This is a genomic window from Duganella hordei (assembly GCF_040369125.1).
Classification (GTDB): domain Bacteria; phylum Pseudomonadota; class Gammaproteobacteria; order Burkholderiales; family Burkholderiaceae_D; genus Rugamonas; species Rugamonas hordei.
In genome coordinates this window covers 55,182-111,916 of sequence record NZ_BPWI01000005.1, presented here as the reverse complement: position 1 = coordinate 111,916, position 56,735 = coordinate 55,182, and the positions used below count along the sequence as shown (strand labels likewise).

Here is a 56,735-nt window from a genome sequence, read left to right as displayed (position 1 = left end):
AGCGCATGTACCGCCTGGTCCAGCGTCAGCACCAGCCCTTGCACGCTTTGCAGGAAGGAGTCGTGCAAGGTGCGCGCGATGCGCTCGCGCTCGGCCAGGCGCACCTGCATGCGCTCCTCCATGCGCGCCGTTGCCACATGCAGGCGGCGGCGATAGAACAGGTACAAGGCCGCCAGCACGGCCAGCGCGCAAGCGGCACGGAATCCGATGGTCTGCACCAGCGTCGGCGCGATGTCGAAGTCCAGCGCAGCCGGCGCCGCGCTCCAGACGCCGTCGTCATTGACGGCGCGCACCTCGAAGCGGTGCCGGCCCGGCGTCATGTTGGTGTAATAGGCCGCGCGGCGGTCGCCGGCGTCCTGCCAGGCGCTGTCCTCGCCGGCCAGGCGGTACTGGAAGCGCACGCCTTCCGGCTTGAGGGCGCCGGGCGCGGCGTACTGGATGTTCATCGTGCGCAGTCCGGCCGGCAGGCGCAGTCCCGCGACAGGCAGGTAGCGGGCGTCGGCCGTGTTCAGGCCGGTCAGGCTCACTCCTGGCGGCGCGGCCCGCCGGCCGGCGTGGCCGGCAACCAGATGGACGATGCCTTCGGTCGTGACGAACCACAGCGTACCCTGGGCATCGGTGACGGCGGTATGCAGGCGGTTGTCCAGTTCCGGCGCGCCGGTGTAGCCATCCGTTTCGCCGATCAGCTCATAGCGCAGCGCGATGTCCGGATTGCCGATGCTGGCCTCCCAGTCGGCCCGACGCACGTGCACCACGCCCTTGCCGCCGTTGATCCAGCGGTCGCCGTCGGCGCTGGCAGTCAGGCCGGACACGCTGCGCAGCACGTCGGCGTCGGCCGCCGTCAGCTGGCGAAACTGCCGCCCTTTGAGCACCGCCATGCCCCGTTCGCCGGCGGCGATCATCTCCGGCCCGTAGTGCAGGCTGGTGGCGATGCCTATCATCGGTGCATCGTAGCTGGTGAACGTGCCGTTGTCGTACAGGACCACCGTCAAGTCCGCGCAGGCCAGCCACAGCCGTCCGCCGCCTGCGGGCGTGGTGAGCATGATATTGGTTGGCATCTTGAAATGCGTGTGCGGCAGCCAACGGCCGTCGAGATAGCCCATCAGCCCCACTTCCGGCGCATACATCCACAGCACTCGGCCGTCGTCCTGCAGGCCCAGCACGTTCAGGTCGCCGGCCTGGCCGTCCGCGCGCGGCGGCAGCGGTATCTTTTCCTCATGCCCTCGATAGCGGCGCACGATCTCGCGCCGGCCCGCCAGCAGCAAGCCGCCATCGCGGTCGTTGGCGACGATGCGGAACGGCTGCGTTCTGTCGGGCACCGGCGCCGCAGCGGGTGACAGCTGCCAGGCGATGAACGACCCGGCGTCTGCGGCCCAGGCACTGCCGGCGTCGTCGGTCACGAGACTGAGTTCATTGCTGCGCGCGGGGAGCCGGAACGGCGTCAGCTTGTTTTCCCGATAGCGTTCCAGGCCCGACGGGCTGGCGATCCAGATGCTGCCCTGCGCATCTTCCAGCACGTTGCCCCGGATATCGGGCCCGGACGTCGCCGGCTGCCACTGAGGCAATGGTTCGCCGCTCTTGCCCGCGCCAGCCAGGCGGCACGGAGGCTGGGCGCAATTCATGGTCCAATAATTATCGTCGCGGTCGAATTGCCCGCCCAGTCGCGACATGGCCGCGTTGAACCCCGCGGCGCGCGACCCAGTCGGCCCCGCCGCCGGCGACAGCAGGCGCAGCAGGTCTTGCTCCCGGCTCCATCCCGCCAGCCATACCCGGCCATCGGCGGACTGGATCATGCTCCCGCGCTTCGTGACGTCGCCATATCTTTCAAAGCGCGCGCTGCCGCTCCTGCGCAGAAAAATCCCCTCGATATGCTGGACCCATAATTGTCCGCGCTGGTCCAGCAGCACATTCCACACCCATCCCTCGGGCAAACCGTCGGCGCGGCCCAGAATCCGGTACTTTCCATCGGCGACCAGCGCCAGGCCCTGGCTTGTGCCCAGCCACAGCCCGCGCCCCGGTTCGACGGCGATGGTGTCCACCGCGCCCAACCTGGCGGCGCTGCCGATGATGTCGTCGAGCCGTCCGTCCGGGTGCAGCAGCGCGACGACGGTGCCGACCTCGTAGCTGATCAACAGGTCGCCGTCGGGCATTCCGATCAAGGTACGCACGCGGCTGCGTCCCACCTCGTTCTGCCTGGGCAGGTTGTAGCGTTCGAAATGCAGGCCGTCAAACCGGTACACGGCGCCGTGCGCCACCAGCCACAGCCAGCCATCCGCCGTCTGCGCCATGCCGCTGATGTCGGAGGGCGCGCCATCCTTCGTGGTCCAGACGGTGTGGTGGTAATCCCGAAGGGCGACGACGGGATTGAGGGCGGCGGCGGGGCCGGCGAACGCCAGCGCGACGACTATCCATGTCAGAACGGCTGGCATACGCATTGGGCTCTCCCATCAAAACGGCCATTCTAGTCTACAAAATGACAATATCACCACAATGGCGCCGGCGCGCCGCTTCAGGCGGCGCGGGCGAACGCCGACGCGTGGTACGCGGGATAGTCGGTGTAGCCAACGTGGGTGCCGCCCCAGAAGGCCTCGCGGTCGTAGTCGTTGAGCGGCAGACGGTGCCGCAGGCGGTACGGCAGGTCCGGATTGGAGGCGAAGAAGCGGCCGAACGCCACCAGATCGGCGTCGCCCTTGCGCACGATGGCTTCGGCCCCTTCGCCGTTGAAGCCGCCGGCGGAGATGATGGTCCCCGTGAACACCTTGCGCAGGAACTCGGAGGCCACCGGCCGCTGATGCTCGTCCAGCGTTTCAACGCCCTTCACGCGCGGCTCGATGATGTGCAGGTAGGCCAGGCCGAATTTGTTGAGCTGCTGGGCGGCGTGGGTGAACGTCGCCTCCGGATCCGAATCCGAGATCGATCCCCACTGCCCGCTTGGCGACAGCCGCACGCCCACGCGGCCCGGTCCCCACACGGAAACCAGCGCTTCGACCAGTTCGAGCAGGAAGCGGGCGCGCTTGGCGATGCTGCCGCCGTAGGCGTCGGTGCGCTTGTTGGTGCCGTCCTGCAGGAAGGTGTCGGCCAGGTAGCCGTTGGCCGAATGCAGCTCGACGCCGTCCAGGCCCGCCGCCTTGGCGCGCACGGCCGCCTTGCGGTAATACTCGATCACCAGCTGGATTTCATCGATGTCGATGGCGCGGTGCGGCGAGGCCGGCACCCAGCCGTTATGCGTCAGCACGTCGGTCTCGAACGGCACCACCGACGGCGCGATCGGCAGCGGACCGCCGGTCAGATCGACATGCGACTGGCGGCCGTCGTGGCCCAGCTGCATGAACAGCACGCCGCCCTTGGCGTGCACCGCATCGGCGATTTTCTTCCAGCCCGGGATATGGCTGTCTTCATAGATGCCGGGCGCGCCGAGGTAGCCGCGGCTGTCGTAGGAAACGTGGGTCGATTCGGTGATGATCAAGCCGCCGGCGGAGGCGCGCTGGGCATAGTACTCGACCATCAGTTCACTGGGGCTGTCGTCCGGATTGGCGCGCAGGCGGGTGGTCGGCGCATGCACCACGCGGTGCTGCAAGGCGTAGGGGCCGAGCTGGAACGGCGAAAAGAGCTTGGACATCAGATTCTCCTATATGGGTACGAGCAAATTGCTGCTGTAACCAATGATAGGGATGGGCCCTGCCGGGATAAAGAGGCCGGTGTTCCTTACATCCCGGACAATAACGGCGCCAATGCCGACAAGGCCTACATCATCTTCAGCATGGCCATGAAATTGCGCACCTTGCGGCTGACGGTCTGCGGCGACGGGCCGAGATTCATTTCGATGCACAGGCCGGAGAAGAAAATCAGGACGATTTCCGCGATCTGTTTTGCCGGAAGGCGGGTCTGCTCGGCGCCGATATTACGGACCAGCAGCGACAGCATGGCCGCCTGCGACGCGGCGACGATGTCGGCCGCCGCCGCCGGCAACGACTCGACCTCGCGCATGGCGTTGATCGCAAAGCAGCCCTTGCGGCCGGCGCTGCAGGCCGGCCCGGCACGAAGCAGCCGTTCGACATTGCCCCATCCGGGCGGCTCGGCCGTCAGCAGGCCCTCGCCCGCGCGCCGCGCCACGTAATAGCGCAGCGACGACAGGAACAGGTCTTCCTTGTCCTTGAATTCCGCGTACAGCCCGGACTTGTTGACGCCGGTGGCGCGCTCGAGCTGCTGCAGGCTGGTATCGGCGTAGCCGCGCTGCCAGAACACCAGCATCGCTGCGTCGAGGAGCGCGTCGCGGTCGTAAAGTTTAGTTCTTCCCATGGGCAGGATCATACCAAAAAAGGCGCGGACCTTGCGGGCCGCGCCTTTGACTGCACATGCCGTGCTTACGCGGCCAGCGCTTCAGCCTTGTAGAACGGGTAGTCGGTGTAGCCGACTTCGCTGCCGCCGAAGAAGCTCGGACGGTCGTATTCGTTCAGCGGCCAGCCGTTGCGGAAGCGCTCCGGCAGGTCAGGATTGGCGATGAAGTGGCGGCCGAAAGCCACCAGGTCCGCGTCGCCCGCCGCCAGGAGCGCTTCGGCCGATTGCTGGTCGAAGCCGCCGGCGGCCATGATCACGCCCTTGTAATGCTTGCGGATCAGCTGCGCGGCCAGCGGCGCCTGGTCTTTGGTCTCGTCTTCGATGTTGCCGGCGATGCGAGGCTCGATCAGGTGCAGGTAGGCCAGCTTCAGTTGCGCCAACTGGACCGCCACGTAGGTGAACAGGCCCTCAGGATTGGTGTCCGACATGTCGCCCCAGTTGCCGCTTGGGCCGATGCGCACCGCGACCTTGTCGCTGCCCCAGACCGAGATCACCGCCCTGGTGGCGTCGAGCAGGAAGCGCGCGCGGTTCTCGAACGAGCCGCCGTAGAGGTCGGTGCGCTTGTTGCTGCCATCCTGCAGGAACTGGTCGAACAGGTAGCCGTTGGCGGCGTGGATCTCGACGCCGTCAAAGCCGGCCTGCTGGCCGCGGATGGCGGCCAGGCGGAAGCTCTCGACCAGGCCTTCGATCTCGGGGATCGTCAGTGCGCGGTTCGGCGTGTTCGGCACCCAGCCTTCGGTGGTGTAGGCGACGCCGCCGTGCAGCACTTCCGACGGGCCGACCGGAATGCTGCCGGCCGGCTGCACGTCCTTGTTCGACTGGCGCCCCGCGTGGTACAACTGCAGGAAGATCTTGCCGCCCTTGGCGTGCACGGCGTCGGTCACCTGCTTCCAGCCGGCGATCTGGCTGTCGTCGTACAGGCCCGGCGCACCCAGGTAGCCGTTGCCGTTTTCGGCGGCGATGGTCGCTTCGCCGATCAGGAAGCCGCCCTTGGAGGCGCGCTGCGCATAGTACTCGGCCATCAGCGGGCCGGGCCGGGCACCGGCCTCGGCGCGCATGCGGGTCAGCGGCGCCAGCACCACGCGGTGGGAGAAGGTGTAAGGACCGACCTTTACTTCAGACATAAGCTTGGACATGATTTTCTCGATTAATATGGAATGGATAAGAGGCGCATCGCCGTGGCGGCGCCCGATGTAGCCAATGTAAGGGCCGGCGAGAGAAAGATAAATGGCTTTGGGTTCCCAAGATATCGGACAGATTCATCTATAATCGAGAACTGATCGGTTCAAAAACAAGGAATCACGGGGAAAATATGGATAGCCTGAGCGGTATTTCGATGTTTGTGACGGTGGCCGACACGCGCAGCTTCACCAAGGCCGCCACCCAGTTCGGCGTGTCGTCGTCGGCGGTCGGCAAGAGCATCGCCCGCATGGAGGAGCGGCTGGCGGTGCGCCTGTTCCACCGCAGCACGCGCAGCATCACGCTCACCAACGAGGGCATGCTGTTCCTCGAACGCTGCCGGCGCATATTGAGCGAGGTGGAGGCGGCCGAGAGCGAGCTGTCCGAGCTGTCCGGCACCCCGCGCGGGCGCCTGCGCGTGAGCACGCCGCAGCTGACGGGCCTCATCATGCCGGCGCTGACGGGCTTCATGCGGCAGTATCCGGATATCGCGCTCGACATCGACCTGTCCGAACGCATGGTCGACATCATCGAGGAAGGCTTCGACGCCGTCATCCGCACCGGCACCCAGCACGATTCGCGGCTGGCCTCGCGCCGCATAGGCTCGTGCAAGCAGGTGGTGGTGGCCACGCCTGGCTATCTGAAGCAGCACGGCACACCGGCGCACCCGCGCGAGCTATCGCGGCACGCCTGCCTGCTGCACAAGTTCCCCGCCACCGGCCGCATCGAGCGCTGGCCCTTCAACCTGGCGGCCGACGAACCGGACCCCGAACTGAAGGAGCATCTGACCTGCAGCACCATCGAGGCCGTCACCTATGCGCTGCTGCAGGGCGAAGGCATCGCCTTCCTGCCGACCTTCATCATCGCCGATGAATTGAAGGACGGCCGCCTGGTCACCATCCTGGACGACTACATGGACCAGACCGTGACGTTCTCGATGCTGTGGCCGGCCAGTCGCTATGCGTCGCCCAAGCTGCGCGTCTTCATCGACTATGTGGTGCAGCACATGCGCATCTAGCAACCCGCAGCGGCCGATAGCGGACGCAATCCTCCTCTATGTTCGGAACTCCAGCCTGTTTATTCCCCGGCGTTGTGCTCCTACACTAGGTTGATCGAGCTAACAGCTCAATCAACCGGAGCACCTCATGACACAGCAGTCCCACCACATCCGCAGCAACGCGCCGCTTTACTGGCTGGCGTTGGGCACCTTCGCGGTCGGCACCGAGAGCTTCATGATCGCCGGCCTGCTGCCCGGCATGGCCGCCGACCTGGCCGTGAGCATCGCCACCGCCGGCCAGCTGGTCACGGTGTTCGCCCTGGCCTACGCACTCAGTTCCCCGATCCTGACCGCGCTGACCGGCCATATCGGCCGCCGCGCACTGCTGATCGTGGCCATGGGCGCATTCGCGCTGGCGAATGTCACCGCCTGGCTGGCGCAAGACTACTGGCAGCTGATGATGGCGCGTGTGCTGCTGGCGTTCGCCGCCGGCCTGTACGTCCCCGGCGCCAACGCGCTGGCCAGCGCGGTCGTCGCGCCGGAGCGGCGCGGCACGGCCATCGCCATCGTCAACGGCGGCCTGTCGCTGGCGATCGCGTTCGGCGTGCCGCTGGGGGCCATGATCGGCGACGGCATGGGCTGGCGCGCCACCTTCGGCGGCGTGGCGGCGCTGTCGGCGCTGGCTGTGGCGGGCCTGGTGTTCGGCCTGCCGGCCGGCATAGGCGCCGGCCTGTCCACCGCCACACTGCGCGAACGCGTGGCCACGGCCGCGCAGCCGGCCATCCTCCTGACGCTGCTGGTGACCACGCTGTGGGCGATGGCCAGCTACACCACCTACACCTACCTGGCGCTGTTCGTCAGCAACGCCACCACGCTGCTCGGCGCGCAGATCGGCTACATCCTGTTTGCCTGGGGCGCCTCGGCGGCGCTGGGCCTGGCCATCAGCGGCAAGGGGATCGACCGTCATGGCCCGCGCGCCGTCATCCTGCCGGCGCTGGCCACATCCGCCCTGAGCTTCCTGCTGCTGTCCGGCAGCGCCCACCTGGTGCCGCGCGCCTGGGAGGTGGTGCCGGTGCTGGTGGCCGTCATCGCCTGGGGCATCGCCCACTGGGCCTTCTATCCCGCCCAGCAAACCACGCTGGTCGGCGTGGCCGGCGTGAAATCGGCGCCCATCGTGCTGTCGCTGAACGCCTCCTTCATGTACCTCGGCTTCTCGCTGGGCGCCGGCGTCGGCTCGCTGACGCTGACCTTCAGCAGCGTCGCCAACCTCGGATACGCCAGCGCGGCCAGCATGATCGCGGCGCTGGCGCTGACGCTGGCCAACGGCCGCCGCCTGCAACGCAACGCCTCCACACTTAACCTTGCTTGAACAACCAATTTAAAGGACACCTCATGAACACATCGAAAAAAATCCGCGTCGGCATTGTCGGCGTCGGTAACTGGGCCGAATATGGCCATATCCCCGCGCTGAAGCTGCTGCCACAATACGAGATCACCGCGGTCTTCAGCCGTAGCCAGGAAAAGGCCGACGCCGTCGCCGCGCGCCACGGCATCCGGCACGCGCTCAATTCGCTGCAGGCGCTGGTGCGGCATCCGGAGGTCGACCTGGTGCTGGTGCTCAATCCTGCGCCCAGCCACGAGGAAGCGATACGCGCCGCCATCGCCGCCGGCAAGGACGTCTACAGCGAATGGCCGCTGACGCCGACGACAGCGTCGTCGCGGCAGATGCTGGCGCTGGCCGAGCAAGCCGGCGTGCGCCACATCGTCGGCCTGCAGCGCCGTCTCGGCCCGGACTACCGCTATGTGCGCGACCTGCTGCGCGACGGCTACATCGGCGAGCTGCGCTCGGTGCGCCTGCACATCAGCGTCGAGTATTTCCAGAAGCTGCGCAAGGCCTCGCTGTATTTCACGGTACCGGAAGAAAACTTCTCCAGCCTGCTGTCGATCTATGGCGGCCACTTCTTCGACGCGATCTTCACGATGCTGGGCCATCCGGACAGCATCAACGCACTGACGGTGAACCAGTTCAAGGAAGTGACGCTGATCGAGACCGGTGAAACGCTGCCGCACACGCTGGCCGACCAGGTCGTGCTGAGCGGCACCTTCGCCAACGGCGCGGTGCTGTCGGCCCATATCGAGGCGGGCAAGCGCAACAACTACGGCATGCAGCTGGACCTGACCGGTTCGGAGGGCGACCTGAAGATCTGGAACAGCACCAGCTTCGGCAACGCTTTCAACATCATCGAAGGAGCCCGGGGCGACGACCAGCCAATGAAGGTGCTGCCGGTGCCGGAGCTGTACAACTGGCTGCCGAAAAGCGAGTTGGGCGGCAGCCAGCTGGAACTGGCCAATTTATATGCGGCCTATGCGCGCGACGTGGCGGATGGCACCCTTCTGGCGCCGAACTACGCCGATGCGCTGGTGATGCACGATCTGATGGACAAGATCGAAGTATCGAACCGCAGCGGCACGCGGGTGGCGCTGCGCTAAGGTCAGGCCAGCGCCGTCTCCAGGCCTACGGCCAGGAACACGTCCAGCGCGCGCCGGTCCTTGGCGACCCGTGCGCGCAAGACCGCGCCTTCCCAGGCGTCGAGGATGGCGATGGCCAGGTCGTCGGCGGCGAAGGCCGACTTGATGCTGCCGTCGGCCTGACCGGCGCGGATCGCCGCGGCGATGTCGCCGGTCCAGGCTTCGTACACGGCGGCCAGGCGCGAGCGAATCAACGGGCTGCTGTCGCCCAACTCGGCGCTCAGGTTGCCCAGCAGGCAACCGTGGACAAACTCCTTGCCGCTGAACATGTCGTTGAGGTCGGTGAAATAGCGCCGCAGGCGGTCCTTGGGCGCAATGGCCGGGTCGGCCAACACCAGCCGGCGCGTGCCGCTGAAGCCGTACAGCTCGACCACTTCGGCGCCAAGCGCCTCCTTGCTGTCGAAATAATAGTAGAACGAGCCCTTGGGCACGCCGGCGATGCGCGCGATGTCGAGGACGCTGGTGGCGTTATAGCCATGGTGGTGGAATGCCGTCAGGCCGGCAGCGAGGAGGGTATCCCTGAGATTTGGCGTAGTCATCGCCACAATATATGACCGGTCATCTATAAAGTCAAGGCCGGCCTGGGGAAGGCGGCACCGCCCGGGGGGAGCGGCGCCGCCAGCGCCGCGTTATTGCGGCGGCTGCGACAGGATGTCGTTGAACTCGTGCACGAACGCGTATTCGTTCGGACCAGGGTTGGCGCGCATCATCCGGGCCCGCTCGACCAGCACTTCATCGGTGTCGGTGCCCAGCACGGCGATGGTTTCGGCGATGAATTCCTGCAGCGGCATCGCGCGCGGTTCTTCCTTGCTGTCCAACAGGTCGGTCTGCACCCACGGCGGCGACAGTTCCAGCACCTTGACCGAGGTGTCGCTCAGGTTCCAGCGCAGCGACATGGTGTACGAGTGCAACGCGGCCTTGGTGGAAGAGTAGACCGCGCTCATGGCCATCGGCACGAAGGCCAGCACCGACGACACGTTGATGATGGTGGCCGATGGCTGTTGCTTGAGATGCTCGACCAGGCCGGCGATCAGGCGGATCGGTCCCAATAAATTGGTGGCGACCGTGGTCTGCAGCATGGATTCGTCGACGGCGCCGGCGGCGTTATCGATGTGCATGACGCCGGCGTTGTTGACCAGCACGTTCAGGCGCGGAAAGTCGGCGATCAGCCTGGCGCTGACGGCGTTGATGCTGGCCGGGTTTTCCATGTCCAGCTCGATCGCCTGCATGCCGGGATTGGCGCCGGTGACTTCGTCGAGCAGCGCCTTGCGGCGGCCGGAAATGATGACCTGGTTGTCCAGTTTGTGCAAGGCTTCGGCCAATGCACGGCCGATGCCCGAGGTACCGCCGGTGATGAAGATAGTGTTGCCGCTGAGTTTCATGATGTTTCCTGTTCTTTTGGTGAGTTCGGTTCGAAGTTTTTTTAAACCGATCAGTTCAATAATGACGGAAAATTACGCCATTTTCAAGTTTTTTTGAACTGACCGGTTTTTTTCAGGCGGCCAATTGTTGAGCCTGATAGAACGGGTAGTCGGTATAGCCCTCGGCGCCGCCGCCGTAGAAGCTGTCGCGATCATGCTCGTTCAGCGGCCACCGGTTGCCGATGCGGGCCGGCAGGTCGGGATTGCCGATGAAATGGCGGCCGAAAGCCACCAGGTCGGCGTCGCCCGCCTGCAGGATCGCCTCGGCGCTGTCCGGCTCGAAGCCGCCGGCGGCGATCAGCACGCCCTCGTAGTGCTGACGGATCAACTGCGCCGCCACCGGCTGCGGGTTCTTGCCGGCGTCGACGATGTTGCCCATGACGCGAGGTTCGATCAGGTGCAGATACGCCAGCTTCAGCTTGGACAGCTGCTGCGCCACATAGGTGAACAGGGCTTCCGGATTGCTGTCGCCCATGTCGCCGAAGGTGCCGCTGGGGCCGAGGCGCACCGCCACCTTGTCGCTGCCCCAGACGTCGATGACGGCGCGGGTCACCTCCAGCAGGAAGCGGGCGCGGTTTTCATACGAGCCGCCATAACTGTCGGTGCGCAGATTGCTGTTGTCCTGCAAGAACTGGTCGAGCAGATAGCCGTTGGCCGCGTGAATCTCGACGCCGTCGAAGCCGGCAGCCTTGCCGCGCGCCGCGGCGCTGCGGAAGCTGTCGACCAGGCCGCCGATTTCGGCCGGCGTCAGCGCGCGGTTCGGCGTGTTGGGCACCCAGCCGGAGGCGGTGTAGGCCACACCGCCATGCAGGACTTCGGAGGGGCCGACCGGCTGCGTGCCGTCCGGCTGCACGTCGGCGTGGGACTGGCGGCCGGCATGGTACAGCTGCAGGAAGATGCGGCCGCCCTTGGCGTGCACCGCTTCGGTGACGGCCTTCCAGCCGGCGATCTGCTCGTCGTTGTAGAGGCCGGGCGCACCCAGGTAGCCGTTGCCGTTTTCAGCGGCAATGGTCGCCTCGCTGATCAGCAAGCCGCCCTGCGACGACCGCTGGCCATAGTATTCGGCCATCAGCGGACCCGGGATGGCGCCTTGCCCGGCGCGCATGCGCGTCAGCGGCGCCAGCACGACGCGGTGGGTGAATTCATACGGACCTAATTTTACTGCGGACATTAATTTGGACATCATGAGCTCCATAATTGACCGGTCATCTATAAACCGGGAAAAGAAAAAAGGTGCTGCCACCTTGAAGTTGAATGCCCGCGCTTCCGGGCCATGCGTGAACTATATGACCGGTCATCTAGTAAAGCAAGCGCTTTCGCCAAATTATTTCATAAATGAATTTATCGACTCGATAGCTTGCGGCTAACCAGCGCCGAACAGCGACTGGATCTCTTCCAGCGCGTCGTCGATCGAGTAGTGCAGCGCCTTGGCCAGCAGGTCGAGCAGGATCAGCGCGTTGACCGTGCCGTCGCCGCTGCTGATGGCGCGCAGGCGGTTGGCCATCGCGCCGTTGACGCTCTGCAGCTCCTTGTAGCTGGCCTTCAGGCCGGCCAGCTGCCAGTCCGGCGCCCCGCCCTGCCGGCCGATGAAATACTGGGCCAGCAGATGCATGGAGGCGGCCCGGTAGATCGTCTCTTCCTCGGTCGCGAACGGCAGATGGAAATGCGCCATCGGCTTGAGGAAGGCCGTATGGGGACAGGCGCTCTCGGCCGCCAGCAAGCCCAGCAGCGAGCCTATCGCGCGCTGGACAGTGGTGTTGGTGGTCACGCTGCGCGCAGGCGTGTCGACCCGCACCGCGACCTCGTCGTAGGAGCACAGCGGCCCCATCCTGGCGATCACCTTGACGAATTGCAGCGCCATCGGGCAGCGCGGCGTGGTCGCGCTGGAGAGCGGACAGTTGGGACACTGGCTGTGTTCCAGCCGCGTCCAGTCGGGCAAGAGCGCGTCATCGGCAACGGCTTGCGGTCCCGCCTCGATCGTTTCGGCGCGGCCGTCGGAAAAATGAAAATGGTAGCTCACAGCGGGCATGCATCCCCCTTCAGTAACATCAAGCTTCGCACATCCGTTCCACCTCCGCCAGCAGTTCTTCGTTGTCAAACGGTTTGCGCAGGACGCCATGGGCGCCCAAGGCGCGCGCTTCGCGCAGACGTTCCTCCGAGTCGGCCGAGACCACCAGCGTCCTGAGCGGAGCGGACGAGCCAGCCTGGCGCAGGAAGCGCAGGACCGCCATGCCGTCCAGGCCGGGCATGCGCAAATCCAGCGTCATCACCGCCGGCTTGAAGATCGACAGCATGGCTCCGGCCTCGAAGCCGTTGGCCGCCAGCGCGGTCTCGAAACCGGCCTCCCGCAGCACGCGCTCGATGGCGTGCGCCATCGCCGGCTCGTCGTCGACGATCAACACGCGCCTGGGCAAGGCCGGCGCCGATCCGTCCGGAATGTTGTGCTCACGCATAAACCGGCGCAATTCCTCGCCCAGCACGCGCTTGTCCCCCCTGCCCGGCAACTTATAGGCCTGCAGCAAGCCGCGGTCTATCCAACGCGATACGGTCCGGAAGTTGACCCCGCAAATCCGCGCAGCCTCACCCGTGGTCAGTACCTCCGCCATCCTCGTCTCCTTTTCGCACACTGTCCGTTAAGTCCTGTTTGACAGGATAGTCAGGTTAGACTAAATTGGCAATAGGCAGTTTCCATACGGAAACCTCCAAGCAAAGAGGAACACCATGAACACGCCGAGCACATCGCAAACCCCATCCGCCAACTGGGCCGACAAGCAATATCTGGTGATCGACGATTGCGCCAGCATCCGTCAACTGCTGCGCGAGAGCCTGCGCGGCATGGGCGCAAAGCACATCGACCAGGCATCGGAGGGCTGCGAGGCGCTCGCCTTGCTCGTCAACAAGCGCTACGACGTCGTCCTGTGTGACTACCACCTCGACGGCGCCAAGAACGGCCAGCAAATCCTGGAAGAGGCGCGCAGCAAAAACGCCCTCATGCCTAGTTGCATATTTATCATGGTGTCGGCCGAGAAGAGCGCCGATTCGGTGATGGGCACCGCCGAACACCAGCCCGACGCCTACCTGATCAAACCCATCACGGAAGGCATCTTGACCACTCGTCTGAACCGTATCTGGCAAAAGAAACAAGTATTCAAGAAGATCGACCTGGCCTATTTGAAAAAGGACTACGCCGGCGCCGCCCTGCTGTGCGACTTCCAAATCGCCGGCAATCCCCTGTACGAAAACGACTTGCTGCGCATGAAGGCCGGCCTGCTGCTCAAATGCGGCCAGCGCGACAAGGCCGGCGCGATCTATGAACAGGTATTGCGCGACCGCGACTTCAGCTGGGCCAAGGTCGGCCTGGCCAAGATCCGCCTGCTGGAAGGCGAATACAGCGTGGCCTGCCAGATGTTCCAGGAGGTGATCACCGAAAACCGCCTGTATCTCGACGCCTACGACCAGCTCGCCGCCGCGCACAAGCAGCTGGGGCAATCGGAGCAGGCGTGCAACGTGCTCGAACGCGCCGCCAAGCTTTCACCCAATTCCGTGCACCGGCAAAAGACGCTGGGCGAAGTCTCGCTGAGACTGGGCGACGTGCCGCTGGCCGAGAAGGCCTTCCGCAAGTGCATCAGCGTGGGCGAACATTCGGTCCATAAAACGGCGGATCCCTATTTTGGCCTGGCGCGGGTGTGCGGCCTCAAGAAAGCGCCCAAGGAGGCCATGCAGATACTGGAGACCGTGCAAAGGAAGTTTTCAGGCGATGTGAGCCAGCTGCGCGCCAGGATCACCGAGGGGCTGGTGTGCCTGGACAACGGCGACGACCAGCAGGCCATCGTCATCGGCCAGGAACTGGAAGCGATGCTGGCCAGCGCCAGCGCCGCCAGCCTCCCCGACCCCAACACCTGCCTCGATATCGCGACCTTGCTGTTCGAGGTCGGCAACAAGGAGCCTGCGATCAAGCTGCTGTGCCACATTATCCAGAACAACGATGACGACAAAGCCATACGCGACGAGGTACAAAAAGTCTTCAACTACGTGCACATGGGCGACGAGGGCACGGCGCTGATCGCGGCTGCGCGCAAGGAGGTGTCCGATATCATGAACAACGGCGTGCTGCTGTGGAAGACCCACAGGCTGGACGAGGCGGTCGACTGGATGCGCGCCGCGCGGCTGAAGTTGCCCGGCAATCTACGCGTGTTGCTCAATACGGCGCAGATCCTGATCTCGCACCTGCAAAAGCACGGCTACGATGCGGCGCTGGAAGCCGAGGCGGTCAGGGTATTGGCTGAGGTGGACAAGACGGCGCCCAACCAGCGCCGGCACAACGAACTGACCGAGCAGCTGACCGCGCTGGTGCTGGACACGGCCGACCTGGAGGCGCAAGCGGTGATATCGCATTGATGCAAATAAAAAAGGCTCCCTTGCGGGAGCCTTTCCTATTTGTTCTGGCGGAGAGGGTGGGATTCGCCTACATCCCGCAGGCCGCCCTCGCGCGAGTACGCGCGAGTCTTCGAATCCCACACGCGAGCGGTGCTCGCTCCTCTCCGCCCGCACAAATAAAAAAGGCTCCCTTGCGGGAGCCTTTCCTATTTGTTCTGGCGGAGAGGGTGGGATTCGCCTACATCCCGCAGGCCGCCCTCGCGCGAGTACGCGCGAGTCTTCGAATCCCACACGCGAGCGGTGCTCGCTCCTCTCCGCCCGCACAAATAAAAAAGGCTCCCTTGCGGGAGCCTTTCCTATTTGTTCTGGCGGAGAGGGTGGGATTCGAACCCACGGTAGGGTCGCCCCTACGCTTGATTTCGAGTCAAGTACATTCGACCACTCTGCCACCTCTCCTGGTGGTACATTTCTTTCAGCAGCGTTATGTGGCGGAGAGGGTGGGATTCGAACCCACGGTAGGGTCGCCCCTACGCTTGATTTCGAGTCAAGTACATTCGACCACTCTGCCACCTCTCCGTTTTCCCACCGGCTGCTGCGAGAAGGCAAGATTATAGCAGGCCGTTGGGAAAAGGGAAGGAGTATTTACGCCTTCAGATGCGTTAATCCGCCCATGTACGGACGCAGCACCGCCGGGATCTCCACCGAACCATCCGCCTGCTGGTAGTTTTCCAGCACCGCGACCAGCGTGCGGCCGACCGCCAGGCCAGAGCCGTTCAGGGTGTGCAGCAGTTCCGGCTTGCCTTGGGCGTTGCGGAAACGCGCCTGCATGCGGCGCGCCTGGAAGGCTTCGCAGTTCGACAGCGACGAAATCTCGCGGTAGGTGTTCTGCGCCGGCAGCCACACTTCCAGGTCATAAGTCTTGGTGGCGCCGAAGCCCATGTCGCCGGTGCACAGCGACATCACGCGGTACGGCAGGCCCAGGCGTTGCAGGATGGTTTCCGCATGGCCGACCATCTCGTCCAGCACCGCGTACGAGGTGTCCGGATGCACCACCTGCACCATCTCGACCTTGTCGAACTGGTGCTGGCGGATCATGCCGCGGGTATCGCGGCCGTAGCTGCCCGCCTCCGAGCGGAAGCACGGCGTATGCGCGGTCATCTTCAGCGGCAGCGTGTCGGCGGCAACGATCTCGTCGCGCACCAGGTTGGTCAGCGTGACTTCCGAGGTCGGGATCAGGTAGAAGTTCTCGCCCTCGCCTTCGGCGCCGCCTTTTTTCACCGAGAACAGGTCGGCTTCGAACTTCGGCAGCTGGCCGGTGCCGCGCAGCGAATCGGCGTTGACCATGTACGGCGTGTAGCATTCGGTGTAGCCGTGCTCGTCGGTGTGGGTGTTCAGCATGAACTGCGCCAAGGCGCGGTGCAGACGGGCGATGCCGCCTTTCATCACCGAGAAGCGCGAGCCGGTCAGCTTGGTCGCGACATCGAAGTCCAGGCCCAGCGGGCCACCGACGTCGACGTGGTCTTTCACTTCGAATTCAAAGGCGCGCGGCGTGCCGACTTTGCGCACTTCGACGTTGCCCGCTTCATCCGTCCCAACCGGGACCGATTCGTGCGGCAGGTTGGGAATCGCCTGCATGAAATCGGCCAGCTTGGCCTGCACGGCGGCCAGCCCCGTTTCGTTGGCCTTGAGCTCGTCGCCCAGACCGGCCACTTCCGCCATCAGGGCGGTGGTGTCTTCGCCCTTGCCCTTCATCATGCCGATCAGCTTGGACTGCGAGTTACGCTTGCCCTGCAGCTCTTCGGTACGCGTCTGGATCGCTTTGCGTTCGGCTTCGAGGGCGTTGAACGCGTCCACATCGAGCTGAAACTTGCGGGTCGCCAGGCGCGCGGCGACGTTGGCTATGTCTTTACGGAGAAGTTGGATATCAATCATGGGAACAAATGCCGTTGTATCGAAAACGTCAATTGTACCAAGAGGATGCCACTTCCTTGCGAGTTTTGAACAGCCCGCCGGCTGGCGGAATTACAGGGCTGCTTTTTCGGCGGCGGTCAGGCGCTTGGCGGTCACGGTGACGACTTGCATCTTGGCGGTCGACACGGCGACTTTGGCGGCTGGCGCGACCGGAGCGACGGCCAGCCCTGCGGCTGGCCCATCGGCGGCGGTGGCGAAACTCGTGGCGGCGGCCAGTACGGTAGCGGCGACGAAGATGATTTCCATGTTTTTAGCGATGTTCATGATGTGCTCCTTCAGGTGGTTGGTTTCGGTTACTTACTAAGGCTGCTTGGTATGGTTGTACTGTACCTAAAGGCCGTATGGGCAGCTACTGGCAAGCGACGAAACGCCGGAAACGGCGTCTGAAGTGCAAAAAACGGGTGGGAAATGAAATATTCAGGCGGCGCGATGCACCAGCTCGCCCAGCGTGGCGATGGCCGCCTCCACGCGCGGGCTCCAGGCGTTGCCGCAGTTGAGGCGGATGTAATTGCCGTGCTTGCCGGAGGCGGAGAACAGCTGGCCCGGCATGAAGGCCACGCCCCGCTCTATCGCCACGTGGTGCAGCGCCAGCGCGTCCACCTGCTGCGGCAGGCTGACCCACAGCACGAAGCCGCCCTGCGGCTCGGACACCGTGCACTCGTGCGGGAAGCTGCCGCAGATGGCGTCGGACATGCGGGCGATGCGCTGCGACAGCGCGCGGCGCATCTTGCGCAGCTGGATCTCGTAGGCGCTGCCGGTCAGGAAATCGGCCAGCACGGCCTGGAAGAAGTGGCTGTTGGCGCCGCTGGACACCACCTTCAGCAAGGCGATGTCCTGCGCATAGCGCCCCGCCAGCACGTAGCCGACCCGCGCGCCGGGGCTGACCGCCTTGGAGAACGAAGAGCACAGCATGACGTTGCCGCTGGTGTCGTAGGCCTTGACGGGCCAGGGCCGCTGCGGCGTAAAGCACAGGTCGGTATAGACGTCGTCCTCGATCAGCGGAATGTCGTGGCGCGACAGCAGCGCCGCCAGCCGCTGCTTGTTCGCCTCCGGCATGACGCAGCCCAGCGGGTTGTTGGCGTTCGGGATCAGCAGCACGGCCTGCACCAGGCCGGCGTTCAGCGCCACCTCCAGCGCGTCGATGGACGGGCCGGTCTTCGGATGGGTCGGGATCTCCAGCGCCTTCATGCCCAGCGACTCGATCAGCTGCAGCAGCACGAAATACGTGGCTGATTCGATGGCGATGGTGTCGCCGGCCTTGGCCACGGCGCGCAGGCACAGGCTGATCGCCTCGGTGCAGGAGCCGGTGACGACGATTTCGCCGGGATCGATCCGTCCCCAGTCCAGCGCGCGGCGCTCGATCTGGCGGCTGAAATCCGGGTGGTTGGTCTCGTAGCAGCTGACCGTGCTCAGCAGGCTTTGATCGCGCCGGGCGACGGCGGCCACGGTCTTTTGCATGCGTTTCAACGGCAGCAGTTCGTCCACCGGCCACGCCGAGCCCAGTTGCACCACGCCTGGGTCCTCGTTGGCCTTCAGTATCCGCATCAGCAGGTTGTTGATGCCGACATAGGCCGGCTCCTGCAAATGCCCGGCATCGGGCATCACCGCCATCATGCGCTGGCGGTGGCGCACGTAGTAGCCGGCCTGCGGCTTGGCGTCGACCAGGCCGCGGTCCTCCATCAGCCGCAGCGCCTGCATCACGGTGCTGACCGACAGCCGCTTCTGCTGCGCCAGGTGGCGGATCGACGGCAGGCGGTCGCCCGGCGCGAACACGCGGCTGGCGATCAGGCCGCCCAGCTCGTTGGCCAGATGCTCGTACAGGTTCAGTGAGGTGGACATTTTGTTATTGTGCGCCCGCCCCGCCCTGCCGCGACAGGTACAGCGACCGCAAATTTCGACCATGACAGTTTAGCCAAAACCGCTTTGTGACGGTAACAATTTCGTTTTATTGCATCTGTTATGGTCGGCCGCCGCTGCGTATTCTGGTTGCATGATTCACCACAGCAGGAGGCAGCCATGCAACCGGAATTACTCGCAGTATCGCAGGGCCAGGCGGAATACCGCCTGACGGAAAACCATCCACTGCGGATCGCCCACGCGGCGGGCCGCTATGTCGAATGCCTGGACGGCACCGCCTGGATCACCGCCTACGGCGAGAACACCGACTTCATGCTGCGCCAGGGACAATGCTTCGAGGTGCCGAACAACGGCCTGATGCTGATCGACGCCGCCGGCTCGGGCGTGGTGCGGGTGCGCCTGCCGGCCGACACCGAGGTGCCGCATGGGTGGGCCGCCTTCAAACATAAATTCGCCACTGAACTGCACGGCTTGCTGGCTGTAGGATTTCACCTACGCAACTAATCGTGCGCCATGAAATCCTCGGACTATGTACGATACGTCAACAATACAGACACCCGAGGAGAATAGTTTGAAAACACCATTTCTGAAAATCGGCGCCATCGGCGCCCTGATGATTGCCGCAGCAGGCTGCTCGACCATGGGCGGCCCGCCGAAGGATGAGGCACCGCCACCGGCCAATCCGGCCTTTGCCGGCGAGATGGCCAAGTTCAACGCCCAGTTCCCTAACGACAAGGCGAGCAAGTACGAAGAGATCTCGATCAACTACAACAAGGCGCAGAAACTGGACGAGCGCGGCAACTGCCACGACATGTCCAAGTATCCAGTGGTGATCATCCTGACGCTGGACGCCAGCGGCAAAGTCGTAAGCAGCACCACCGACGTCGAAAACAGCAAGGCCGCGTGCTTCCGCCAGGCCTACGCCTCGGTGCAGCTGCCGGCGCCGCCGTTCGCTCCGTACGTGAAACCTATCCGCCTGCGCTAATCAATCAGGCCGCCGCGTTTTCCTCGGCGGCTTCGTCGTTGTCGGCCGGTTTTTCCAGCCATCCCATCACCAGTTGATTGAACCGCTCGGGCTGGCGCAGCATCGGCCAGTGGTCGGTGTTGAAGGCCACAACCTTGCAGCCCTCTTTTTGCGCCAGCTTGTCCGCCCATGCGTCCGAATGGAACATGAACGGTTTCCTGGCGCCGAAAATGAACAGCATCGGCACCTTGGGCACGAACGGCACCAGCGAACGGTAGGAACCGGATTCGCCAGCGGCGGCGATGTAGTATGGGAAGTTCATCTTGGCGCTGATGAATTCCTTCGGCGACGGCACACCCAGGACGCGCGCCATCGTGCGCGTCATGACGTTGCCGATCGGCCCGCCGATGGCCCAGGCCAGCGCTAGCGTACCCTGGTAGCCGTTGACCATCATCTTCTGCGACAGCGTGCGCGAGCGCTGCACCGCCTTCGACTGCGCATCGCCGATGTCGACGCCGATGATGGCCGACACCGCCTGTTTGTTGCGCATGTAATATTCGTAGCCGAACATGCAGCCCCAGTCGTGCAGCATCAGGATTACCTTCTGCTTCTGGCTGACGCTGTTGACGACGTAAGAGATGAAGCGGATGGTGCCGTCTAGCGAATACGAACGGCGCGGCTTGGTGATGTCGAACCCCGGCAAGGTGAAGCGCACGCAGCGATAGCGCTGCTTGAGCTCCTCCACCTGCGCGTCCCACACGCGGTGGGTGTCGGGCCAACCGTGGATCATCACGATGGTCTCGGTGCCCTCGCCTTCAATATAGACCTCGATTCCATCGACCTTTATCACCTGCTGCATACATTCCTCGTCTAGCCAGCTTCATCAATGCTCAATGCGTCATCTTACAACATCTGCTCGCTGGAAAAGGTGTCGATCATGCCGACCACTTCCGACAATTGCTCGATCTGCGGGAAATGGCCGGCCTCCTCCACCGTCGCGAATCTTGCGCCGGGCATGCTGTCGCTGAGGCGGCGGCCATAGTCCACATCCACGATGCGGTCGCTGACGCCCCACACCACCAGCGCCGGCACCGGCATGCGCGCCAGCCGCGCCTGCAGGGTCGGATCGTGCATGAACGGCTGTCCCGCATAGACCTTCAGCGTGGCATGGTTGGCGGCCATGACGGCGGCCGCCTCCGGCGTGGCCGGCGCCAGCGAATATCGTTGCGGGTCGTGGAAGACATGCGCCGCGCGCCCGGCAGGCGGCAGCTTGACCGGATCGACGATCTCCCCGGCGATGCCGACAGCGTTGAGCAGCACAATGCCCGCCACCCGGCCCGGTTCCAGCAACGCCATCTCGGCAGCGATCCAGCCGCCGACGGAATTGCCGATGACCACCACATCCTTTAGATCCAGCCTGGCGATCAAGTCCACGTAGGCCCGCGCCAGGTCGCCGACACTGGCCAAGCCTTCGGGCCTGGGTTCGCCATTGAAACCGGGATGCGTCGGCGTGAGCACGCGCGCCTTCGTCGCCAGGGCCGCCGCCAGCCCGGCGACGGATCCCGGTCCGGCGCCGCCATGCAGCAGCAGGAAAGCGCGCCCCTGCCCCTGGTCGCTCACCGCAACCGTCACCTTGCCATCAAGTAATTGCAAATTCATTGTGCCTCCTTGGAAAATATATAAACATATTTATATAAATATACTTACATGTCAACCGATTCTTGACAGCGGCACCCCGATATATAAATATGTTGATATGACTATTTCCCTCGAAGCCCTTGGCCTGCTGGTCAAAAAAGCCCAGCACCGCCAGCACCGCGCGCTGGAAGCGCAACTTGCTCCGCTGGGCGTGAGCCTGGTTCAATGGAACGCGCTGCGCGAGATCGACCGGAATCCCGGCAGCACCATGCACGGGCTGGCCGAGTTGACGTTCAATTCGGACCAGGCATTCGGCACACTGGTGACCAGGCTAATGAAGATGGGATTGGTCGAGCGCCGCCCGGGCCTGGGCCGCGCCATGATACACACGCTCACGCCCGAAGGCAGCGCCAAGCTGCACCAGTGTCAGCAAGTCGTGCCCAAGGTCACCAGCCAGAATTTCGCCCCGCTGTCCGAGGCCGACCGCAAGGAGTTGTCGCGCCTGCTGACGATGCTGGTCGACAGCTGACAGTAGCCCCGCCCCGCCAAAGTCTTGGCCCGCGCCGACATAGCTGCGCCGCTCAGTGCGCCATCATCCAGAACATGGCCAGCACCGCCAGCGTCATCACCACCGTCGCGCCCCAGCCTAGCACCCTCAGGCGACGGCTTATCACGAAGCGTCCCATGATGGCCGAGCGGCCGGCCATCACCATCATCACCGCCATGATGGGCACCGAAATCACGCCGTTGATCACCGCGCTCCAGTACAGCGCCTTGATCGGGTCGACCGAAGTAAAGCCCAGCACGATGCCGACGATGGTCGAGAAAGCGATGATGCTGTAGAAGCCCTTGGCCTGGGACGGAGTCTTCTCCAGTCCCTTCTCCCATTGGAAAGCGCCGGCCACCGCATACGCTGCCGATCCGGCCAGCACCGGCACGGCCAGCATGCCAGTGCCGACGATACCGGCGCTGAACAGCGCAAACGCAAACTCGCCCGCCAATGGACGCAAGGCGGCCGCCGCCTGCGCCGAAGTATCGATCGCGGTGATGCCATGCATGTACAGCGTGACCGCCGTGGTCAGGATGATGAAGAACGCCACCAGGTTGGAGAAACCCATGCCAATCACGGTATCGACTTTGATGCGTTGAAAATGGGCGCGCGCCTGTTCCGGCGCCTCGCGCAGCGCCTGGGATTGCGGACAGGCCTGCAACTCTTCCACTTCCTGCGAGGCCTGCCAGAAGAACAGGTAGGGACTGATGGTGGTGCCGAACACCGCAACGATCGTGGTGATGTAGGCCGGCGACCATTCCACATGCGGCATCACGGTTGCGGCCGCCACCTGCAGCCATGGGACGTGCACGGTGAGCACCGTCGCCACATACGCCAGCAGAGCCAGCGTGAGCCACTTCAGGAAACGCACATAGCGGCTGTAAGGAATGAACACCTGCAGCAGCAGCGAGATCACGCCGAACAACGCCGCGTACCAGCGCGAAGAGCCGGCGACGATCAGCGTCACCGCCTCGCCCATGGCCGAGACGTCGGCCGCGATGTTGATGGTGTTGGCGACCAGCAGCAGCGCGACGATCGTGCGCACCAGCCAGGATGGGAAATGCTCGCGGATATTGCCGGCCAAACCCTTGCCGCTGACGCGACCGATCTGCGCGCTCACTACCTGGATGCCAACCATCAGCGGATAGGTAAACAGGATGGTCCACAGCATCTGAAAACCGAACTGCGCGCCGGCCTGCGAATAGGTGGCGATGCCGCTTGGGTCATCGTCGGCAGCGCCAGTGATCAGGCCGGGGCCGAGTTTTTTCAGCCAGGAGGAGGCGAAGGCGCGCGCGGGCGCGGTGGAGGTACGGTAAGCATTCAGCATAAATCATCCAACAACAGAGGTCACCCAGCGGCGGGCGTAATCACATGAAGCTGTGGCGACGCCGACGCCACGACCGGCAAGCTTGGGTCGAGGACGCACGAAGCCGATTCAACGGCGCGGCGCGGCTACACTATTTGGATGGGTGCGACGCGGGCCTCAGCCCGCATTGGACGCCATCATCCGCAATAAGCAAGATGACGGCCGGGAAACTCCGTTATCTTGCCGAGGCGGTGCCAGAGCTGGTCTGGCTACAACTATCACTCGAACAAGTACCCATGAGGGTCTCCGGAAATGGAAAACAGGCGAAAGATACGGGAGAATCGCCTGTTAAGTCAACAACAATTATTTGCCAGCATCCTCGTCAAGCTTGCGCAGGAAGGCCATCTTGTCGGCGATCTTGCTTTCCAGGCCGCGCGGGACGGGCTGGTACCAGCCGGGTTCGCGCATGTCGTCGGGGAAGTAGGTTTCGCCGGCCGCATAGGCGTGCGGCTCGTCGTGGGCGTAACGGTATTCGTGGCCGTAGCCCAGTTCCTTCATCAGCTTGGTCGGCGCGTTGCGCAGGTGGACCGGCACTTCGCGCGACTTGTCTTTCTTGACGAAGGCCATCGCCTGGTTGAAGGCGTTGTAGCCGGCGTTGCTCTTGGCCGCGATCGCCAGGTAGATCACCGCCTGCCCCAGCGCCAGCTCGCCTTCCGGCGACCCGAGGCGCTCGAAGGTGGCGGCCGCGTCGTTGGCCAGCTGCATCGCGCGCGGATCGGCCAGGCCGATGTCTTCCCACGCCATCCGCACGATGCGGCGCGACAGGTATTTGGCGTCGGCGCCGCCGTCGAGCATGCGGCACAGCCAGTAAAGCGCCGCGTCCGGATTCGAGCCGCGCACCGACTTGTGCAGCGCCGAGATCTGGTCGTAGAAGTTGTCGCCGCCCTTGTCGAAGCGGCGCGCGTTCAGCGTCAGCGCGTTCTGGATGAACTCGGCCGTGATCTTGTTGGTCTTGGCCGCGTTGGCCGCCGTGCTGGTTTGTTCCAGCAGGTTCAGCAGGCGACGGCCGTCGCCGTCGGCATAGCCGATCAGCGTGTCGATGGCGGCGTCTTCGAATTCCAGATGCGTCAGCACCTTGGCGCGCGCCTTGTCGACCAGCTGGCGCAGTTCCTCTTCGTTGAACGAATGCAGCACGTAGACCTGCGAGCGCGACAGCAATGCCGAGTTCACTTCGAACGAAGGGTTCTCCGTGGTCGCGCCGATCAGCGTGACCAGGCCCGATTCGGCGTACGGCAGCAGCGCGTCCTGCTGCGACTTGTTGAAGCGGTGGATCTCGTCGACGAACAGGATGGTGTGCTTGCCCATGTCCAGGTTGTGCTGGGCCTGCTCCATCGCGGCGCGGATATCCTTGACGCCCGAGAACACGGCCGACAAGGCGATGAACTCGCACTCGTAGGCGTTGGCGGTCAGCCGCGCCAGCGTGGTCTTGCCCACGCCCGGCGGCCCCCACAGGATCATCGAATGCGGCTGGCCCGACTCAAACGCCAGGCGCAGCGGTTTGCCCGGCCCCAGCAGGTGATGCTGCCCGATGACGTCGTCCAGCGTCTTGGGCCGCAGCGCTTCGGCCAGCGGCTGGCGCGGTTCAGTGGAAAATAAATCAGCCATGGTCTTTACAATGGAAAAACGCCGCAGCGTCGCAGCTGCGGCGTCGGCGCCCGCGACTGCAGGTTCTTAATTATTGAATACGTCCGCGCCCTTCGGCATGACGAATTTAAAACTCGTCGCAGTCAGCGCAGGATTTTTCTCGATGCCCTTGAACGACAGCACCGAGGTCTGGCCGAAGGAATCCTTCAGCTCCATCGCTTCCGGCAAGCCGTTGCGCAGGCCGATGGTGATCTGCTCGAAACTGGTGTCCTTGGCTTTCGGCACGGCTTTCAGCCATTCCAGACCCTCCTTCGTGCCGCCTTCGGACAGCGTGAAGTTCTTTTCCAGGTCGTTGCTGCCGAACAGGATCGCCGCCGGCGACGAGCCCAGCGCGTCGCCCAGCTTCTTCACGGTGACCTGGTTCAGGTCCTTGTCGAAGATGTACAGTTTGTCGCCGTCGGCCTGCAGCACCTGGTCGTAGGGCTTGACGTAGGTCCAGATGAATTTGCCCGGGCGGGCAAACACGAAGGTGCCGCTGGCCGGCGTCGACACCTTGGGCGCCTCGCCGTTGGTGTTCTTGACCTGGCGCTGCGTGAACTCGCCCTTGGCGGCCTTGGTCGAGGCGACGAACGACTTGAACTGCTCCAGCGCGCTGGCCTGGGCAAAGGCCGCGGCCAACAGGCCGGCGGTCAGCATTGCCACATTCTTGAAACGCATCATACGGTTTATCCTTTTTTATTCTGCACTGGCAGCCGGCACCAGAATGTCGCGGTTGCCGTTCGACTGCATGGCGGAGACGACTCCGCTATTTTCCATTTGTTCCAGCAAACGCGCCGCGCGGTTGTAGCCGATGCGCAGATGGCGCTGCACCAGCGAGATCGAGGCCCGGCGGTTCTTCAACACCACCTGCACCGCCTGGTCGTACATCGGATCGGCCTCGCCGCCGCCCTCGCCCGCCACGGCATCGCCGCCGCCGGCTTCGCCTTCCAGCGTGCCGCCTTCGAGGATGCCTTCAATATAATTCGGCTCGCCCGTGGTCTTCAGGTGCTTGACCACGCGGTGCACCTCTTCATCCGACACGAAGGCGCCGTGCACCCGCACCGGCAAGCCCGTGCCCGGCGGCATGTACAGCATGTCGCCCATGCCGAGCAGCGTTTCCGCGCCCATCTGGTCCAGAATGGTACGGGAGTCGATCTTCGACGACACCTGGAACGCGATACGGGTCGGGATGTTGGCCTTGATCAGGCCGGTGATCACGTCCACAGATGGGCGCTGCGTCGCCAGGATCAAGTGCAAACCTGCCGCGCGGGCCTTTTGCGCGATACGGGCGATCAGCTCTTCCACCTTCTTGCCGACCACCATCATCAGGTCGGCCAGCTCGTCGATGATGATGACGATGGTCGGCAGCTTTTCCAGCGGCTCCGGCGAATCCGGCGTCAGGCTGAACGGATTCGGGATGTGTTCCTCCTTCTTCTTGGCCTCGGCGATCTTGGCGTTGTAGCCGGCCAGGTTACGCACGCCCAGCTTGGACATCAGCTTGTAGCGGCGCTCCATCTCGTTGACCGCCCAGTTCAGCGCGTGGCCGGCCTGGCGCATATCGGTCACCACCGGCGCCAGCAGGTGCGGAATGCCTTCGTACACCGACATCTCCAGCATCTTCGGATCGATCAGGATCATGCGCACGTCGGCCGGGTCGGACTTGTACAGCAGCGACAGGATGGTGGCGTTGATGCCCACCGACTTGCCCGAGCCGGTGGTACCGGCCACCAGCAAGTGCGGCATCTTGGCCAGGTCGGCCACGACGGCCTTGCCGGCGATGTCCTTGCCCAGCGCCACGGTCAGCGGCGACGGATTGTCGTTGTAGACCTTGGAGCCGACGATCTCGCTCAGGCGCACGATCTGGCGCTTCGGATTCGGCAGTTCCAGCGCCATGTAGTTCTTGCCCGGAATGGTCTCGACCACGCGGATCGACGTCAGCGACAGCGAACGCGCCAGGTCGCGCGCCAGGCCGACGATCTGGCTGCCCTTGACGCCGGTGGCAGGCTCGATCTCGTAGCGGGTCACGACCGGGCCCGGATACGCGGCCACCACCTTGGCCTCCACGCCGAAGTCCGACAGTTTCTTCTCGATCAGGCGGCTGGTGAATTCCAGCGTCTCGATGGATACGGTTTCCTGCACCTCGGCCGCCTCGTCCAGCAGGGACAGGGCCGGCAGCTGGCTGTCGCCGCTCAGGTCCTGGAACAGGTTGGCCTGGCGTTCCTTCTCCACCCGCTCGGACTTGACCACGGTGACCACCTGCGGCTCGATCTTGACCGGCGGCGCCGCCACCGGATGCTTCTCGACGTGCTTGGCGCGCTCGATGACCACCACTTCCTCGCGCTTGACGGCGGCAACCTCGCCCTGGCGACGGTCTTCGCGGTACTGGTAGCGCTGCACGAACCACTCGATGATCATCTCGATGCCGCCGCCGATGCGCTCGGCCAGGGTCAGCCACGAGACATGGAAGAACAGGCTCAGGCCCAGCCCGAACAGCAGCAGCAGCAGCAGGGTCGCGCCGGTGAAGCCGAAGGCCACGTGGGCCGAATGGCCGATCAGCTCGCCGAGCACGCTGCCCGAGGTGCGCGGCAGTTGCATATGGCTGGTCAGGGTGCGCAAGCGTAAGAATTCGAGGCCGACACTGCCGATAAACAACAGCACGAAGCCGATCGCGCGGATCAAGGGTTCCTGCGCGTGCTCCGGATCGGGTTCCCGGGACATCACGAACTTCTGAGTCAGCCCGCGATAGCCCTGCCACACGAGACGCAACAGGCAGAACGCCCACCACCAGGCCGAAATGCCAAAGATATACAGCAACAAATCCGACAGCCAGGCACCGGCGCGCCCTCCCATATTGACGACCTTGGTTACCACCGTCTCATGCGACCAGCCTGGGTCGACCTTGCTGTACGTGGCCAAAATCAGCACGAAATACAATCCCAGCACGGCCAGCGCCAGCCAGCGCGCCTCGGACAGCAGCCGAACCAGCCGGTTTGGCAGGGGCTGGCGCTCGGTCGGGGTGCGGGTATAGGCGGACGAGGCGCCCTGAGAACTGGCTTTTGGCAGTCGTTCCTGAACTTTTTTACTGCTCATAGGTATAAAGGTGTTGCAACGTTATCGGCCAGTAAATATTCACATGCGGCTATTCTAAGGCATATGGGACGGAACAGGCCCTTCGATTCATGCCGGGCCGCTGCTTGCACTATAATCTTGTATTGCCTGCGTGAATGCAATAGCGACTGCCCTACCGCCGCCCTTGCCGTGATCGCAAATGCCCCCAAATTCGGATTAATCCAACATATTTTTAAGAAGCCTTCCATGACCACTGCTAAACACGCTCGTGTACTAATCCTCGGTTCCGGCCCAGCCGGCTACAGCGCAGCCATCTACGCGGCCCGCGCCAACCTGAAGCCGATGCTGGTGACGGGTGTCGAGCAAGGCGGTCAGCTGATGACCACCACCGACGTGGAAAACTGGCCGGCCGACCCGATGGGCGTGCAAGGCCCGGACCTGATGCAGCGCTTCCTGCAGCACGCCGAGCGTTTCAATACCGACATCGTGTTCGACCACATCCATACGGTTAAGTTGCAGGAAAAACCGATCCGCCTGATCGGCGACAGCCATGAATACACCTGCGACACGCTGATCATCTCGACCGGCGCCTCGGCGCAGTACCTGGGTCTGCCGTCGGAGCAGGCGTTCATGGGCAAGGGCGTGTCGGCCTGCGCCACCTGCGACGGCTTCTTCTATCGCGGCCAGGAAGTGGCCGTGGTCGGCGGCGGCAACACCGCCGTCGAGGAAGCGCTGTACCTGTCGAACATCGCCACCAAGGTCACGCTGATCCACCGCCGCGACAAGTTCCGCGCCGAAGCGATCCTGATCGACCGCCTGAACGCCAAGGTCGCCGAAGGCAAGATCGTCATCAAGTACAACCACACGCTGCAGGAAGTGGTGGGCAACGACAGCGGCGTCACCGGCATCAAGATCCAGTCGACCGACAACGGCGCCGTCACCGACGTGACCGTGCACGGCCTGTTCATCGCCATCGGCCACAAGCCGAACACCGGCATCTTCGAAGGCCAGCTGGACATGCACAACGGCTACATCAAGACCAAGACCGGCACCGAAGGCATGGCCACCGCCACCAGCGTGCCGGGCGTGTTTGCCGCCGGCGACGTGCAGGACCACATCTACCGCCAGGCCATCACCAGCGCCGGCACCGGCTGCATGGCCGCGCTGGACGCACAGCGCTACCTGGAAGGCCAGGAGTAAACAGTGGGACTGAAAGACTTCGCCGACCTCAAATCCCTGAGCAAGCAGCTCAAGGAACAGGCCGAGACGCGCGCCGCCGCCGAGGCGGAGCGCGTCAAGCAGGAAAAGACGCGGGCGGCGGAAGCGAATATCTTCCAGACCAGCCTGGGCGGCGTCAAGCGCATGCCGGTGTCGGACCGCTACCTGCCGTCGCTGCCGCAGTCGGCCGCCACGGCCGCCGCGCCGGCCCGCAAGCTGACGCAGGCCGAGGACGACGCGGCCGTGCTGCGCGAGTCGCTGTCCGACCTGTTTGAAGTCGACCACTATCTGGAAGACGATCCGGCGCTGAACTACAGCGCTCCGGGCGTCGGTCCGGACGTGATGAAGAAGATGCGCAAGGGCCATTGGCCGGTGCAGGACGAGCTGGATCTGCACGGCATGAACCGCGACCAGGCGCGCGACGCGCTCGGCGCCTTCCTGACCCGCTCGGCCCAGCGCAACCACCGCTGCGTCTGCGTGATCCACGGCCGCGGCTTCGGTTCGCGCGGCCAGGAGCCGGTGCTCAAGTCGATGGTGCACAGCTGGCTGGTGCAAAAAGAGGTGGTGGCGTTCTGCCAGGCGCGCAACAACGAGGGCGGCGAAGGCGCGTTGATCGTTTTGCTGCGTGCCGCGCTGCAACCGCAACGCTATTAATTCCCAGCGAGAAACAATCCCACACGGTGACTGTTTGTCATGTTAACCTACGGACATCATCACTTTGTCCGTAAGCCTACATGAAGCACGTCCCGGTTCCGCACGTTTCCCTGATCACCGTCATCGAGATCGTGGCTATCCTGGTGGGGGCGTTTTCGGGCTTCGTCGAGGCGCGCCGCAAGAAGATGGACGTGGTCGGCGTGTTCACGGTGGCCTTCATCACCGCGTTCGGCGGCGGCACCCTGCGCGACATCCTGCTCGACCGGCGCCCGCTGTTCTGGGTCATGCACCAGGAATACGCGATCCTGATCTTCATCCTGGCGCTGGTGGCCTCGCCGCTGATGCGCACCTTGCGCCAGATCCTGTCCGAACGCCTGATCGTGATCGCCGACGCCATCGGCCTGGGCCTGTTCGCCGTGGCCGGTGTATCGCAGGCGCAGGCAGCGCACATGCCGCTGTTCATCGCCTCGATGATGGGCGTCATCACCGGCATCTTCGGCGGCGTGCTGCGCGACATCGTCTGCAACGAAGTGCCGATGGTCTTCCGCGACGGCAAACCCTACGCCATCTGCGCCTTCTTCGGCTGCTGGATGTACATCGGCCTGCAGTACACCGACGTCTCCGACGACTTCGCGCTGTGGGCCAGCGCCGCGTTCATCACCATCCTGCGGCTGGTGACATGGAAGTTCGAGCTGCACCTGCACTATCACAAGAATTAAGTGCAGGCGAACTGAGCGCATAGCCGGACGGTGCGCTTCGCTCCGCGAAAGACGCGTATAAGGAGTCCTATGACACAGGAACTCGTCTGCACCATCGGCCACTCGAACCGCACCATCGAGGACTTCATCGACCTGCTGCGCCAGAACGGCATCGCCTGCCTGCTCGACATCCGGACGGTGCCGAAATCGCGCCACAATCCGCAATTCGGCCAGGACCAGCTCGCGGCCTCGCTGGCCGACGCCGGCATCGAGTACCGCTACCTGCCCGGGCTGGGCGGCCTGCGCCGAGCCCGCAAGGACTCGCAGAACGCCGGCTGGCGCAACATGTCGTTTCGCGGCTATGCCGACTACATGCAGAGCGACGACTTCGCGGCCAACGTCGAGGCGGTCGTCGAGCTGGGCCACAGCAAATCCTGCGCGCTGATGTGCGCCGAAGCGGTGCCATGGCGCTGCCACCGCTCGCTGGTGGCCGACGCCTTGCTGGTGCGCGGCGTGCGCGTCGACGACATCATCGATGCCCGCCAGCGGCGCCCGCACAAGCTGACGCCCTTTGCCCGCGTCGAGGGGCTGCACATCACCTATCCACCGGAGCAGCCGGCGGAACCGGATCAGCAGGCGTAGCTCGACGCTCTTTCCTCGTGGCGCAAGGTCAGGACCCGCACACCGTCGTGGGTCACGGCCACCGTATGCTCGAACTGCGCGGACAACTTCCCGTCTGTCGTCACGACCGTCCAGCCGTCATCTTCGGTGTGAACGGCGCGACGCCCCTGGTTTAGCATCGGCTCGATAGTGAACACCATGCCCTCCCGCAGCACCAGTCCGGTTTGCGGCTTCCCCCAGTGCAGCACTTGCGGAGCTTCGTGCATCTCGCGACCGATGCCGTGTCCGCAATACTCCCTGACGACCGAGTAGCCGTTTCGCCGGGCGTGACGCTCGATGGCATGGCCCACATCGCCAAGCCTGGCGCCTGGGCGGACCGCTTTGATGCCCCGCCACATGGCTTCATAAGTCACCTGCACCAGCCGCCTGGCCAATGGCGACACTTCGCCGACGAAATAGGTTTTGCTGGAGTCGGCGATAAATCCGTTCTTTTCCAGCGTGATGTCGAAATTCACGATATCGCCGTTCTTCAGGATATCCGCAGGGGACGGAACGCCGTGGCAAACGACGTGGTTAGGCGAGGAGTTCAGCGCGAAGGCATAGCCGTACTGTCCCTTGCTCGCGGGACGCGCATCGAGTTCATTGACGATGAAACTGTCGACCATGTCATTCACCTGCATGGTGGACATGCCGATCAGACTCAATTGGTCCAGGCGAGCAAATACACTTGCCAGCAGCTTGCCCGACTCCGCCATCAGCGCGATTTCTTCCGGCCGCTTGGTCATGTCAGAGCTCCCCTGACAGCCTGGGCGTCCACGCCCGCGGCCCTGAGTTCCCGCACAACGATCTCGTTGAAAGCCAGCGTAGGATTCATTTCGCACAGCATGCCGATCTTGATCCAGAAGGCGGCTTGCGCATTGATTGATCGGCAGGCCACGGAACTCGCCTTGCGTATCTGGTCGTGCAGCTCATCGTCGATGTTCACAATGCCCATATTTAATCCTATATACGAAACGTATACGAATCATATACTCATTTGGCGCAAACGCGCAAGGGGACGGAAATGCCCTCGACTATGAGAAAATTTGTTTTTTTGCATTTTAGGGGCGCCGCCATGGCTGACTACTCAGACCAGTTCACGATCACCAGCATCAGCGCACTAGAGGGTTTGTTCGACGCGCCCGCCGCCGCGTCCGTCTCCAAGGAGGTCGCGTTCATCCATCCGCATTACGGGGCGCTGATCAAGGCTTCGCCATTTTTCGTGCTGGCCACCAGCGGCCCGCATGGTCTCGATGCATCGCCGCGCGGCGATGCGCCCGGTTTCGTGGTGGTGGAAGATGAGACGACGCTGCTGATACCCGAGCGTCGCGGAAACAATCGCATCGACAGCCTGCGCAATATCGTCGAGGACCCGCGCGTCGCGTTGCTGTTCCTGATACCCGGTCATGGTGAAACCCTGCGCGTCAACGGCCGCGCAAGCATAGTGGTCGCGCCGGACTTGCTGGAACGTTTCGCGGTCGATGGCAAGACGCCGAAGTGCGTCCTGGTGGTGAAGGTTGAATCCGTGTTCTTCCAATGCGCCCGCGCCATCCTGCGTTCGCATCTTTGGGACGCCGCGTCGAGCCAGCGCGACAGCGAACTGCCGAGTGCCGGAACCATCCTTGCGGCACTCAGCGGTAACGCCATCGATGGCGCGCAATACGACAGGCAATTGCCCGAACGTCAGCGCGCCACCCTTTACTAACCGCTCGTTAGAACGAGTACTGTGCCAACAGCGTGTAGCGCGGACCGCTCATGAAGACCTGACGGGTGAAGTCGCCCGCATGCTGCTCCATGATCTGACGCGTGTACGAGTTGGTCAGGTTGGTCGCTTCCAGTCCGACACGGAACTTGCTCGTGAAGTCATAGAAGACCGACGCGTCCACCTGACCGTACGCCGCCTGGTACAACGGCAGGCCATAGGCCTGATCGTTGTTGGTCGTCGGGATCAGGTACTTGCCCGCACCAGCGTCCGGATTCGTGTTCAGGCCGTTGTTGCCACGGCTGCCCCACTGGTTCACACCCAGCAGGTAACGCGAGCGCCAGTTGTAGGCCAGACGCAGCGACAAACCGTTCTGCTCGTACATGAGCGCCAGGTTGATCGTGTGGCGGGACAGGCCCGGCAGCGCGGTCTTGCCGAATGGACGCGCATCGGTATCGCAACCGTTGATGCTCAGGTTGAAGTTGGAGGACGCATCGTTACCCGAGCACCATGCTTCGGCCACAGGGTCTTTCAGCGTGCGCTCGCTCGACACGTAGGTCCAGCTTGCCTGGGTGCCGACGCCACGCAGCCAATTAGGCACGAAATCGTAGTACTGCTGGTGGGCGATCTCGAAACCGCGGGCAAAGCCCTTGGCGCCATTGACCGGACCGGTGACCACGAACGTCTGCGGCTTGCCGGTGACATCCTTCGCCGTGTACGCGTAGTTCTGCGTGATGATGATGTCCTTGAGGTCCTTGTTGAAGGCCGAGAACGTCAGCGAACCGGCCTTGGCGAAGTACCACTCGGCGGTCAGGTCGATGTTGGTCGACGTGATCGGCTTCAGCATCGGGTTGCCGTCGCTGGTGCCGGTCAGGGTGGTGCCGTCGAAGCGCACCGCCGTCGTGTTGCCTGCTGCGTCCCGGGTGACCGTCTGCTGGTGCTGGGCGCTCAGCGCCGTCTGCACCTGGAGCTGGTTGAAGTCCGGACGCGACATCGACTTGGCCGCCGCAAAGCGGAATTGCAGTTCGTCGTTGGCCTTCATGCGCAGGTTCAGGCTCGGCAGCCAGTTGCCGTACGAGTTGCTGAACGACTGCGCTTCCGCGAAGCCGGCGATGTTGATCAGCTTGTCCTGGCCGCTGACGTTGACGCCGGTGCCGACGACGGGGACGGACGGCGGGGTGAACGCGACGTAGCCGCTGCCGGAACCTTGCGTCCTCACGTAGCGGATGCCGACGTTGCCGTCGACCGGATACTTGAGGTCATCCCAGCCGAAGCGCAGCTGCGTGTAGGCGGCGCGGGTCTTCTCGGTCTGCGTGTTGGTGGCGGCCGGGTCGTTGAAGGTCGCCGGCTTCCATGGATCGCAGGTCGAGCCTTTTTCGGCGCACAGCACGTCGTGGTAAGCGTGGATCTTGCTCCATTGCTCCGGGAAGCCGCGCACCGTCGCCGCGTCCGCGAACAGCATCGGCGGCAGGTTGTATTTGCCGCCGAAGAAGTTGCCGATCTGCTGCAGCGAAGCGCCGCCGGCGAAGCGCGGATCGCTCAGGCGGGCAACGCCGTTGATCTGCCAGCCTTCCATCCACGGGAAGGTGATCGCCTGCCAGTTGTAGAACTTCTGGGCCTTGTTGTTCTCGCCTTCGCGGTCGGCCATGCGGACGCCGAAGCGGATGTCGCGCAGCACCGGGTCGTCGAACGAGTACTTGACGTCGGATTTCCACGCCTTCTGGGTGGCCGTGGCGTGGTCCAGCGCTTCCTGGGTATAGGCCCAGTAGTAGTTTTTCGGGTCGGCCATGTAGGCCGCCGAACCCAGGCTGATCTGCGGAACCTTGCCGGTCATGTCCATGGTCTGGTTCGGCAGGATGAAGCCGGTCGACACGTCGGCGTCGAAGCCCTCGGTGGTCGAACGCACATGCTGGAAGTCATTGGTCCAGCTCAGCGACGGCGAGATGCGCCATTGGACGTTCAGGGCAACGTCGCGGGTGGCGGATTCGCGCGTGTTGATGCGCTGCGAGCTGTTGAACGGCGAACCGCCATAGGTCGGGTTCGAGATCGTGCCGCTCTGGAACGCGCCCTTGCTGTCGAACACCGAGTTGGCGCTGGCCACCTGCTGGTACCACTTGTCTTCGGACGAGGCCACCACGTGTTCGTCCAGGTCTTCCTTGTAGCGGGTCTTGAAGTAGGTCAGCGCGGCGGTCAGGTCTTTGTTCGGCCGCCACTGGAGGGCAGCGTAGTCGCCGCGGCGGGTGCGGTCGAAGTCCTGCGAGCGATAGCCGACGCCCAGCGGTATCCATTGCGTCTTGTTGCGGTCGTAGAGGGCCGGGTTGGTGGAGTTCACGTGCGGGAAGTACGGATCGACGCCCACGCCGTCCGACCGGCTGGGACTCTTCGCATGGGCGATATCGATCAGGGCGCCGATCTCGCCGAGCCCGGTGTTCCAGCGGTTCGACAGCAGCAGCGTACCGGTCGGGGATGGTGCGCCCTTGCGCAGCGTGGAATAGGATTCCGACACGCCGGCCGTACCCTTGAAGCCCTTGTAGTCGAACGGCATGGCGGTGCGCAGATTGACCAGGCCGGCGACAGCGCCTTCGATCTGTTCCGCGGACGGATTCTTGTAGACATCAACGCCGGCCATCAGTTCCGGCGCCACGTCGGAGAAGCCGAGCGAGCGGCCGCCACCGGCCGAGAACGCGTCGCGGCCGTTGACTTCCGAACGCACGTAAGTCAGGCCGCGCACGGACACGCCGGAGCCCTCGACCGATTGACGGTTCGGGTCGCCCGCCATGTTGCGGTCGATGGTGACGCCAGCGATACGCTGCAGCACTTCGGTGACCGAACGGTCCGGCAGCTTGCCGATGTCTTCGGCGACGATCGAATCGACGACTTCGTCGGCATTCTGCTTGAGTTTTTGTGCGGATTGCAGTGCGGCGCGCTGGCCGCTCACCACCACGACCGGTCCGGCGCTGGCGGTATCTGCCGTTTGGGCCCATGCCGGGCTGATGTGCAGCACTACAACCTGTGCGACCGCGGCGGCGATCGCCGTTTTTTGGAACTTACTCAATTTGTCTCTCCCCCATACAGGTGGTTTTTATATTTAACAACTGACACTGGTCTTTTCATAAGTACTCGCTCGAAAGTTTATGCCTCCATAAGTTTTGTAATCAGGATGAAACGCTCGCCGCCGCCTGGCTCGCGACATAGACGCCGTGCTCCGGCATCCGCGTCACCGCCTGCGCGATCAGGTCGCGCAGTTCGGCGAAGTGGCCGTGCACCACGCGGATGTCGACGCGGTCAGCCAGCGGGTCGTAGCGCTTCGGCACCACGCCGAGGCCCATCATCATCGCCACGAACGAGGGCTCGGCGAAGCCGCCGCGATCGACGATCGCCACGCGTCCGGTCGCGCGGAACAGCTCGATCTGGTGGCGCAGCGAGTCGGGGATCGCCATGTTGGCGCAGTAGCGCCAGAATTCCGAATCGTCGCGCTTGGTCAGCTTGTAGTGCAGGATGATGAAGTCGCGCACCGATTCGTAACGGATGCCCATGACGCGGTTGAATTCGTCGGCCAGCTCCGGGGCGCAATCGCGGTCCGGGAACAGTTCGAGCAGCTTGCCCACCGCCGTTTCGATCAGGTTGATGCTGGTCGATTCCAGCGGCTCGACGAAGCCGGCCGACAGGCCGATCGCGACCACGTTCTTGACCCAGGACTTGCGCCGCCGCCCGGTGACGAAGCGCAGCTGGCGCGGCTCGTCCAGCGCGGCGCCGTCCAGGCCGTCGAGCAGCACGCGGCGCGCCTGCTCGTCGCTGGTGAAGCCACTGCTGTACACGTGGCCATTGCCGGTGCGATGCTGCAGCGGGATACGCCAGACCCAGCCTGCTTCCTTCGCGGTGGAGCGGGTGTAAGGGGTCAGCTGCGGGACCGAGGCGCAGGGCACGGCCAGCGCGCTGTTGCAGGGCAGGTACTCGCTCCAGTCCTCGTAGCCCGCCTTCAGCGCGCCTTCGATCAGCAGGCCGCGGAAGCCCGAGCAGTCGATGAACAGGTCGCCTTCGACGCGGCGGCCGTCGCGCAGTTTCACGGCGGTGACGAAGCCGGTCTCCGGATGCTGCTCGACATCGACGATCATGCCTTCGATGCGCAGTGCGCCGCGCGCCACGGCGTAGTCGCGCAGATAGCTGGCGTACAGGCTGGCATCGAAATGGAAGCCGTAGGAATAGGCGTCGGTCATGCCGGGCGTTTCCTCATTCGGCGGGACGAACTTGCCGTGGCGCGCCATGATCGAGGGCATCGACCAGTTCTCCAGATCCGGCATCTTGTCGAACGCCTGCGCCAGGCGCAGCCAGTGCTGGTGCGCGCCGAGGCCGGCCAGCGCCGGGCCGAAATCGCCAAAGCCGTGGAAGAAGCGGTTGCCGACGTGGCCCCAGTCCTTGAATTCGATGCCCAGCTTGTAGCTGGCCTGGGTCTTGCTGACAAAGTCGTCGGCATCCAGGCCCAGCGCCTCGTTGTAGACGCGGATCGTGGGCAGGGTCGCCTCGCCGACGCCGATGGTGCCGATCTCGGGCGATTCCACCAGCGTCACCTCGCAGGGCTGGGTCGGGTGGCGCGCCAGGCGCTGGGCCAGCGGGGCCGCCGTCATCCAGCCGGCGGTGCCGCCGCCCACGATGACGATCCTGCGGATCGCGTCGCCATTCATGTCGTTGCCACTCATTTTATGACAACGTTTTCATTTTTGGTCGAACCAAGGGCGGCTTTTGCATATGCCCCGGATCCCGGGGCAAGTTGGGCCGCGGCCATAGCAATGGCCGTCTTCTGTAAAACTTTCATGTGTGTGTCTCCCGTATTTTTTTATATGTCCGGCAACTGCGTGCTGGTGATTGGAAATTAACATTAATTCGATCAACGAACAAATAATTATCTCCCAAACGTTGCTGTTTAACCGTATCAGCTAAACAAGGCTTGACAAGACAAAATCCCCGCCGAAGCGGGGATTGCCGAACTTTAATCGGGAATTTTTCCTCCGGGCGGAACTCCATAGCGATCCGCTTGCACATTACCACTGACACCGTGGGTGCGCACATCGATGGTAATTGGCAACATCTCCTTGTCCCAAGCCTCCCACTTGGCCTTCAGTTGCGCAAACACCTCGGGGTGGCGTTTGGCCAGGTTGGCGCGCTCGCGCTGGTCCTTGACCACGTCGAACAGGAATTCGTTGCCGCCGATTTTCAGGTACTTCCAATTGCCGGAACGGATGGCGCGCTGGGCGTTGGCCTTGTAGCGCCACAGCAACGTGCGCTCGTTGTTGGCCGCCTGGCCGGTCAGGACAGGCAGCAGGTTCTGGCCGTCGCTCGGGTATTGCTGATCGGGCGCGCCGCCGGCGGCGGCTAGCAGCGTCGGCAGCCAGTCCATGGAAATCGCCACCTGCTCGCTCACCTGCCCCGCCTTGACCCTGGCCGGCCAGCGCACGATGGCGGGCACGCGGATGCCGCCTTCGAGCAGCTCGGTCTTCTGCCCGGTCAGCGGCCAGGTCTTGGAGAAGCGTTCGCCGCCGTTGTCGCTGGTGAAGATGACGATGGTGTTCTGCGCCAGCCCCTTGTCTTCCAGCGCCTTCAGCACGCGGCCGATCGACGCGTCCAGCGATTCGACCATGCGGCCGTAGGTGGCCAGGTCGCCGCCGTCGTAGTGGAAGATGTTGTCGATGTCGCGCGAGACCGCCTCGTCGCCCGGCCCCTCCCACGGCCAGTGCGGCGCCGTGTAATGTAGCGACAGCAGGAAAGGCTTGCCGGCCTGCTGCTTGTTGACGTAGTCCACGGCGCGCGCGCCCAGCAGATCGGTGTAGTAGCCGATCTGCCGCACCGGCACTTCGCCCTCGTACAAATCCTCCTTCACCTGCGGGCCGACGCCCGGCTTGTGCGTGAAGTAATCGATGGCGCCGCCGTAGTTGCCGAAGAAGCTGTCGTAGCCGCTCTTCAGCGGGCCGAAGGTCGGCAGGTAGCCCAGGTGCCACTTGCCGATCAGCGCCGTGCCGTAGCCCTGCTTCTTCAGCAGCGACGGCAGGGTCGGATGCGTGCGCGGCAGGCCGATGGTGTCGGAGGCGCCGGCGATCGGCTCTTCCAGCCCGCCGCGCAGCCGGTACTGGTAGCGGCCGGTGATCAGCGCGAAACGCGTGGCCGAGCATACGGCCGAATTGGCGTACGCCTGCGTGAAGCGGATGCCCTGCCCGGCCAGCTGGTCCAGGTGCGGCGTCTTGAAGTCGGTCTGGCCGTAGACGCCCAGGTCGGCGTGGCCCAGGTCGTCGGCCAGGATGAAGAGGATGTTCGGCTGCTCCTTGCCGGCGCCGAAGACGTTCGGCAGCGCTCCAGCCAGCGCCAGGGCCGGCAAGGTTTTCAGGACGCTGCGGCGGGTATGGTCAGTCATGCTTGGTCTCCAGTCAGAAGTCTGCGCGGGCCGTCACGCCGAGCTGGCGCGGCGTGCCGATCACGGCGTTGTAAGCGCCCGGGTTGGTGTTCCAGGTGCTGGTGTAGTACAGCTTGTCGAACACGTTCTTGGCCCAGAACGAAACGTCCCAGCGCGTCGCGCCGTTCCTGATCTTCACGCCGGCCGACAGGTTGGTCAGGCTGTACGACGGGATGCGCCCGTACTCGGACGCGTCCAGCGTGCCGTAGGTGCTGCTGCGGTAGGCGTAGTTGATGTTGCCATAGCCTTCGATGTTGGCGGCCACCGCGTGCGCGTATTGCGCGCTCAGGTTGCCGATCCAGCGCGGCGCGTTGACCAGCGCGGCGCGGCCCGACAGATCGCAGAAGGCGCCGGCTTTCTCCGGCGGGCACGGCGCGTTTTTATACTCCTTGTACTTGACGTCGTTGAACGAACCGTTGGCGCCCAGCGTGAAGCCGCGCGCCACTACCAGGCTGGTGTCCAGCTCCAGGCCCCGGCTGCGCACGTTGCCGGCGTTGGTCAGGTAGGAGGTGGCGCTGACCGGGTCGTAGGCGTTGCTCTGGTAGCCCTTGACCTCGTTCCAGAACAGGCTGGCGTTGACTTGCGCGCGGCGTTCCAGCAGGTTGCTCTTGATGCCCAGCTCGAGGTTGTTGGCCTTCTCGTTGTTGACCTTGAGCGAGGATACACCCGCCGCGCCCGGCACCGACAAATTGATGCCGCCGGATTTTTCGCCGTGCGACACGCTGCCGAACGCCAGCACGTCGGTATCGATCTTGTAGGCCAGCGTGACCAGCGCCGATGGACTCAAATTGTTCAGGTGGACGTCGCCGGAGTTGTAGGCGCCGTAGCGGGCGTTGCGCGAAGCCAGCGCGGCGCCGGCGACGGCGGCGCCGCCGGCGGGCGCGTCGCGCGTCACCTGGGCGATCTTGTCTTCATAGGTGGCGCGCAGGCCGCCGGTCAGGTCCCACTGCGGATCGATGTGCCAGATCGACTGGCCGAACAAGGCGTAGCTGTTGACGCGCAGGTGGCCGTTGCCGATGCTGGTGACGTTGCTCCATGCGCCTGCGGGCGTCGCGTTGAACTTGTCGGCCAGCGGACCGTTGTAGGTGAAGCTGACGTTGTCGAGATTCTGGTAGTAGTAATAGGCGCCGAGCACCGATTCCACCGGTCGCCCCAGCGGCGTGGCCAGGCGCAGCTCCTGTGTGAACTGGCGGTGGCGGGCGGAGGCGCCGACGTTCAGCACCACCGGCACTTCGAGGCCGTCATCGTTGTGCGGCGTGAAGTTCCAGAAGCGGTAGGCGCTGATGGAGGTGAACTTGTAGTCGTTGTCCAGCTTCCAGTTGACCTCGCCGGAGACGCCGCCCTGGTGCACGTCCACGTGCGAGCCGCGGTCCAGGTTGACCTCGCGCAGCGACGGATCGGTGATCGGGTGCCCGCCGACGGCGGCGGCCTGCGCCAGGAACTTGCCGCTCGGGCCGGCGTTGTAGAACACCAGCGTGCCGTTGTTGGAGTCTTCGACGTTGTAGTCGGCGATCAGGCGCGCGCTGACCTTGTTGTTCGGTTCCAGCAGCAACTGGGCGCGCACGCCTTCGCGGTCGCCGCCCTGCACCTTGTCGCCGTTGTAGACGTTGGTGATGTAGCCGCCTTCATGCGTCTTGTAGACGGCGAGGCGGCCGGCCGCCGTGTCCGAGAACGCGCCCGAGATGACGGCCTTGCCCTGCACATAGCCCTGCTCGCCGGCCGAAATCTGCGCGCTGTTCTCGCTGCGGAAAGTCGGCTGCCTGGTGGTGATGTTCAGCACGCCGGCGGTGGTGTTCTTGCCGAACAGCGTGCCCTGCGGACCGCGCAGCAGTTCCAGCTGCTGGATGTCGAGCGCATCGAACGCGGCCATGCCGGGACGGGCCAGGTAGACGTTGTCCAGGTAGACGCCGACGCTGCCTTCGAGGCCATCGCTGGCGGGATTGTTGCCGAGCCCGCGGACGGCAAAGCTCATCTGGCGGGCGTGGACGTAGTTGACGGTGGTGCTCGGCAGCAGCTGCTGCAAGTCCTGCACGCGATAGACGCGGTTGCCTTCCAGCGCGCTGCTGTCGAGCACGCTCATGGTGGTCGGCACGCTTTGCGACGTCTCGTTGCGGCGCCGCGTGGAGACGGTGACGCGGGCCACCACTTCCAGCGAGGCGTCGGCGGCGGCCGTGGTGGCAGCCTGGCCTTCGCCTTCGGCGGCTGCCGTGCTCGCGGCAGCCGCTTCCGCCGCCGTCCCCGACACGGCCGACAAGCCCACGGCTGCGGCGTTCTGCGCATACACCGGCGCCGAGGCCGCGATGATCAATCCATAAGCCGCGGCGACGGCGGCGGCCAGTTTATTCTGTTGCATGACTATTTTCCTGTGGTTGTACTGCGAATTGCGCGGGCGTGAACCGCCCCGCACGCCGGCTTGGCGGCCGGCGCGTTGATCGTCATAAGTAGGTGGCGTTTAGTTTGTGGCTACGCGGAACTTGCCCTGCTCCGGCGGGGTGACCGCCTTTTCGGAGCGTGGCGTGCCGTCAGGCACCCAGTTGTACGGCACCGGTTGGGCGCGGTACAACCAATTGCTCAGCACCGGCTTGCCCGCGCCGGCAACCGGCGTCGGCGCAAAGTACGGGCTGACGTATTCCCAGGCGATGTCGCCCTTGGATGTGACCTGGAAGATGCGGCCGTTCATGCCCTCATCGATCAGCGTATTGCCGTTCGGCAGGCGGCGCGCGCTGCTGATGAACGAGCTGTAGAAGCCCCAATCCGGCCCGTTGGAATCGCCGCCGGTGTACTCCCACACGATCTGCTTGCTGACCGGGTCGATCTCCAGCACGCGCGAGCGCGGCTGCACGCCGACGCCGACGCGCGGATAGCCCGCCTCGCCCTGGTTGTCGAACACCAGGATGTGGCCGGCGCCCGGCAGGCCCGGCTCGATCAGGTGGGCGTCATGCTGGCCGACGATCTGGTCCACCGGACGCGGCAGCACGCGCGGTCCGCGCACCTGCGCCGGATAGTCCGGCCCCAGCGACCACACCACCTTGCCGCTCTGCTTGTCGAGGATGACGATGAAGTTCGCCTCGCGCGAATCGATCAGGATGTTCTCGGGATTGAAGCGCTGGTCGCCCGCGTCGAACCAGCGGTTGGGACCCAGCACCGACATGTTATTGACATGCAGGTAGTCGAACGGCGCGGCCCTGCCGCGCGGCGAGTAGCCGCCCTTCACCAGCTTCAGCGATTCCGGCTTGAAGCCGAATTCGTCCAGGTGATCGGACGCCACCCACTTCCAGACGATATCGCCGCCGGGCGTGACCTCGTAGATCACGTCGTCCAGCACCTGCGGCGCGGCGAAGCCGGCCAGCGGATGCACCAGGTTGGCCAGCACCAGCGTATTGCCGTTCGGCAGACGGCGCCAGTCGTGGTGCTGCTTGGCGCTGCCGCCGGGCACTTGCGGCGAGGCCTTGCCTTCCACCGGCGCCGCATACGCATCCTGCGCGCCGCCCGCAGCGCCCCACTGCCATACCACCTTGCTGTCCCAATCCAGCTCGCCTATCGCCTGATTGCGCAGGCCGTTGCCCTCGTTGGATGTGCCGGCCGTGCTGGCCAGCTGCACCAGCACGTGGCCGCGCTTGCCGCCCGTCAGCGCCGGGTCCAGCAGCACCGGCGGAAAGCCTTCGGCGTTCCAGCGATGCACCTCGTTGCCGTTCATGTCGATCAGGTGGGTGTTCTTGTCCTGCCCGCTGAAGATGACGTAGCTGTTGTAGGCGGTGGCGGTATCGTAGCGGGTAACGCCGGTGGGATAGACGCTGGGCGCGGCGCCCAGGTTGGCGGCAACCGCCAGGAGTGACAGTGCTGCAAGCTTGGTGGTGGTGGTCATGACACGCGTTCTCAGGAGTGGACAGTGTGTCTATATTACTAATCCACCCAGAAAACCCGAACTAATATAACCAAACATCGTTATACAAAAAATGCCGGATAAACCGGCATTGTGGGGATGAGGCGCAGGCGGCGATTACACCGCCTCGGCGCCGGTCTCGCCGGTACGGATGCGTATCACCTGTTCGACGTTCTGCACGAAGATCTTGCCGTCGCCGATCTTGCCGGTACGGGCGGCCTTGATGATGGCATCCACCACCTGCTCGGCCACGCCGTCGTCGACCACCACTTCCACTTTGACTTTCGGCAGGAAGTCGACCACGTATTCGGCGCCACGATACAGCTCGGTGTGGCCCTTTTGGCGGCCGAAGCCTTTTACTTCGGTGACGGTCAGGCCGGTGACATTGACTTCAGCCAGCGCTTCACGCACTTCGTCCAATTTGAACGGCTTGATCACAGCGGTAATCTGTTTCATGACTTCTCCTTATTTAAAACCTGAATCGAAAATCTGTAGCCGGCCAACTGTGGACAGCGAGCGCACGTCTGTATTGTAATCGACGCGCACCCGCTGTCCATCAACGTCTGCGAATACCAGCTAAATCATTTAATCTTGCACCGGAATGGAGCGTAATTCTTCCAGCCATACAACGCTTTGCGCATCGCTCGGCGCGCGCCAGTCGCCGCGCGGCGACAGCGAGCCGCCCGTGCCCACCTTCGGTGCGTTCGGCACACAGCTGCGCTTGAACTGGCTGGTGCGGAAGAAGCGGTCGAGGAAGATGCCCAGGTTCTTCTTGATCGCGGCCAGGTCGTACTGGTTGCGGGTGACGTGATCGCCGTCCGGCCAGCGGCCCAGCTCCTTGTCCCGCCAGGCGCTGAGCGACAGGAAGGCCACCTTCGACGGGCGGAAGCCGAAGCGCAGCACGTAGTACAGGTTGAAGTCCTGCAGCTCGTACGGACCGATGGTGCTTTCGGTGCGCTGCTCCGGCTGGCCGTCCGCCGTGCCCGGCACCAGCTCGGGGCTGATCTCGGTGGCCAGGATATTGAGCAGCACCTGCGCGTCGTTGCGGCCGATCACGCCGGATTCGGCGACCCAGCGCACCAGGTGCGAGATCAGCGTCTTCGGCACGCTGGCGTTGACGTTGTAGTGCGACATGTGGTCGCCCACGCCGTAGGTGCACCAGCCCAGCGCCAGCTCGCTCAGGTCGCCGGTGCCGCAGACGATGGCGTTGTGGTGGTTGGCCAGGCGGAACAGGTGGTTGGTGCGCTCGCCGGCCTGGACGTTTTCAAACGTGATGTCGTACTGCGCCTGCCCTTCCGAGTACGGATGGTTCAGGTCCTTCAGCATCTGGATGCAGCTCGGGCGGATGTCGATTTCCTGCGCCGTGCAGCCGACCAGTTTCATCAGCTGGTGCGCCTGCGTCAAGGTGCGCTCGCTGGTGGCGAAGCCGGGCATGGTGTAGGCCAGGATATTGGTGCGCGGCAGCTTGAGCTTGTCCATCACGCGCGCGCACACCAGCAGCGCGTGCGTCGAATCAAGCCCGCCGGAGACGCCGATGACGATCTTCTTGATGTTGCTCGACGTCAGGCGCTGCGCCAGCGCCTGCACCTGGATGTTGTAGACCTCGTTGCAGCGCTCGTCGCGCCGGCGCGCATCGGCCGGCACGTAAGGGAAGCGCTCGACGCAGCGCTTCAGCGCCAGCGGCTGTTCGCGGTTGATGTCCAGCTCGAAGAACACGGTGCGGAATTTATTCACCTCGGCGGCATGGCGCTGCACCGATTGGGCGAAGGTGTTCATGCGCATGCGCTCGCGCGACAGGCGCTCGAGGTCGATGTCGGCAAAGGTCAGCGTGGCTTCGTCGCTGAAGCGCTTGGACTCGGCCAGCATCTCGCCGTTTTCGCAGATCACGCCCTGCCCGTCCCACGCCAGGTCGGTGGTCGACTCGCCGGTGCCGGCCGAGGTGTACAGGTAGGCCGCGATGCAGCGCGCCGATTGCTGCGACACCAGCTGGTTGCGGTAGCCGGCCTTGCCGACCAGCGCGTTCGAGGCCGACAGGTTGACCAGCACCGTGGCGCCGGCCAGCGCGGCGAACGACGACGGCGGTATCGGCACCCACACGTCTTCGCAGATCTCGACGTGGAATTTGAACAGCGGCATGTCGGCCACCTCGAACAGCAGGCCGGAGCCGAACTGCACGCGCTCGCCCAGCAGGTCGATCTCGGTGGCGACCGCATAGTCGCCGCTGCTGAACTGGCGCGCGTCGTAGAATTCGCCGTAGTTGGGCAGATAGCTCTTCGGCACCACGCCCTGGATCTGGCCACTGGCGATGACCACCGCGCAGTTGTACAGCTGGTGCTCGACGCGCAGCGGCGCGCCCACCACGATCGTCATCTTCCACTGTCCCGACGCGGCGACGATGTCGTCCAGCGCTTCGAGGCAGCCGTCCAGCAAGGCGCGCTGATGGAACAGGTCGTCGCAGGTATAGGCCGACAGGCCCAGCTCCGGGAAGGCGACCAGCGCGGCGCCTTGTTCGGCGGCCTGCGCGGCCAGCTGGATGGTCTGGGCGGCGTTGTAGGCGGGATCGGCGATGCGGCAAATCGGCGCGGCGATCGCCACGCGGGCAAAGTCGTGCGAGTACAGATTGAGGAAATTCGAGGTCATGTCTAGTCTTTCGCGTGCACTACGGACATACAAAATTGAATTATCGCATGGGGGCGGCCGCTCCGCCGTCAACAGGAATGCCTCAGATAAGCTAGACTGGCGCCAACATCAAAGGCCGGAGGCAGGCGTGTCAGAAGCAGAGTTTACGATCATCGACTCATTGGTAGGCGTGGACCCGGCGCAATGGCAGGCGCTGGCCGGCGACAATCCGACGCTGTCCCACGCCTTCCTGCACGCGCTGCACGAAACCAATTGCGCCTCGCCGCACACCGGCTGGACCCCGCGCTACCTGGTGCTGCACCGCGACGGCGCGCTGCGGGCGGCCATGCCGCTCTACCTGAAGGACCACAGCCGGGGCGAATACGTGTTCGACCACGCCTGGGCCGACGCCTTCCACCGCAACGGCATCGACTACTATCCGAAACTGCTGTCGGCGGTGCCGTTCACGCCGGTGACCGGCAGCCGCCTGCTGGCGCACACGCAGGAAGACCGGCAGCTGCTGGCGCGCGCCGCGCTGCAGGTGGCGCGGCAGCTGGACACGTCGTCGCTGCACATCCTGTTCCCCGACGAACAGGACAGGCAGGCGCTGGCCGAGGCCGGCTTCATGCTGCGCGAAGGCGTGCAGTTCCACTGGGAGAATGCCGGCTACGCGGATTTCGACGCCTTCCTGTCCAGCATGAAAATGGAGAAGCGCAAGAAGCTGAAGCAGGACCGGCGCCGCGTGCTGGACGCCGGCATAGCCTTCGAGCACCTGGCCGGCGGCCAGATCACGGACGAGGCGCTGCGCTTCTTCTACAGCTGCTACGTCTCGACCTACGAGGCCCACTATTCCAAGCCCTACCTGAGCCTGAAGTTCTTCCAGCGCATCCTGCGCGAGCAGCCAGACAGCCTGATGATCGTGCTGGCCAAACGCGGCGGCCAGCCGGTGGCGGCGGCGCTGAACCTGGTCGGCGGCAACATCATGTACGGGCGCTACTGGGGCACGCAGGAATTCGTCTCCGGCCTGCACTTCGAGACCTGCTACGTGCAGTCGATCGAATACTGCATCCACCACGGCATCGCCCGTTTCGAAGGCGGCGCCCAGGGCGTGCACAAGATGTCGCGCGGGCTGGTGCCGACGCCGACCTGGTCCGCGCACTGGGTGGCGGACCGGCGCTTCGCCGACGCCATCGCCGATTTCCTGGCGCAGGAAACGGCGGCCATGGACGACTACATCGACGAGCTGGCCGAGCACGTGCCGTTCAAGGCCGCCTGCTGACAGGTCGCTTCAGTGCTGGGCGGCCGGCGCGGTGCGGCGCTCGCCGACGCGGCGCTCGGCATTCACCTGCCTGGCCGCCGACCAGGGCATGCGCCCATACGAGCGGTACGCCAGCGCCAGATACAGCGCTCCGGCCACGATCGCGTAGGTGCCGATCAGCCAGACCAGCGCCAGCGCGCCGATGGCGGGCAGCGTCAGCAAAATCGTGCCGAACACGATGGCCGCCAGGCCGCCGGCCAGCAGCAGCCAGTCGCCGCCCCGCAAATGATTGCGCAGGCGCACGGCCAGCACGATATCCAGCACGCCGGTGATCATCGCATTGACGCCGATGACGATGACCAGCACCAGCGCGGCCAAGCCGGGCCGCATGACCGCCAGCACGCCGGCAACCAGGCTCACCAGCCCGAGCAGCAGCAACAGCCACCAGTCCAGCGCATGGGGACCGGTGGCATGGCGCCGGTGCCGCACCGTGCCGGCCAGGTAGACTATCCCCGCCAGCAAGGCATACAGCGCAAAAATCGCCACCAGGCTCAGTACCGTCGGCCCGGGCATGGTCAGCGCCAGGCCGCCGAACACCAGCAGCAGCACGCCGCGCAGCGCCAGCACCCACCAGGACCGCAACACCATGGGCTTCGCATCCATATCCCCTCCTACACCGTAGCGTCTCATCTCATTCAGAGCGGTCTGGCGGGCAAAGGGTTCCGCAAACCGGTAAAATGGAAGCGTTACCTACGATTTTTACGTAGAGGAAACCCGTAGATGAAACCAGTTTGCTTCACAGCAACGTCAATCGGGCCTATACTTTGCGCCCCTTGTAGGGTTTTATCAGGACATGGCAAGCAAGCATGAATGCAGATTTTATAAGACAGCGTGAGCGGTTCAGGTCCGCCACGATGAAGCGGATCGATGTCAGCGACGAATCCTACAACAACGTCACCGAGATATTGGCCCCCATCGCCAAGCCGTTCCATGTGCGCAAGGGAGCTTATCTGCAGCGCGCCGGCGTCCCGGCGACCCAGGTGCACTGGATCAGCAGCGGCGTGGTGCGCAGCGGCTTTTTCAACCGCGACAACACGGAAATGACCTTGCGCTTTTACCGCGAAGGCGAATCGGCCACCACGCTGACCGACCTGATCAGCGGCGAGAGCGGCCAGCCCGCGGTGCAATTCCTGATTGCGGAAACGCCGGTGAGCGGTTTCACGCTGGACTGGGAACTGTCCTGCCAGCTGCGCGCGCAGCATGAAGTGATGCAGCACTATCACCTGAACATCGCCATGCACGGCTTGCAGACGCTGGCGCAGCGCGCCTACACCAACGGCGAAACCTCGGCCCACGAGCGGCTGGCGGCGTTCCGCGAAGAATATCCGGGACTGGAGGCGCGCATCTCGCAGCGCGCGGTGGCGTCCTACCTGGGCATCACGCCGCAATACATGTCGCGCCTGCGGCGCGAGGCCGAAGCGGCAGCCGCCCAGCCGGAATAAAAAAAGCCCCGCACGCGGGGCTTTCTCGTTGCGGCAGCGGAAATTACGCGATGCCGTTTTCCTTCTTGTACGACTCGACGCCGCTCAGGATTTCCTTCTTCGCTTCTTCAGGACCGTACCAGCCGTCGATCTTGACCCATTTGCCTTTTTCCAGGTCCTTGTAGTGCTCGAAGAAGTGCTGGATCTGGCGCAGGCGCAGTTCGTTCAGGTCTTCCGGCTTCTGCCAGTGGCTGTAGATCGACAGCACCTTGTCGACCGGCACGGCCAGCACTTTGGCGTCTTCACCGGATTCGTCGGTCATTTTCAGCACGCCGATAGGACGGCAGCGCACCACCACGCCCGGGATCAGCGGGAACGGGGTGATCACCAGCACGTCGACCGGGTCGCCGTCGTCGGACAGGGTGTTCGGCACGTAGCCGTAGTTGCATGGGTAGTGCATCGCCGTGCCCATGAAGCGGTCGACGAAGATCGCGCCCGACTCCTTGTCGACTTCATACTTGATCGGATCGGCGTTCATCGGGATTTCGATGATGACGTTGAAATCGTTCGGCAGGTCGCGGCCGGAAGATACTTTATTCAAGCTCATGGGGGTTTCCTCGTAGGTGCTGGCAAATGTTTAACCGCGTAATTATAGCGAAGTACAGCCCGCTTGTGCAGCGCAGCACCGCAAAACAGTGCGTCAAACGACATCATCCCCTGAGCGGACACAATAGCAAAACATCGTAACTTGCCTAAACTGGGATTTGGCGCATCTCACCCGGGGTCGTTCGCGTATGGCATCTTCAAAAAGCAAATGGCTTGCCTATACTGTCATTGTCGGACTAATCCCGCTCCTGACAAGGCTGCTGGCATGGACAGTAACCGCCCCGGGCATGGTTGGACCACTCATGGCCTCCGACTTCATTACCTTGGGCTTGGTACTGCATATTTCCATCGTCAACGAGGTGGAACATGCGACATTGAGAGCTGCGGACTTGAAAACCATATCCAATGGCACGTCTCTTCTGTTCATAACCTCATACGGAGCTTTATATGCCATCGCCATCATCGGCGAAAGAAATCCGCGTTTCGTAGACACCTCGCTGATGCTAAGCATCAGTGTCGGGCTGGCAGCTACATCCTTCCTGCTAGGTTTAAAAGTCTATCAACGCCTCTCGCACAGGAATTCAAAATGACCGCATTCGTTACATTCGTTTACATCCTCGCGGGCATCACGATAATTGTCGGTCTCGGCGTCTCGCTCTGGCTTCACTTCGATACAAAAAAAAAATATCCTGAAAGCCTGGGCAGCGACAAAATATCAGAGCAATGAGTGGGGCGAAGAAAACTACAAGATCGTCGCCAGCGCGCACTGGCGGTAGTGGTTGGCGGCCTCCTCCTGCTGGCCCAGCGCTTCGTGCATCTGCGCCAGCTTCAGGTGGGATTCGCGCACCATGCGCGGATCCGAGGCGTCCGACAAGGCTTGCTCCAGGTAGCGCTGGGCCTTGCCCCACAGCTTTTGCTTCAGGCACAGCGAACCCAAGGTCAGCGCCAGCTCGGCGTCGGTCGGGCGCGCGTGGATCCAGTTTTCGCAGTGCTCGATCTGCATCAGCAACGCGGCCGAGCCGGCCGGCGCCGCCGCTTCGCGGTAGGCGCGCACCACGCGGTCGTCCCAGTCGGCGGCCAGCGACTCTTCCGCCACCAGGCGCGCTTCGTCATGCAGTCCGCGCGCGTTCAGCGCGGTGGCGGCGCGACAGGCGACGTAGGGCTTGATGCGGTCCGAGTTCGGCACCGTCGACCACACGCGCTGCAGCGATTCGGCGTCGTGGCCCTCGTCGGACAGCATGTCGTCGTAGGCCAGCTCGCGCAGCCGCGCCGACAAGGCCGGATGCAGCGCGCGGTGCTTGTCCAGCGAACGCACCAGGCGCAGCACTTCCGGCCAGTTCTTGGCCTGCTGCTGCGCCTTCAGCGACCATTGCAGGGCGTGAATGTGGCGGGTGCCACTGGCGTTGAGTTCGCGCACCGCTTCCAGCGCCTGCTCCGGCTGATGGTCGTCGACCAGCAACTCGGTCATCGTCATCAGGCGCGCGGTCTTCATCGCGCTGTCGCCGCCGAGGCGGGCCAGCCAGTTGTCGCGGCGCTGGCTTTGACGCATGCGGTGCGCGGCGCGGGCGCCGATCAGCGCGGCCACGCCGGCGTTGTCCGGCAGTTCGGCGGCGCGCATCGCGGCTTTTTCGGCATGGCCGAAACGGCCCTCGAACAAGGCCTTCAGCGCTTCGCGCAAGCCCTTGTTGCCGTCACGCTCGCGCTTCTGCTGGCGGTAGGCGGCAACCTTGCCCGGCATCTTGACGGTGGCGCGGAAGGCGCGGATGACCAGGTACAGGAAGGCGAACAGCGCCACTTCCAGCACCACGAAGAAGTTCAGCGACAAGTCGATGCGATTGGGCGGGTAGAACAGCACCACGTTGCCCGGGTTGTAACGCGCCGTCACGGCGATGCCGATCGCCGCGGCCATCAGGGCGACTATCCAGAGAAATAAACGCATGGCTATGGCTTCGCTTTGTAGTTGCGCACAGCGTTCAGGCTGTCCGACAGGGTCGGCATTTCAATCGCCAGATTGCTGCCCTGCACCTGGCGCAGCAGCGCCTGCACGGTCTGCGTCGACTTGGCGCGCACGTCGAAATACTTGACCAGCGCTTCCTGCGCGGCGATCAGGTCGGCGCGGAAGGCCGCCTCGTTGCGCGACAGCAGCGCCATGCGGGCGTTCAGCAGGCGCAGCTTCAGGTTCTCGCGCAGGAAGTAGGCCTGGGTCGGCGACAGCATCAGCGCGTCCGGCGTTTCCACGCTGCGCACGCGGATCAGCTGGCGCACGTCGATCCACATCTCGCTGCTCCAGCCGCTCCAGGTGTCCTGCAGCGCCTGCAGCCACGGGCTGGTCTGTTCGACCGGCTCAGGCTTGGCGCCCTTGGCCAGCGGCTTGGCCGGCTTGAGTTTTTTCTCCGGCGGCGCCGGCAGCGTCGGCTTTTCGTCCGACAGCATCGGCAGCGTGTCGATCTGCGCGATGGCGTTGTCGAGGCGCAGCGCCACACCCACCGAATCGACGCTCGGCAGCGCCTTCAGCTTTTCCGTGTCCTTGGCGATGGCGCGGCGGATGGTGATGAATTGCGGCTTGTCCGAACGCGACAGGCTGCGGTCGGCGTTCTGCAGCGCGATCAGCGCGCCCGGCACGTTGCCGGCCAGTTGCAGTTGCTGGCTGGCGGTCGACAGCACTTGTTCGATCTCGGTCAGCGCCCACTCGTCGCGGTTCTTCGACAGGTCCTGGTACAACTGCTCCAGCGCCAGTTGCTGGCTCTGCGCTTCCTGCTGCTTGCTTTCCAGCAGGCTGACCTTGACTTGCAATTCCTTGCTGCTCTCCTGCACCGCGCGCGCCAGGGTGCCGGTTTCGGCATTGCTGGCGTCGCCCTTTTGCAGGCGGCGCGCCATTTCCTCGCGCAGGTTGCGCACCTGATTGTGCGATGACCAGGTCTGGCCGGCCAGCAGGATCGCCAGCACGAGGATGCCCACCAGCAGCGTCTGCGGCTGCTGGATGGTCTCAAGCAGGCTGGGCTCGGGCTGCGGCGGCTTGGCGGCAGGCGGGGTCTCGGGGGCGGCGCCGGTCGAGACGACGGGATCAGGTAATGTAGGCAAATCGTTCATAGGCGTGATTGTAACGCGGCCAGCAGGCGTTCGTCGCCTGATCCTGTGAGCGTCAGTCGGGAAAACCCCAAATTATTTGCCGTTTCGGCAATTCGGGCATGCGGAATGATCAAATGCTGCTGTTGCATCAATACAACGCTATTCTGCTGCGCCGCATCAGGATGTTCCTGGTCGAGCCGGACCAGCAGATCGCACAGGCCGCGCAACGCTTCGGAGCTGGTGATGATCCAGTCATTTTGCTGCGACAGCAAATGGCGCAAGGTGGCCGCCAGCTGCGGCGTCAGCCGCGGCACCGAGCGGCGATAGGCCGGCACCACGTCGACCAGGGCACCGGCGGCGCGCAGGCCGTCGGCCATCAGTTCACGCCCGCTTTCGCCGCGCACGATCAGCACCGGCTGGCCCCGCAAGGCCTGCAGGTCCAGCGTTTGCAGCAGGTGTTCGGAATCGCTGTGGGCGCTGTCGGCCGGGCTGACGATATGCACCCGGTCCGGCGTGACGCCGTGCGCGGCCAGCGCCGCGCGGCTGCCCTCGCCCAGCACGGCCAGCGTGACGCCGTCCGGCCACCGCTGGATGTGGGCGAAGGCGGCGTCGATGGCGTTCGGCGAAACGAAGGCCACCAGCACGTAGCCTGGCACCGGCGCGGTCAGCCTGGCCAGCGCGGCCAGCAGGGCGGCCGGTTGCGGCAGGGGTTCGATTTCAAGCAGCGGCAGCAATTCGACCCGGCGGCCCAGCGCGGTCACGCGGGCCGCCAGCGGCAAGGCTTGCGCCAGGGGACGGGTGATGACGACGGCGCCGGTCATCCGCAGGTCAGGCGTCCGCAGCGGGCGGCGAGGCCTGGGCCGCCAGGTCGGCCGAACGGGCGTCGGCGTCGGCCTGCGCCGCCTCGCTCAGGCACACCGACAGGATGCCGACCGCGTCCTGCGCGCGCAGCAGCTCGGCCACCTGCGCGCCCAGCGCCTCGGGATCGGCGGCCGCGCCGCGCACTTCAGCGCTGGCCATGCGGCTGCCGTCCGGCGTCGCCACCATCGCGCGCAGATGCATCTGCCCGCCTTCAACGGTGGCAAACGCCGCCAGCGGCACCTGGCAGCTGCCGCCAAACACTTTCGACACCTTGCGCTCGGCCGTGACGGCTTGCGCGGTGGCCTCGTGGTTCAGCGGCGCCAGCAGGGCCATCAGGTCGACGCCGTCGTCGCGCTCGGCGATTTCGATCGCCATCGCGCCCTGCCCGGCGGCCGGCAGGCTGCTGGCCGGATCCAGCAACACGCGGATGCGCTGCGGCAGGCCCAGGCGTATCAGGCCGGCGGCGGCCAGGATGATGGCGGCGTAGTCGCCACGATCGAGCTTGCCCAGCCGGGTGTCGAGGTTGCCGCGCAGCGGCTTGATGACTAGGTGCGGATAGCGCGCCGCGATCAGCGACTGGCGGCGCAGGCTGCTGGTGCCGACGACGGCGCCGGCCGGCAGCTCGTCCAGCGAGGCGTAGTCGTTGGAAACGAAGGCGTCGCGCGGATCTTCGCGCTCCAGCACGGCGGCCAGCGCGAATCCTTCCGGCAACTCCATCGGCACGTCCTTCAGCGAATGCACCGCCAGGTCGGCGCGGCCCTCGGCCATCGCGACTTCAAGTTCTTTGACAAACAGCCCCTTGCCGCCTACCTTGGACAACGTGCGATCAAGAATTTGATCGCCTTTTGTCGACATTCCTACAATTTTGACATCGCACTGCGGATATAATAATGTCAAGCGAGCGCGGACATGCTCGGCCTGCCACATGGCAAGGCGGCTTTCACGCGAAGCGATTACCAACGTGGACGGGGGATTTTGTAGTAATTCCGATATTTTCAAAACCAGTTCTTTCGCTGTAGCTGACGCTAACCGGCGCAGGCCAGTAACACGCGCGTGTTTAAGATCACAAATTTTATCACGCTCACCTTCTTGCAGAACCGGGCCACAAGCCTTTGCACCGACATTTCATCCTTTGCGGCTTATCTCATGGCAAAACAATCTAGTGCAACGAACGATCAAACGGCTGAACAACCTGGCGTGGACACGAATCTCGATAAAGACGCGCCCCTCAAAGAAGACATCCGCCTGCTGGGCCGCCTGCTGGGCGACGTGCTGCGCGACCAGGAAGGCGAGGAAGTCTACGCCGTGGTCGAGACCATCCGGCAAACCGCCGTGCGCTTCCGCCGCGAGGCCGACGCCGGCGCCGCCAAGGAACTGGACGGCATGCTGAAAATCCTGACGCGCGAGCAGACCATTTCCGTGGTGCGCGCGTTCTCGTACTTCTCGCACCTGGCCAATATCGCCGAGGACCAGCACCACATCCGCCGCCGCCGCGCGCACCTGCTGGCCGGCTCGAAGCCGCAGCAGGGCAGCGTCAGCTTCGCGCTGTGCAAGCTCAAGGAAGCCGGCGTCAGCCAGGAAACCGTGGGCGATTTCTTCCAGCAGGCGCTGATCGCGCCGGTGCTGACGGCCCACCCGACCGAGGTGCAGCGCAAGTCCATCCTGGACGCCGAGCACGACATCGCCCGCCTGCTGGCCGAGCGCGACCTGCCGCTGACGCCGAAGGAACAGGCGGCCAATATGCACCTGCTGCGCGCCCGCATCGCGACCCTGTGGCAGACCCGCATGCTGCGCTACTCCAAGCTGACCGTGGCCGACGAGATTGAAAACGCCCTGTCCTACTACCGCATCACCTTCCTGCGCGAACTGCCGGGCCTGTACGACGACATCGAGACCGACATCGCCGCCCACTACGGCAACGGCGACGGCGCCACCACGCAGATCAACGCTCCCTACGTGCAGATGGGCAGCTGGATCGGCGGCGACCGCGACGGCAACCCGAACGTCAACGGCGGCACCATGGAGCACGCGCTGACGCGCCAGGCCACCACCATCCTCGACTTCTACCTGGAAGAGGCGCACACGCTGGGCGCCGAACTGTCGGTGTCGACGCTGATGATCGCCTGCAGCCCCGCGTTGCAGGCGCTGGCCGACCACTCGCCCGACACCTCCGACCACCGCGCCGACGAACCGTACCGCCGCGCGCTGATCGGCATCTACGCCCGCCTGGCCAGCACCGCCCGCGCGCTGGGCGCGACCAACATCCTGCGCAAGGAAGTGGGCCATGCCGAACCGTACGCCAACGCCGCCGAATTCTCGGCCGACCTGCAGGTGCTGGTCGATTCGCTCAACGCCAACCACGGCGCCGTGCTGGTGCAGCCGCGCCTGTCGACCTTGAAGCGCGCGGCCGACATCTTCGGCTTCCACCTGGCCTCGCTGGACATGCGCCAGTCGTCGGACATCCACGAACGCGTGCTGGCCGAGCTGTTCGCCAAGGCCGGCGGCCAGGCCGACTATTCGTCGCTGGACGAGGACGCCAAGGTGGCGCTGCTGCTGAGCGAACTGGCGCAGCCGCGCCTGCTGTACTCGCCGTACATCGCCTACTCGGCCGAGACCGTTTCCGAGCTGGGCGTGCTCAGCGCGGCGCGCCAGATCCGCGCCCGCTACGGCGAGCGCGCCATCCGCAACTACATCATCTCGCACACCGAAACCGTGTCCGACCTGCTGGAAGTGCTGCTGCTGCAAAAGGAAATGGGCCTGCTGCGCATCGCCGAACAGGAACTGGACCTGATGGTGATCCCGCTGTTCGAAACCATCCCCGACCTGCAGCGCGCGGCCGGCATCATGGAAGCCGTGATGGCCATCCCGCTGGTGAAGGCGCTGATCGCCAAGCAAGGGCAGATCCAGGAAGTCATGCTCGGCTATTCGGACTCCAACAAGGACGGCGGCTTCCTGACCTCCAACTGGGAGCTGTACAAGGCCGAGACCCACCTGGTCACCGTGTTTGAAAAGGCCGGCGTCAAGCTGCGCCTGTTCCACGGCCGCGGCGGCACCGTCGGCCGCGGCGGCGGCCCGTCGTACGAGGCGATCCTGGCGCAGCCGCACGGCACCGTCAACGGCCAGATCCGCCTGACCGAACAGGGCGAGATCATCGCGTCCAAGTTCTCCAACAAGGACATCGGTCGCCGCAACCTGGAGCTGCTGGTCGCCGCCACGCTGGAGGCCAGCCTGCTGCCGCAGTCGGAAGACGGCGCGCACCAGGCCCAGCTGCGCCAGTTCGAAGCCATCATGGCCGAGATCTCCGACCGCGCCTACAAGGCCTACCGCAACCTGGTCTATGAAACCCCGGGCTTCACCGACTACTTCTTCGCCGCCACGCCGATCGCCGAGATCGCCGAACTGAACCTCGGTTCACGTCCGGCTTCGCGCAAGTCGACCAAGCGCATCGAAGACCTGCGCGCGATTCCATGGGGCTTCTCGTGGGGCCAGTGCCGCCTGCTGCTGCCGGGCTGGTACGGTTTCGGCAGCGCCATCGGCGCCTGGATCAACGACGGCAAGCAGGACGAGCGCCTGGCCCAGCTGCAGGCGATGTTCCAGCACTGGCCGTTCTTCGCCACGCTGCTGTCGAACATGGACATGGTGCTGGCCAAGACCGATCTGGCGATCGCCTCGCGCTACGCCGAGCTGGTGCAGGACAAGGACCTG

The 56,735-nt window shown here is 64.3% G+C and carries 50 protein-coding genes and 2 tRNA genes (2 of these 52 cut by a window edge); 17 read left to right on the top strand and 35 right to left on the bottom strand.

Annotated features, from left to right (window positions below):
• The 4 genes from ABWW33_RS13610 to ABWW33_RS13595 form a co-directional block, all read right to left on the bottom strand.
• Positions 1-2,435, bottom strand: the 5' portion of a protein-coding gene (locus ABWW33_RS13610; protein WP_353402162.1) for a sensor histidine kinase. The gene continues 574 nt to the left of window position 1, outside the view; the window shows 2,435 of its 3,009 coding nt (coding positions 1-2,435); it begins with the start codon at positions 2,433-2,435; the stop codon falls past the left edge of the window.
• Positions 2,436-2,509: 74 nt separating this feature from the next.
• Positions 2,510-3,619 (bottom strand): alkene reductase, encoded by a 1,110-nt coding sequence (locus ABWW33_RS13605; protein ID WP_176653743.1) that lies wholly within the window; start codon positions 3,617-3,619, stop codon positions 2,510-2,512.
• Positions 3,620-3,744: 125 nt separating this feature from the next.
• A complete protein-coding gene (locus ABWW33_RS13600; protein WP_353402160.1) occupies positions 3,745-4,299 on the bottom strand; it encodes a TetR/AcrR family transcriptional regulator in 555 nt (184 codons plus the stop codon).
• A gap of 65 nt (positions 4,300-4,364) precedes the next feature.
• Positions 4,365-5,474 carry an alkene reductase gene (locus tag ABWW33_RS13595; RefSeq protein ID WP_353402158.1) on the bottom strand — a complete coding sequence of 370 codons (1,110 nt, stop codon included), beginning with the start codon at positions 5,472-5,474 and terminating at the stop codon, positions 4,365-4,367.
• 176 nt (positions 5,475-5,650) lie between these two features.
• Here ABWW33_RS13595 and ABWW33_RS13590 point away from each other — a divergent pair, with 176 nt between their 5' ends.
• From ABWW33_RS13590 to ABWW33_RS13580, 3 genes are all read left to right on the top strand, one after another.
• A complete protein-coding gene (locus ABWW33_RS13590; RefSeq protein ID WP_176653740.1) occupies positions 5,651-6,535 on the top strand; it encodes a LysR family transcriptional regulator in 885 nt (294 codons plus the stop codon).
• A 127-nt stretch (positions 6,536-6,662) separates the two neighbouring features.
• On the top strand, positions 6,663-7,883 hold the full coding sequence (locus tag ABWW33_RS13585; protein ID WP_353402156.1) for an MFS transporter: 1,221 nt from the start codon (positions 6,663-6,665) through the stop codon (positions 7,881-7,883).
• A gap of 23 nt (positions 7,884-7,906) precedes the next feature.
• On the top strand, positions 7,907-9,004 hold the full coding sequence (locus ABWW33_RS13580) for a Gfo/Idh/MocA family protein (RefSeq protein WP_353402154.1): 1,098 nt from the start codon (positions 7,907-7,909) through the stop codon (positions 9,002-9,004).
• A gap of 2 nt (positions 9,005-9,006) precedes the next feature.
• On the opposite strand, the gene ABWW33_RS13575 is transcribed toward ABWW33_RS13580, so the two are convergent.
• From ABWW33_RS13575 to ABWW33_RS13555, 5 genes are all read right to left on the bottom strand, one after another.
• The gene (locus ABWW33_RS13575; protein WP_176653737.1) at positions 9,007-9,582 is read right to left on the bottom strand and encodes a TetR/AcrR family transcriptional regulator; all 576 of its coding nucleotides are present in this window, start codon (positions 9,580-9,582) and stop codon (positions 9,007-9,009) included.
• A gap of 90 nt (positions 9,583-9,672) precedes the next feature.
• Positions 9,673-10,425 carry an SDR family oxidoreductase gene (locus ABWW33_RS13570; protein WP_353402152.1) on the bottom strand — a complete coding sequence of 251 codons (753 nt, stop codon included), beginning with the start codon at positions 10,423-10,425 and terminating at the stop codon, positions 9,673-9,675.
• Positions 10,426-10,537: 112 nt separating this feature from the next.
• A complete protein-coding gene (locus tag ABWW33_RS13565; protein ID WP_353402631.1) occupies positions 10,538-11,647 on the bottom strand; it encodes an alkene reductase in 1,110 nt (369 codons plus the stop codon).
• Positions 11,648-11,827: 180 nt separating this feature from the next.
• On the bottom strand, positions 11,828-12,493 hold the full coding sequence (locus ABWW33_RS13560) for a DUF6901 family protein (RefSeq protein ID WP_353402150.1): 666 nt from the start codon (positions 12,491-12,493) through the stop codon (positions 11,828-11,830).
• Positions 12,494-12,512: 19 nt separating this feature from the next.
• Positions 12,513-13,070: a response regulator gene (locus ABWW33_RS13555; protein ID WP_353402148.1), complete on the bottom strand. Its 558-nt coding sequence runs from the start codon at positions 13,068-13,070 to the stop codon at positions 12,513-12,515.
• A gap of 115 nt (positions 13,071-13,185) precedes the next feature.
• Here ABWW33_RS13555 and ABWW33_RS13550 point away from each other — a divergent pair, with 115 nt between their 5' ends.
• Positions 13,186-14,862, top strand: a complete 1,677-nt coding sequence (locus ABWW33_RS13550; protein ID WP_353402146.1) for a response regulator — start codon at positions 13,186-13,188, stop codon at positions 14,860-14,862.
• Positions 14,863-15,207: 345 nt separating this feature from the next.
• Here ABWW33_RS13550 and ABWW33_RS13545 read toward each other — a convergent pair.
• The 5 genes from ABWW33_RS13545 to ABWW33_RS13525 all read right to left on the bottom strand — a co-directional run bounded on the left by ABWW33_RS13545 (position 15,208) and on the right by ABWW33_RS13525 (position 18,651).
• Positions 15,208-15,297, bottom strand: a tRNA-Ser gene (locus tag ABWW33_RS13545).
• Positions 15,298-15,327: 30 nt separating this feature from the next.
• Positions 15,328-15,417: transfer RNA gene (locus ABWW33_RS13540), tRNA-Ser, on the bottom strand.
• 66 nt (positions 15,418-15,483) lie between these two features.
• On the bottom strand, positions 15,484-16,773 hold the full coding sequence (serS, locus tag ABWW33_RS13535; RefSeq protein WP_176653732.1) for a serine--tRNA ligase: 1,290 nt from the start codon (positions 16,771-16,773) through the stop codon (positions 15,484-15,486).
• A gap of 90 nt (positions 16,774-16,863) precedes the next feature.
• Complete coding sequence (locus ABWW33_RS13530) at positions 16,864-17,076, bottom strand: hypothetical protein (RefSeq protein WP_353402144.1); 213 nt, start codon at positions 17,074-17,076, stop codon at positions 16,864-16,866.
• 153 nt (positions 17,077-17,229) lie between these two features.
• A complete protein-coding gene (locus ABWW33_RS13525) occupies positions 17,230-18,651 on the bottom strand; it encodes an aminotransferase-like domain-containing protein (RefSeq protein ID WP_353402142.1) in 1,422 nt (473 codons plus the stop codon).
• Between the two features lie 177 nt (positions 18,652-18,828).
• On the opposite strand from ABWW33_RS13525, the gene ABWW33_RS13520 reads away from it, so the two are divergent.
• Positions 18,829-19,173, top strand: coding sequence for a DUF2917 domain-containing protein (locus ABWW33_RS13520; protein ID WP_176653729.1), 345 nt, complete (start codon positions 18,829-18,831; stop codon positions 19,171-19,173).
• A gap of 67 nt (positions 19,174-19,240) precedes the next feature.
• On the top strand, positions 19,241-19,654 hold the full coding sequence (locus ABWW33_RS13515) for a hypothetical protein (protein ID WP_176653728.1): 414 nt from the start codon (positions 19,241-19,243) through the stop codon (positions 19,652-19,654).
• A 4-nt stretch (positions 19,655-19,658) separates the two neighbouring features.
• On the opposite strand, the gene ABWW33_RS13510 is transcribed toward ABWW33_RS13515, so the two are convergent.
• Both ABWW33_RS13510 and ABWW33_RS13505 read right to left on the bottom strand, forming a co-directional pair.
• Entirely contained in the window at positions 19,659-20,492 is an 834-nt protein-coding gene (locus ABWW33_RS13510) for an alpha/beta fold hydrolase (RefSeq protein WP_353402140.1), read from the bottom strand.
• A gap of 44 nt (positions 20,493-20,536) precedes the next feature.
• On the bottom strand, positions 20,537-21,292 hold the full coding sequence (locus ABWW33_RS13505) for an alpha/beta fold hydrolase (protein ID WP_353402138.1): 756 nt from the start codon (positions 21,290-21,292) through the stop codon (positions 20,537-20,539).
• Between the two features lie 97 nt (positions 21,293-21,389).
• On the opposite strand from ABWW33_RS13505, the gene ABWW33_RS13500 reads away from it, so the two are divergent.
• Positions 21,390-21,800 (top strand): MarR family winged helix-turn-helix transcriptional regulator, encoded by a 411-nt coding sequence (locus ABWW33_RS13500; protein ID WP_353402136.1) that lies wholly within the window; start codon positions 21,390-21,392, stop codon positions 21,798-21,800.
• 52 nt (positions 21,801-21,852) lie between these two features.
• Here the strand turns inward: ABWW33_RS13500 and ABWW33_RS13495 are convergent, their stop codons facing one another.
• The 4 genes from ABWW33_RS13495 to ABWW33_RS13480 all read right to left on the bottom strand — a co-directional run bounded on the left by ABWW33_RS13495 (position 21,853) and on the right by ABWW33_RS13480 (position 27,900).
• A complete protein-coding gene (locus ABWW33_RS13495) occupies positions 21,853-23,148 on the bottom strand; it encodes an NRAMP family divalent metal transporter (RefSeq protein WP_353402134.1) in 1,296 nt (431 codons plus the stop codon).
• A gap of 342 nt (positions 23,149-23,490) precedes the next feature.
• Positions 23,491-24,792, bottom strand: coding sequence for a replication-associated recombination protein A (locus ABWW33_RS13490; protein ID WP_353402132.1), 1,302 nt, complete (start codon positions 24,790-24,792; stop codon positions 23,491-23,493).
• Positions 24,793-24,858: 66 nt separating this feature from the next.
• Positions 24,859-25,491 carry an outer membrane lipoprotein chaperone LolA gene (lolA, locus tag ABWW33_RS13485; RefSeq protein WP_176653723.1) on the bottom strand — a complete coding sequence of 211 codons (633 nt, stop codon included), beginning with the start codon at positions 25,489-25,491 and terminating at the stop codon, positions 24,859-24,861.
• A gap of 15 nt (positions 25,492-25,506) precedes the next feature.
• A complete protein-coding gene (locus ABWW33_RS13480; RefSeq protein WP_176653722.1) occupies positions 25,507-27,900 on the bottom strand; it encodes a DNA translocase FtsK in 2,394 nt (797 codons plus the stop codon).
• A gap of 225 nt (positions 27,901-28,125) precedes the next feature.
• Here ABWW33_RS13480 and trxB point away from each other — a divergent pair, with 225 nt between their 5' ends.
• The 4 genes from trxB to ABWW33_RS13460 all read left to right on the top strand — a co-directional run bounded on the left by trxB (position 28,126) and on the right by ABWW33_RS13460 (position 31,091).
• The gene (gene trxB, locus ABWW33_RS13475) at positions 28,126-29,079 is read left to right on the top strand and encodes a thioredoxin-disulfide reductase (RefSeq protein ID WP_176653721.1); all 954 of its coding nucleotides are present in this window, start codon (positions 28,126-28,128) and stop codon (positions 29,077-29,079) included.
• A 3-nt stretch (positions 29,080-29,082) separates the two neighbouring features.
• Positions 29,083-29,751, top strand: coding sequence for a Smr/MutS family protein (locus tag ABWW33_RS13470; RefSeq protein ID WP_353402129.1), 669 nt, complete (start codon positions 29,083-29,085; stop codon positions 29,749-29,751).
• 80 nt (positions 29,752-29,831) lie between these two features.
• Positions 29,832-30,470: a trimeric intracellular cation channel family protein gene (locus ABWW33_RS13465; RefSeq protein WP_176653719.1), complete on the top strand. Its 639-nt coding sequence runs from the start codon at positions 29,832-29,834 to the stop codon at positions 30,468-30,470.
• A gap of 69 nt (positions 30,471-30,539) precedes the next feature.
• Positions 30,540-31,091 carry a DUF488 domain-containing protein gene (locus tag ABWW33_RS13460; RefSeq protein ID WP_353402127.1) on the top strand — a complete coding sequence of 184 codons (552 nt, stop codon included), beginning with the start codon at positions 30,540-30,542 and terminating at the stop codon, positions 31,089-31,091.
• Here the strand turns inward: ABWW33_RS13460 and map are convergent.
• Together map and ABWW33_RS13450 are read right to left on the bottom strand one after the other, a co-directional pair.
• Positions 31,079-31,855 carry a type I methionyl aminopeptidase gene (gene map / locus ABWW33_RS13455; RefSeq protein WP_353402125.1) on the bottom strand — a complete coding sequence of 259 codons (777 nt, stop codon included), beginning with the start codon at positions 31,853-31,855 and terminating at the stop codon, positions 31,079-31,081. The genes ABWW33_RS13460 and map overlap by 13 nt on opposite strands.
• Positions 31,852-32,064 (bottom strand): ParD-like family protein, encoded by a 213-nt coding sequence (locus ABWW33_RS13450; RefSeq protein WP_176653717.1) that lies wholly within the window; start codon positions 32,062-32,064, stop codon positions 31,852-31,854. The genes map and ABWW33_RS13450 overlap by 4 nt, the downstream gene beginning before the upstream one ends.
• A gap of 120 nt (positions 32,065-32,184) precedes the next feature.
• Between ABWW33_RS13450 and ABWW33_RS13445 the strand changes: the two genes are divergently transcribed.
• Complete coding sequence (locus ABWW33_RS13445; RefSeq protein ID WP_353402123.1) at positions 32,185-32,814, top strand: pyridoxamine 5'-phosphate oxidase family protein; 630 nt, start codon at positions 32,185-32,187, stop codon at positions 32,812-32,814.
• 7 nt (positions 32,815-32,821) lie between these two features.
• Here the strand turns inward: ABWW33_RS13445 and ABWW33_RS13440 are convergent, their stop codons facing one another.
• From ABWW33_RS13440 to ABWW33_RS13410, 7 genes are all read right to left on the bottom strand, one after another.
• Positions 32,822-35,866 carry a TonB-dependent receptor gene (locus ABWW33_RS13440; RefSeq protein ID WP_176653715.1) on the bottom strand — a complete coding sequence of 1,015 codons (3,045 nt, stop codon included), beginning with the start codon at positions 35,864-35,866 and terminating at the stop codon, positions 32,822-32,824.
• Positions 35,867-35,966: 100 nt separating this feature from the next.
• Complete coding sequence (locus ABWW33_RS13435; protein ID WP_353402122.1) at positions 35,967-37,508, bottom strand: tryptophan halogenase family protein; 1,542 nt, start codon at positions 37,506-37,508, stop codon at positions 35,967-35,969.
• Positions 37,509-37,798: 290 nt separating this feature from the next.
• Positions 37,799-39,214 (bottom strand): sulfatase family protein, encoded by a 1,416-nt coding sequence (locus ABWW33_RS13430; RefSeq protein WP_353402121.1) that lies wholly within the window; start codon positions 39,212-39,214, stop codon positions 37,799-37,801.
• A gap of 13 nt (positions 39,215-39,227) precedes the next feature.
• A complete protein-coding gene (locus tag ABWW33_RS13425; RefSeq protein ID WP_353402119.1) occupies positions 39,228-41,606 on the bottom strand; it encodes a TonB-dependent receptor in 2,379 nt (792 codons plus the stop codon).
• Between the two features lie 99 nt (positions 41,607-41,705).
• Positions 41,706-43,118 (bottom strand): aryl-sulfate sulfotransferase, encoded by a 1,413-nt coding sequence (locus ABWW33_RS13420; protein WP_353402117.1) that lies wholly within the window; start codon positions 43,116-43,118, stop codon positions 41,706-41,708.
• Positions 43,119-43,253: 135 nt separating this feature from the next.
• Positions 43,254-43,592, bottom strand: a complete 339-nt coding sequence (locus ABWW33_RS13415) for a P-II family nitrogen regulator (protein WP_020705920.1) — start codon at positions 43,590-43,592, stop codon at positions 43,254-43,256.
• A 129-nt stretch (positions 43,593-43,721) separates the two neighbouring features.
• Positions 43,722-45,776 carry an NAD(+) synthase gene (locus tag ABWW33_RS13410; protein WP_353402115.1) on the bottom strand — a complete coding sequence of 685 codons (2,055 nt, stop codon included), beginning with the start codon at positions 45,774-45,776 and terminating at the stop codon, positions 43,722-43,724.
• A 127-nt stretch (positions 45,777-45,903) separates the two neighbouring features.
• Here ABWW33_RS13410 and ABWW33_RS13405 point away from each other — a divergent pair, with 127 nt between their 5' ends.
• A complete protein-coding gene (locus tag ABWW33_RS13405) occupies positions 45,904-47,034 on the top strand; it encodes a GNAT family N-acetyltransferase (RefSeq protein WP_353402113.1) in 1,131 nt (376 codons plus the stop codon).
• Between the two features lie 9 nt (positions 47,035-47,043).
• On the opposite strand, the gene ABWW33_RS13400 is transcribed toward ABWW33_RS13405, so the two are convergent.
• A complete protein-coding gene (locus ABWW33_RS13400; protein WP_353402111.1) occupies positions 47,044-47,676 on the bottom strand; it encodes an HdeD family acid-resistance protein in 633 nt (210 codons plus the stop codon).
• 251 nt (positions 47,677-47,927) lie between these two features.
• Between ABWW33_RS13400 and ABWW33_RS13395 the strand changes: the two genes are divergently transcribed.
• On the top strand, positions 47,928-48,515 hold the full coding sequence (locus ABWW33_RS13395; RefSeq protein WP_353402109.1) for a Crp/Fnr family transcriptional regulator: 588 nt from the start codon (positions 47,928-47,930) through the stop codon (positions 48,513-48,515).
• A 43-nt stretch (positions 48,516-48,558) separates the two neighbouring features.
• Here the strand turns inward: ABWW33_RS13395 and ppa are convergent, their stop codons facing one another.
• Entirely contained in the window at positions 48,559-49,101 is a 543-nt protein-coding gene (gene ppa / locus ABWW33_RS13390; protein WP_353402107.1) for an inorganic diphosphatase, read from the bottom strand.
• A 187-nt stretch (positions 49,102-49,288) separates the two neighbouring features.
• Here ppa and ABWW33_RS13385 point away from each other — a divergent pair, with 187 nt between their 5' ends.
• Positions 49,289-49,690, top strand: a complete 402-nt coding sequence (locus tag ABWW33_RS13385) for a hypothetical protein (RefSeq protein WP_353402106.1) — start codon at positions 49,289-49,291, stop codon at positions 49,688-49,690.
• Positions 49,687-49,827, top strand: a complete 141-nt coding sequence (locus ABWW33_RS13380) for a hypothetical protein (RefSeq protein ID WP_353402104.1) — start codon at positions 49,687-49,689, stop codon at positions 49,825-49,827. The genes ABWW33_RS13385 and ABWW33_RS13380 overlap by 4 nt, the downstream gene beginning before the upstream one ends.
• A gap of 15 nt (positions 49,828-49,842) precedes the next feature.
• On the opposite strand, the gene ABWW33_RS13375 is transcribed toward ABWW33_RS13380, so the two are convergent.
• From ABWW33_RS13375 to hemC, 4 genes are read right to left on the bottom strand one after another with little or no spacing between them, the layout of a single operon-like run.
• Positions 49,843-51,039: a heme biosynthesis protein HemY gene (locus ABWW33_RS13375; protein WP_353402102.1), complete on the bottom strand. Its 1,197-nt coding sequence runs from the start codon at positions 51,037-51,039 to the stop codon at positions 49,843-49,845.
• A gap of 2 nt (positions 51,040-51,041) precedes the next feature.
• Entirely contained in the window at positions 51,042-52,190 is a 1,149-nt protein-coding gene (locus tag ABWW33_RS13370) for a uroporphyrinogen-III C-methyltransferase (protein ID WP_353402100.1), read from the bottom strand.
• Positions 52,187-52,990: a uroporphyrinogen-III synthase gene (locus ABWW33_RS13365; protein ID WP_353402098.1), complete on the bottom strand. Its 804-nt coding sequence runs from the start codon at positions 52,988-52,990 to the stop codon at positions 52,187-52,189. Before ABWW33_RS13365 ends, ABWW33_RS13370 begins: the two co-directional genes overlap by 4 nt.
• Before the next feature lie 7 nt (positions 52,991-52,997).
• Entirely contained in the window at positions 52,998-54,029 is a 1,032-nt protein-coding gene (gene hemC / locus ABWW33_RS13360; protein ID WP_444550994.1) for a hydroxymethylbilane synthase, read from the bottom strand.
• Between the two features lie 147 nt (positions 54,030-54,176).
• Between hemC and ppc the strand changes: the two genes are divergently transcribed.
• Positions 54,177-56,735, top strand: partial view of a phosphoenolpyruvate carboxylase gene (ppc, locus tag ABWW33_RS13355; RefSeq protein ID WP_353402097.1) — the 5' portion only. The gene runs 282 nt beyond the window's last position; only the first 2,559 of its 2,841 coding nucleotides appear in the window; it begins with the start codon at positions 54,177-54,179; the stop codon falls past the right edge of the window.

Coding starts and splice junctions, on each gene's coding strand:
- ABWW33_RS13500 (WP_353402136.1), top strand. CDS start 21,390: ATGACTATTTCCCTCGAAGCCCTTGGCCTGCTGGTCAAAAAAGCCCAG.
- ABWW33_RS13480 (WP_176653722.1), bottom strand. CDS start 27,900: ATGAGCAGTAAAAAAGTTCAGGAACGACTGCCAAAAGCCAGTTCTCAG.
- serS (WP_176653732.1), bottom strand. CDS start 16,773: ATGATTGATATCCAACTTCTCCGTAAAGACATAGCCAACGTCGCCGCG.
- ABWW33_RS13575 (WP_176653737.1), bottom strand. CDS start 9,582: ATGACTACGCCAAATCTCAGGGATACCCTCCTCGCTGCCGGCCTGACG.
- ABWW33_RS13495 (WP_353402134.1), bottom strand. CDS start 23,148: ATGCTGAATGCTTACCGTACCTCCACCGCGCCCGCGCGCGCCTTCGCC.
- map (WP_353402125.1), bottom strand. CDS start 31,855: ATGACCAAGCGGCCGGAAGAAATCGCGCTGATGGCGGAGTCGGGCAAG.
- ABWW33_RS13410 (WP_353402115.1), bottom strand. CDS start 45,776: ATGACCTCGAATTTCCTCAATCTGTACTCGCACGACTTTGCCCGCGTG.
- ABWW33_RS13570 (WP_353402152.1), bottom strand. CDS start 10,425: ATGAAACTCAGCGGCAACACTATCTTCATCACCGGCGGTACCTCGGGC.
- ABWW33_RS13605 (WP_176653743.1), bottom strand. CDS start 3,619: ATGTCCAAGCTCTTTTCGCCGTTCCAGCTCGGCCCCTACGCCTTGCAG.
- ABWW33_RS13555 (WP_353402148.1), bottom strand. CDS start 13,070: ATGGCGGAGGTACTGACCACGGGTGAGGCTGCGCGGATTTGCGGGGTC.
- ABWW33_RS13510 (WP_353402140.1), bottom strand. CDS start 20,492: ATGCAGCAGGTGATAAAGGTCGATGGAATCGAGGTCTATATTGAAGGC.
- ABWW33_RS13565 (WP_353402631.1), bottom strand. CDS start 11,647: ATGTCCAAATTAATGTCCGCAGTAAAATTAGGTCCGTATGAATTCACC.
- ABWW33_RS13490 (WP_353402132.1), bottom strand. CDS start 24,792: ATGGCTGATTTATTTTCCACTGAACCGCGCCAGCCGCTGGCCGAAGCG.
- ABWW33_RS13375 (WP_353402102.1), bottom strand. CDS start 51,039: ATGCGTTTATTTCTCTGGATAGTCGCCCTGATGGCCGCGGCGATCGGC.
- ABWW33_RS13505 (WP_353402138.1), bottom strand. CDS start 21,292: ATGAATTTGCAATTACTTGATGGCAAGGTGACGGTTGCGGTGAGCGAC.
- ABWW33_RS13370 (WP_353402100.1), bottom strand. CDS start 52,190: ATGAACGATTTGCCTACATTACCTGATCCCGTCGTCTCGACCGGCGCC.
- ABWW33_RS13465 (WP_176653719.1), top strand. CDS start 29,832: ATGAAGCACGTCCCGGTTCCGCACGTTTCCCTGATCACCGTCATCGAG.
- ABWW33_RS13435 (WP_353402122.1), bottom strand. CDS start 37,508: ATGAGTGGCAACGACATGAATGGCGACGCGATCCGCAGGATCGTCATC.
- ABWW33_RS13415 (WP_020705920.1), bottom strand. CDS start 43,592: ATGAAACAGATTACCGCTGTGATCAAGCCGTTCAAATTGGACGAAGTG.
- ABWW33_RS13525 (WP_353402142.1), bottom strand. CDS start 18,651: ATGTCCACCTCACTGAACCTGTACGAGCATCTGGCCAACGAGCTGGGC.
- ABWW33_RS13420 (WP_353402117.1), bottom strand. CDS start 43,118: ATGACCACCACCACCAAGCTTGCAGCACTGTCACTCCTGGCGGTTGCC.
- ABWW33_RS13580 (WP_353402154.1), top strand. CDS start 7,907: ATGAACACATCGAAAAAAATCCGCGTCGGCATTGTCGGCGTCGGTAAC.
- ABWW33_RS13400 (WP_353402111.1), bottom strand. CDS start 47,676: ATGGATGCGAAGCCCATGGTGTTGCGGTCCTGGTGGGTGCTGGCGCTG.
- ppa (WP_353402107.1), bottom strand. CDS start 49,101: ATGAGCTTGAATAAAGTATCTTCCGGCCGCGACCTGCCGAACGATTTC.
- ABWW33_RS13385 (WP_353402106.1), top strand. CDS start 49,289: ATGGCATCTTCAAAAAGCAAATGGCTTGCCTATACTGTCATTGTCGGA.
- ABWW33_RS13560 (WP_353402150.1), bottom strand. CDS start 12,493: ATGCCCGCTGTGAGCTACCATTTTCATTTTTCCGACGGCCGCGCCGAA.
- ABWW33_RS13530 (WP_353402144.1), bottom strand. CDS start 17,076: ATGAACATCGCTAAAAACATGGAAATCATCTTCGTCGCCGCTACCGTA.
- ABWW33_RS13425 (WP_353402119.1), bottom strand. CDS start 41,606: ATGCAACAGAATAAACTGGCCGCCGCCGTCGCCGCGGCTTATGGATTG.
- ABWW33_RS13430 (WP_353402121.1), bottom strand. CDS start 39,214: ATGACTGACCATACCCGCCGCAGCGTCCTGAAAACCTTGCCGGCCCTG.
- ABWW33_RS13380 (WP_353402104.1), top strand. CDS start 49,687: ATGACCGCATTCGTTACATTCGTTTACATCCTCGCGGGCATCACGATA.
- ABWW33_RS13395 (WP_353402109.1), top strand. CDS start 47,928: ATGAAGCGGATCGATGTCAGCGACGAATCCTACAACAACGTCACCGAG.
- lolA (WP_176653723.1), bottom strand. CDS start 25,491: ATGATGCGTTTCAAGAATGTGGCAATGCTGACCGCCGGCCTGTTGGCC.
- trxB (WP_176653721.1), top strand. CDS start 28,126: ATGACCACTGCTAAACACGCTCGTGTACTAATCCTCGGTTCCGGCCCA.
- ABWW33_RS13590 (WP_176653740.1), top strand. CDS start 5,651: ATGGATAGCCTGAGCGGTATTTCGATGTTTGTGACGGTGGCCGACACG.
- ABWW33_RS13460 (WP_353402127.1), top strand. CDS start 30,540: ATGACACAGGAACTCGTCTGCACCATCGGCCACTCGAACCGCACCATC.
- ABWW33_RS13520 (WP_176653729.1), top strand. CDS start 18,829: ATGCAACCGGAATTACTCGCAGTATCGCAGGGCCAGGCGGAATACCGC.
- ABWW33_RS13550 (WP_353402146.1), top strand. CDS start 13,186: ATGAACACGCCGAGCACATCGCAAACCCCATCCGCCAACTGGGCCGAC.
- ABWW33_RS13585 (WP_353402156.1), top strand. CDS start 6,663: ATGACACAGCAGTCCCACCACATCCGCAGCAACGCGCCGCTTTACTGG.
- ABWW33_RS13600 (WP_353402160.1), bottom strand. CDS start 4,299: ATGGGAAGAACTAAACTTTACGACCGCGACGCGCTCCTCGACGCAGCG.
- ABWW33_RS13450 (WP_176653717.1), bottom strand. CDS start 32,064: ATGGGCATTGTGAACATCGACGATGAGCTGCACGACCAGATACGCAAG.
- ABWW33_RS13365 (WP_353402098.1), bottom strand. CDS start 52,990: ATGACCGGCGCCGTCGTCATCACCCGTCCCCTGGCGCAAGCCTTGCCG.
- ABWW33_RS13445 (WP_353402123.1), top strand. CDS start 32,185: ATGGCTGACTACTCAGACCAGTTCACGATCACCAGCATCAGCGCACTA.
- ABWW33_RS13595 (WP_353402158.1), bottom strand. CDS start 5,474: ATGTCCAAGCTTATGTCTGAAGTAAAGGTCGGTCCTTACACCTTCTCC.